Here is a 56,043-nt window from a genome sequence, read left to right as displayed (position 1 = left end):
TCGGAGAAGGACGCGCCCACCGCGTCGGCCATCTGCCGTGCCGCTCCGGCGAGTTGCCCGGCCTGTTCCTTGAGCTGCTGCGCCTGTTGCGGGTCGCTCGCGCCCGCCGCCTGCTCGGCCAGCTGCCGTGCCTTGTCCCCGATCCCCTGGGCGACGGCGTACCCGGCCCCCACGGAGTCCTGGGCCGTCTCCAGGGAGGAGGCCGGCAGCCCCTTGCCGGCCGTGGCGTCCGCGAGGTGGCCGGAGTAGGAAGTCGCCAGCAGTGAGCCGAGGATGGCGATGCCGAGCGATCCGCCCAGCTCCAGCGACGTGTCGTTCACCGCGCCCCCGACCCCCAGCTCGGACTCCGGGAACGCCCCCATGATCGCGTCCGTGCAGGGCGACAGCGCGAGCCCGATCGCGAGCCCGAGGACGACCAGCGGCGCGACGAAGTCGCCGTACGACGACCCGGAGTCGACCTGGGTGAGCAGCGCCAGGGCGGCCGTACCGCCGACCATCCCGGCCGTCACGGTCCACTTCATGCCGACCCGCGGGGTCAGGTAGCCCGTGAGGGCCGAGCCGACGAAGACGGCACCGGCCAGCGGCAGCATGCGCAGCCCGGTGTCCAGGGCGTCGTAGCCGAGGACGAACTGCAGGTGCTGCGTCAGGTAGTAGAAGGCGCCGAAGACCGCCAGGAAGAACAGCGCGACGGCGAGGTTGGAGCCCGCGAAGCGGCGGTCGGTGAAGCGGCGGACGTCCAGGACGGGGCGCGGGTGGCGCAGCTCCCAGAGCACGAAGACCACGAGCGCGGCGCCCGCGACGACCGCCGCCGTGACCGCCCTGGTGCCCCAGCCGAAGTGCGGACCCTCGATGATCATGTAGATCAGCGCGCCGATCCACACCACCGACAGCAGCCCGCCGCCGTAGTCGATGCGCCCCTGGTGCCCGGCCTTGGACGGCGGTACGAGGACGAACGCGCCGACGATGGCCAGGGCGGCGACGGGGACGTTGATGAGGAACGTCGACGACCAGCCGTGGTGCTCCAGCAGCGCCCCGGCGACGAGCGGCCCGGCGGCGATGGCGAGCCCGGCCGTGGCGGTCCACAGGGTGATCGCCTTGGCGCGCTCGGCCCGCGGGAAGGTCGCGGCGAGCAGGGACAGCGTGGCGGGCATGATCATCGCGGCCCCTGCGCCCATCACGGCACGCGCGGCGATGACCGCCGTGGCGCTGCCGGCGAGGTACCCGGCGACCGCGCCGCCCCCGAACACGACCAGTCCGAGGACGAGCGCGCCCCGGCGGCTGTACTTGTCGCCGATCGCGCCGAGCAGCAGCATCAGCGCGGCGTACGGAACGGTGTAGCCGTCGATGACCCACTGGAGGTCGGCGCTGGACAGGCCCAGGTCCTGGGTCATGTCGGGCGCGGCGACGGTGAGGGCGGTGTTCGCCATCACGATGATCAGCAGGCTCAGGCAGAGCACGAGGAGTGCCCACCAGCGGCGTGCGTAGGGGCGGTCCGTCCTCTCGGCCGGTTCGGTCATGACGAGTCGCATGGCAGGGGTTGCCTTCCTCACCGATTTGCACATGGGTGTGCATTTACACAACGCTGTGCAATCTACGCCGTTGCACACTGCTGTGCAACTCGATGGGGGAAGGGCACAATGGCGTTCATGACCACGGGCACCACCAGCCGCGCCGACGCCAACCGGCGCCGCATCCTCGACGTCGCCCTCGCCGAGCTGCTGCGCGACCCCGACGCCTCCATGGACCAGATCGCCCGCGCCGCGGGCGTCGTACGGCGGACGGTGTACGGGCACTTCCCGAACCGCGAGGCGCTGATCAGCACGCTCGTCGACGAGGCGGTGGCGGCGCTGTCGGCCGCTCACGCGGCGGGGCGCGAGGGCGTGGAGGACCCGGCGGAGTCCGTGGCCCGCTCGGTCCTGGCGGTGTGGGAGCTCGCCGACCGCTACCGGCTGCTGATCGCGCTCGCCCAGCGCACGGTCACCATGCAGGGCATCCGGGAGCGGCTCGCCCCCGTCCGCAAGGAGAGCACCAGGCTGTTGCAGCGCGGCCTGGACGAGGGCGTCTTCAGCTCGCCGCTGCCGGCGCCGGCCCTGGCCTATGTGCACGAGCAGACACTGATCGCCGTGATGGAGGCCGTGAACGACGGCCTGCTGACAGCGGAAGAGGCGGGCCGCTGCGCCGCGGTCACGGTACTGACCACGGCGGGCGTGCCCGCCTCCGGCGCCACCGAGCTGGTGGCGGAGATCGCTGACTGATGTGAGGGAAACAAGGACCGGGCGGCTGAGCGACGGGGGGACACCCAGCCGCCCGGGGTCTCGTGGGGCGGCGCGGCCGTCAGGCCTTGGCCAGCTCCTTCTCGCCGCCCTGCTCGGGCACCTCGACGTGGTCGTCGGAGGCCGGGCCGCCGTGACCGTCGTCCAGCAGCGTCTTCTCGTCGAAGGGCAGCTGACCGGCGAGGACCTGGTTCACGCGCTCCTTGTCGATCTCCTTCGTCCAGGTGCCGATGAGCACGGTGGCCACGGCGTTGCCGGCGAAGTTGGTCAGGGCGCGGGCCTCGCTCATGAAGCGGTCGATGCCGACGATCAGGCCGATGCCGTCCACCAGGGCCGGCTTGTGCGACTGGAGGCCGCCGGCCAGGGTCGCGAGGCCGGCGCCGGTGACACCGGCGGCGCCCTTGGAGGCGACCAGCAGGAAGAGCAGCAGCGGGATCTGCTCGCCGACGGACATCGGGGTGCCCATGGCGTCGGCGATGAACAGCGAGGCCATGGTCATGTAGATCATGGTGCCGTCGAGGTTGAAGGAGTAGCCGGTCGGGACGGTGATGCCGACCACCGGCTTGCTGATGCCCAGGTGCTCCATCTTCGCGATGAGCCGCGGCAGCGCGGACTCGGAGGAGGAGGTGGACAGGATCAGCAGGAACTCACGGCCCAGGTACTTGAACAGCGTGATGATGTTCAGGCCGGAGACCATGCGCAGCAGGACGCCGAGCACGATGAAGACGAAGAGGAAGCAGGTGACGTAGAAGCCGAGCATCAGCACCGCGAGGCTCTTGAGCGCGTCCACGCCCGCGGAGCCGGTGACGGCGGCGATCGCGCCGAAGGCACCGATGGGGGCGGCCCACATCACCATGGCGAGGATGCGGAAGACGAGCCGCTGGATGTGCTCGATACCGCGCAGGATCGGCTGGCCGGCCGAGCCCATGCCCTGGAGCGCGAAGCCGGCGAGCAGGGCGATCAGCAGGGTCTGCAGGACCGACTCGTTGGTGAAGGCCGACACGATCGTGGTCGGGATGATGCCGAGCAGGAACTCGGTGGTGTCCTTGGCCTCGGCGCTGATCTGCGCGTGACCGGCCTCCTTGACCGCGTCGGTCACCGCGAGGCCGGTGCCCGGCTCCAGGATGTTGCCGACGACCAGGCCGATGCCCAGCGCCACCAGCGACATCACCGTGAAGTAGCCCAGGGCGATACCGCCGACGGCACCGACCTTGGCGGCCTTGCGCACCGAGCCGATGCCCAGCACGATCGTGCAGAAGATGATCGGCGAGATCATCATCTTGATCAGGTTGACGAAGCCGGTTCCGATCGGCTTCAGCTCGACGGCGAAGTCCGGCGCGGCCAGTCCTACCGCGATACCGGCGGCGACCGCGATGATCACCGCGATGTAGAGATAGTGCGTGCGGTCCCGCTTGGCTTTGGGTGCGGCAGGTGCCGTATCGGCTGCGCTGGTCACGGCGGCCCTCCTTGACGACGACGTCGGCATCACCGGCGTGCGGCTCACGTCCGGGAAACAGGGAGCGGGGCTCCCGGAGATGCGTATTGGGGAATGCCGTGACTATGTCCTGCTCTGTGAGCGCGGTCACCCTTCCGTTCATTTAGTTCACAATCAGCCAAGGGGCAGACTGACGACATGCGCCTCACCGTCCCCGGTCCCCGCAGCCTGGCGGGCCAGCTCTTCGCCATGCAGGCCGTCCTGATAGCGGTCGTCGTGGCCGGATACGCGCTGTTCACTTATGTCAGCGACCGCAGCCAGGCCGAGGAGGCCGCGAGGCGCCAGGCCAGGGCGGTGGCGCGGTCGGTCGCCGACTCCCCGTCGGTGCTGGCGGCGACCCGCACCCCCGACCCGACCGCCGAGCTCCAGCCGTACGCGCTGAAGGTCATGCGGGACACCGAGGTCGACTTCATCACGATCATGAACCCGCGGGGCATTCGCTGGACGCACCCCGACCCGGACCAGATCGGCCAGACCTTCCAGGGCCACACCGAGAAGGCGCTGCGGGGCCAGACCTTCACCGAGACCTACACCGGCACGCTCGGCCCGTCGGTCCGCGCGGTCACCCCGATCCAGGACGGCCGCAGGGTGGTCGGCCTGGTCAGTGCGGGGATCCGGGTCGAGGAGATCACCCAGCGGGTGCAGGACCAGCTGACGGCCCTGCTCGGCGTCGCGGCCGGCGCGCTGGCCCTGGGCGCGGTCGGCACGTACGTCATCAACGCCCGGCTGCGCCGCCACACCCACGGCATGAACGCCGCCGAGCTGAGCCGGATGCACGACTACCACCAGGCCGCCCTGCACGCCGTTCGCGAGGGGCTGCTGATGCTGGACGGGCAGTACCGTGTGGCGTTGATCAACGACGGAGGGCGGGAGTTGCTCGGCGTGGCCGGGGACGTGGTGGGCAGGTCGGTGGCGGAGCTTGGGCTGCCCGCTCCGCTGACGGGTGCGCTGCTCGCGTCGGAGCCGCGGGTGGACGAGGTGCATCTGACGGCGTCCCGGGTCCTGGTGATCAACACCTCGCCGGTGTCGGGCGGTGAGCGGCGCGGTACGGTCGTCACCCTGCGCGATGTCACCGAACTCCAGTCCCTGATGGGCGAGTTGGACTCCGAGCGGGGCTTCACGCAGGCGCTGCGCTCGCAGGCGCACGAGGCGGCGAACCGGTTGCACACGGTCGTCTCGCTGATCGAGCTGGGCCGGGCGGACGAGGCGGTGGACTTCGCGACGGCCGAACTGGAGCTGGCGCAGGCGCTGACCGATCAGGTCGTGGCGGCGGTGAGCGAGCCGGTGCTGGCGGCGCTGCTGCTGGGCAAGACGGCCCAGGCGAACGAGCGGGGCGTGGAGCTGATGGTGTCGGAGGACAGCCGCCTGGACGACGGACTGCTGCCGGAGTCCCTGCCGGCGCGTGATCTGGTGACCATCCTGGGCAATCTGATCGACAACGCCGTGGACGCGGCGCAGGGCAGCGTGCGGGCGCGGGTGACGGTGGCGGCGTACACCGAGGACGGCACACCGGGCGCCCCGGAGCTGGTCATGCGGGTCTCGGACACGGGCCCGGGCGTGGATCCCGAGCACACCGAGGCGGTCTTCCAGCGGGGCTTCTCGACGAAGCCGGCGGGCCCGGGCGGCCGGGGCCTGGGGCTGGCGCTCGTCCAGCAGGCGGTGCACCGGCACGAGGGGACGCTGTCGGTGGCGGAGGCCGACGGGGGCGGGGCGGAGTTCGAGGTACGGCTGCCGCTGCGGGAGTCCGGCGCGGTCGCCGGGCACGTGACGTCCGGGACCCCGGTGTCCAGAGGCGCTGGAGGCGACGCATGACGAGCAGCGAGCAGGCCATCCGAGTCCTGGTGGTGGAGGACGACCCGGTCGCCGCCGACGCCCACGTCCTGTACGTCGGCCGGGTCCCCGGCTTCGTCGCCGTGGGCAAGGCCCACACGGGCGCGGAGGCCCGCCGCGCCCTGGACCGCACCCCGGTGGACCTCCTCCTGCTCGATCTGCACCTGCCCGATGTGCACGGCCTGCAGCTGGCGCGCTCGCTGCGGGCGGCCGGCCACCACGCGGACGTGATAGCGGTGACGTCGGCCCGCGATCTGGCCGTCGTACGCGAGGGCGTCTCGCTCGGGGTCGTGCAGTACGTCCTGAAGCCGTTCACCTTCGCCACCCTGCGGGACCGGCTGGTGCGGTACGCCGAGTTCCACGCGGCGGTCGGCGAGGCCAGCGGCCAGGACGAGGTGGACCGGGCGCTCGCGGCCCTGCGCGCCCCCGGCCCGGCCGCCCTGCCCAAGGGCCTGAGCGCGCCGACGCTGGAGCGGGTGACGGTGGCCCTGCGGGACAGCGCGGAGGGCCTCACGGCCGCCGGCGTCGCGGAGTCCGTGGGCATCTCCCGCATCACGGCCCGCCGCTACCTGGAGCACCTGGTGGACGCGGGCCGCGCGGCCCGCCGCCCGCAGTACGGCACGGTGGGGCGGCCAGAGCTCCAGTACCGCTGGGTCACGGGCCAGTGACGGTCCATCAGTCATCCGATAGAACCGCCGCACACGCATTGACCTGACTAGACCACTCAACTTAGGTTCACGACGCAGCCGTCCCGGCCACAACGAAGTGCGCCCGCAGGAGGTCGTGCCCGTGCGCCCCACCGCCGCCTTACTCCCTGCTCTCCTCGTCGCAGCCACCCTCACCGCGTGCGGCGGTGGCTCCGGCAGCGACCCGGACACCGTGAAGGTCTCCTTCAAGCAGTCCACGGACAACTCCATCAAGGTGATGGACACCTATCTCGCGGACATCAAGAAGCAGTTCGAGAAGGCCCACCCCGGCAAGAAGGTCGAGCTGGTCCCGATCAAGGCCCCGGACTCGGAGTACTACACCAAGCTCCAGCAGATGCTCCGCTCCCCCAAGACCGCCCCCGACCTGGTCTACGAGGACACGTTCCTCATCAACTCCGACATCACCAGCGGCTACTTGAAGCCCCTCGACCCCTATCTCGCCAAGTGGCCGGACTGGAACCGGTTCATCGACACGGCGAAGGCGGCGGCCAAGGGCGAGGACGGCAAGACGTACGGCGTCCCCGACGGCACGGACACCCGCGGCCTGTGGTTCAGCAAGGACATCTTCGCCAAGGCGGGCCTGCCCGCCGACTGGCAGCCGAAGACCTGGAACGACGTCCTCACCGCCGCCCGCACCATCAAGCGGAAGGTCCCCGGCGTCATCCCGCTCAACGTCTACACGGGCAAGCCGGTCGGCGAGGCGGCCACCATGCAGACGTTCGAGATGCTCCTCTACGGCACGAACGACGGCAGCACGGACCCCCTGTACGACAAGGGCTCCAAGAAGTGGGTCGCCGGCGGCCAGGGCTTCAAGGACGCCCTCTCCTTCGTCGAAACGGTCTACCGGGAGAAACTCGGCCCGGACGTCTCCGACGCCCTCGACCCCAACGTCATGACCCGGGTCCGCGGCGAGTGGCTCCCGCAGGGCAGGCTCGGCATCGCCCTGGACGGCTCCTGGCTCCCGCAGGACTGGCTGCCCGGCAGCGGCCACGAGTGGCCCGAGTGGTCGAGGGAACTGGGCCTGGCGGCCATGCCGACCCAGAACGGCCAGGCGCCCGGCAAGGTGAGCATGTCCGGCGGCTGGACCTGGTCCATCCCGGCCAAGGCGGGCAACCCGGACCTGGCGTTCGAGTTCATCAAGACGATGCAGACCAAGGCCAACGCGCAGAAGTGGTACATCGCCAACTCGGGCATCGCCGTCCGCGAGGACGTCGCCGAGGACCCGGCATACGTCGAGGCCCAGCCCGGCCTCAAGTTCTTCACCGACCTGGTGGCGACGACGCACTACCGCCCCGCCTACCCGGCGTACCCCAAGGTCTCCACGGCCATCCAGGAGGCGATGGAGAGCGTGACCACGGGCGACGCGTCGGTGGACGAGGCGACCAGCGCCTACACGGACGCGCTCAAGGACGCGACCGACAACCAGGTGGTCGAACGGTGAGCGAGGGCCGCCGCGCATGACCGCCACCGCACCGCACGCGCCACTCACCAAGGCCCCGCAGAACGCGCACCCGGCACGCGGCCCCCGCCTGCCGGTGCGGGTCCTGCCCCTGACCCCCGCGGTCGTCCTCCTGCTCCTCTTCCTGGCCGGCCCGATCGCCTACTGCGTCTACATCGCCTTCACCGACCTCCAGCTCACCGGCCAGGCCCAGGAGTCGTTCGTCGGCCTCGGCAACTTCACCCGGGCCTTCGGGGACGAGGCGTTCCTGAACGCCGTCTGGCTGACGCTGGTGTTCACGGTCCTGTCGTCGCTGATCGGCCAGAACACCCTGGGCCTGGCGCTCGCCGCGCTGATGCAGCGCGCCTCGAAACCGGTCCGCACGCTGACCGGCGGCATCGTGGTCACGGCGTGGGTGCTGCCGGAGGTGGTGGCGGGCTTCCTCCTCTACGCCTTCTTCCGCCGCGAGGGCACCCTGAACGCCATCCTGGACTGGCTGCACCTGCCCGCCCAGAACTGGCTGTTCACGCTCCCGATCCTGGCGGTCTCCTTCGCCAACGTCTGGCGCGGCACGGCGTTCTCGATGCTGGTCTACTCGGCCGCGCTGAACGAGATCCCGAAGGAGATCACCGAGGCGGCCGAGGTCGACGGGGCCGGGGGCTGGCGCCGCCTGTGGCACATCACCCTGCCCATGATCCGCCGCTCCATCGGCACGAACCTGATGCTCAACACCCTCCAGACGCTCTCGGTCTTCGGCCTGATCTGGGTGATGACGAGAGGCGGCCCGGGCGGCAGGAGCCAGACGCTGCCGCTCTTCATGTACGAGCAGGCCTTCCAGAACAGCCTGATCGGCTACGGCACGGCGGTGGCCCTGCTGCTCCTCCTGGTCGGCTCCCTCTTCTCCCTCGTCTACCTGCGCCTGCTGCGGACGGAGGTCTGACCCGCCATGGCCCTCACCCTCGCCTCCCGCCGCACGACCCGCCGCCTGGCGGCGGACGCGGGCCTCCTGGTGGTCGCCGCCGCGTTCGTGCTGCCCCTGGCCTGGGTCGTCCTCTCGGCCCTCGACCCGCACGCGAACCTCAGGGTGAAAGCCCCCGACGGCCTCACCCTGGCCAACTTCGACGCGATCCTCACCCCCGAGATCACCTTCACCCCCCTCCTCAACAGCCTGATCCTCTGCGGCAGCGCGACACTGCTGACAGTGGTCTGCGCGGTCCTCGCGGCCTATCCCCTGTCCCGCTTCCACTCCCGCTTCAACCGCCCGTTCCTGCTGACGATCCTCTTCGCCACCAGCCTGCCCATCACGGCGATCATGGTCCCGGTCTACGCGCTCTTCGTCCAGGTGGACCTGATCGACACGATGCACGGCACGATCTTCTTCTTCGCCGCGACCCAACTGCCGTTCGCCATCTGGCTGATGAAGAACTTCATGGACGGCGTCCCGAGGGAACTGGAGGAGGCCGCGTGGACCGACGGGGCTTCCTCCCTCCAGTCCCTCGTCCGTATCGTCCTGCCCCTGATGGGCCCGGGCGTGGGGGTGGTGACGGTCTTCTCCTTCGTCATGATGTGGGGCAACTTCTTCGTCCCCTTCATGCTCCTACTCACGCCCGACCAGATGCCGGCGTCGGTCAGCATCAACGACTTCTTCGGCAACCGGGGGATGGTGGCGTACGGGCAACTGGCGGCGTTCTCCCTCGTCTACTCGACACCGGTGATCCTCCTGTACGTCCTCGTCGCACGGCGTCTGGGCGGAGGCTTCGCGCTGGGCGGGGCGGTCAAGGGCTGACCGGCGTCGATGCCGGGGCACGAAGCGGGCTGGGGCCCGCCCCCACGCGCCCGCACCCGCCGGACGACGCAAGGGGCCGTGTCGGGGGGTGTCCGCCCGCAGCGGTTGGCGCGTCAACGGACAGTCAGTCGGCGTCCGACCCCATCGCGCCGTTCCGAGGACGGACACCCCCCGGCGCGGCCCCGACCCACACCCGACGCGAAGGCGAAGACGCGCACCCCCACCCCACCCGCGCAGGCCGCCGCAGGCATCCCCGCCCCCCCACGGCGTGCTACCGCACCAGACACGGCCGCTTCGCGTCGAACGCCCACCCCGGCACCAGATACCGCATCGCCACCGCGTCGTCCCGCGCCCCCAACGCCTTCTCCCGGTACAGCTCATGCGCCGCCAGCAGCCGGTCCCTGTCGAGTCGCACACCCAGCCCCGGCGCGTCCGGAACAGCGATCTCCCCACCCACGATCCGCAACGGCTCGGCCGTCAGCCGCTCCAGCCCCTCCTGCCAGATCCAGTGCGTGTCCAGCGCGTTGTACTCCCCCGGCGCCGCCGCCCCGCAGTGCGTCACCATCGCCAGCGAGATGTCGAAGTGGTTGTTGGAGTGGCACCCCCACGTCAGCCCCATCGCGTTGCACAACTGCGCCACCCGTACCGACCCCTGCATCGTCCAGAAGTGCGGATCGGCCAGCGGGATCGACACCGACTGGAGAGCCAGCGCGTGGGCCATCTGACGCCAGTCCGTCGCGATCATGTTCGTCGCCGTCGGCAACCCGGTCGCCCGACGGAACTCCGCGAGGACCTCCCGCCCCGAGTAACCCCCCTCCGCCCCACAGGGGTCCTCGGCGTACGCCAGCGTCCCCACCAAGGGCCGGCACAACTCGACCGCCTCCGACAGCGGCCACGCCCCGTTGGGATCCAGCGTGATCCGCGCCTCGGGGAACCGCCGCTTGAGCGCCCGCACGGCCGCGACCTCCTCGGCCCCCTCCAGCACACCCCCCTTGAGCTTGAAATCCCGGAACCCGTACAGCGCGTACGCCGCCTCGGCCTGCCGCACGATCGCCTCCGGCGACAGCGCCTCCTCGTGCCGCACCCGGTACCACTCCACCGAGGAGCCGGGCTCACGGACGTACTCCAGATCGGTCCGGTCGGGATCACCGACGTAGAACAGGTAGCCCAGCACCCGCACGGAGTCCCGCTGTTGCCCGTCCCCCAGCAGCGCCGCCACGGGCACGTCGAGGTGCTGCCCGAGGAGGTCGAGCAGGGCCGACTCGACAGCGGTCACGGTGTGCACCGTGGTCCGCAGGTCGAAGGTCTGCGCACCCCGCCCGCCCGCGTCACGATCGGCGAACCGCTCCCCGATCTCCCGCAGTACCCGCTTGTAGTCCCCCACCTTCGCCCCGACGACCAGCGACTCCGCCTCCCGCAGCGTCCGCGTGATCTTCTCCCCGCCGGGCACCTCGCCCAGCCCGGTCCGCCCCTCGGAGTCGGTGAGGACGACGACGTTGCGGGTGAAGTACGGCCCGTGCGCGCCGGAGAGGTTGAGCTCCATGCTGTCGCGGCCGGCGACGGGATAGACGGCGAACGCCGTGACGGTCGGCTGCTGTCCGATGCTCATCAGTTGCCCCTTCTCGAAGGAATGGTTCACACACCCAGGACGTCGAGAACCCACTCGCCCACCAGCACCCCGCCCAGCCCCAGCACGGCCAGCACCGTCGTGTAGGACGTACGCACCTTGATCGCCTCGACGACGGACAGGTTGAAGTACTCCTTGAACAACCAGAACCCGGGGTCGTTCACATGGGAGAACGCGATGGAGCCGCAGGCCACGGCCAGCACCATCACCTCCGGGTGCACCCCGCTGCCCGCGAGCAGCGGCAGCGCCACCCCGGACGCCGTCACGACGGCCACCGTGGCCGAGCCGAGCGCGATGCGCAGGATGACGGCGACGAGCCAGGCGAGGACGATCGGCGAGATGGACCAGCCGTCCGTGGCGTCCTTGATGTAGTCGGAGATCCCGCCCTCGACGAGCACGTTCTTGAAGGCCCCGCCCGCCCCGATCACCAGCAGGATCATCGCCATCGCCTGGGCCGCCGAGGTGCAGGAGGCGCCCACCTCGCTCAGACTCCGCCCGATCCGCGGCCCGAACGCCCACACCGCCAGACACAGCGTCAGCAGCAGCGCGATCGGCGCCGAGCCGGCGAACGCGACGACGTTCAGCAGCGGGCTCTCCCCGGACGTGGCCATGTCCGTCACCGCGGCGGCCACGATCAGCACCACGGGGAAGAGCGCCACGCACAGCGACCAGCCGAGGCCGGGCATCTCCTCGTCGGTGAACTCCCGCTCGCTGACCAGGCCCTTGGGGATGGACGGCGTCAGCCGCGCGACGAACGGCAGGCGGGGCCAGGTCAGGGCGATGAGCGCCCCGGCGGGCACGGCGATGAACAGGCCGTAGAACAGGGTCAGTCCGACCGAGGCGTGGAAGGTCGCGGCGACCGCGGTGGGCCCGGGGTGCGGAGGGAGGAAGCTGTGCATGGTGGACAGGGCGATGGACATCGGCAGCCCGACCCACAGCAGCTTCGCCCCGGTGACCCTGACCAGGGTGAACGCGATGGGCACGATGATGATGAACGCGACCTCGTAGAACATGGTCACGCCGATCAGCATGGCCGTGACCACCATGGCCACCTGCACCCACCGCGGCCCGAAGGCGTCGAGGAGCTTGCCGGCGATCCGCTGCGCGGCGCCCGAGTCCCCCATCACGCGGCCGACCATGGCACCGAGCCCGATGGTCAGCATGGTGTCGCCGATCTGGTCCCCGATGCCCTCGGAGAGGACGTCCGGGATGGTCGCCACCGGGATGCCGCGGACCAGTGCGACACCGACCGCCACCAGCAGCAGGGCCGCGAAGCCGTTCAGCCTCAGCCTGGTCATGAGGAGCAGCAGGATCAGAACGCTGATCCCGACGACGAGCAGAGGCAAGGCAGTTCCCCTTTGAACCGTGAGCCGGCGAGCGCGCGGCGCTCTCATCCCTGTATGCAGACGACGTCCACGTATGAAGATGGAGGCTAAGTGGGTGAACGACAGGGGTCAATGGCCGGGCGATCACGAATTACCGGGGGACCTACGATGAGCGCATGGAGGGGAACAGCAGAGGCGTCCGCGGCGTGAAGTCGGCGGCCCGGACCGTCGCACTGCTGGAACTGCTCGCCGAGCGGGGCGAAGAGCCCTCGCGCCTCGACCAGCTCGCGGAGGAGCTCCAGGTGCCGCGCAGCAGCATGTACCAGCTGCTCCGGACGCTCGTCGACTCCGGCTGGGTCCGCACGGACGCCACCGGCTCCCTCTACGGCATCGGCATCCGCGCGCTGCTCACCGGCACCGGCTACCTGGACGGCGACCGGCGCCTGCGGGTGGTCCGTCCGTACCTCGACGAGGCGTCGGACGCGCTCGGCGAGACCATCCACATGGCACGGCTCGACGGCCGGGACGTCGTCTACCTCGCCACCCGCGAGTCACACGAGTACCTGCGCACCCTCAGCCGCGTCGGCCGCCGCGTCCCGGCCCATGCCGGGGCGCTCGGCAAGGCACTGCTCGCCGAGCGCCCCGACGACGAACTCCCCTTCGGCGACGAGCCGTTGGCCGCCCTCACCGAGAACACGCACACCGACCGCGCCACACTCCTCGCCGACCTGGCCCGGGTGCGCGAGCGCGGCTACTCCGTCGACCGCGAGGAGACGGTGCCCGGCATCGCCGGCTTCGGCTTCGCCCTGCGCTACGCCACACCGGCCGTCGACGCCATCAGCTGCTCGGTGCCGGTGGCCCGGCTCAACCGGGAGCACGAGGAGCGCATCGTCGCGGTGATGCGCGAGGTCCGGGCCAGGATCGAGTCCCGGCTGCCACCGGTCTCGGGCGGACCCGACTGGCGTTAGGGGGTGTTCGCCGAAACGGTCCTCAGCCGGCCGTCCCCTCCGGCAGCACACCCGGCCGGAACGGCTCCACGCCTTCGAGCCTGCGCACCCGCGTCGGCTCGATCAGCAGCATCACCCGGCGCTCCCCGGGCAGCAGCCACGGGTACCGGTCCTCACCGAGGTACTTGCGCGCCAGCCGGTCCATCGCCCGCTCCGCCTCCTCGCCCTCCACGAAGCGGACGACCTTGCCCCGGATCTCCGCCCGGTCGTAGGGGTTGGCGGGGTCGTGGTGGGACAGCGAAACGTACGGATTGCGCCGCAGATTCTCCTCCTTCACCCGCCCGATCGAGGTGTTGACCATGACGTACTCCCCTTCGAGGTCCGCCCACATGGGCGAGACCTGAGGCGCCCCGTCCGCCCCCACCGTCGCCAGGTGCCAGAAGTTCGGCGCGAGAAGCCGCTCGCGCATATGCTCATTGAGCTTGCCGTTCACGTGAGTCACTGCCTTTCCGGGCCCACGACCGGCGGACCCGGCGCCATCCTCGCCCCGCCCCCGGCCCGGCCGACAGACGATCTTCGGCCCCGGTCGAACCCGCCGGTAGCCGTAGGTTCCTACAATCCGTGATCCTGGCCGAACAGACCGTAGTCGCCGCAACCTCGCGCCCTTAGCTTGTGGCGCGTGCGCCGACCTTCACCCCATCCGAGCGAGCCCACCCCCACGACCACGACTCCGCCCTTCAACGCCCCCGCGGCCCGCCGCCTGCGCGCGGCCCTCGGCATGACCCCCGAGCACGTCGCCTACGGCATGCGCGTCTCGTACGGGCACCCCCACGTCTCCCCGGACCACGTCATCGCCTGGGAGCGCGGGATCACGGCCCCGAACAACTCCGAACTCACCGCTCTCGCGGGCGTGCTGTGGTGCTCGCCCGCGGAGCTCATCGGCAGACCGCGCACCCTGCGCGAGCACCGCATCGCCCGCTGCCTCGCCCCCGAGGACGTGGCCCGGGCGGTGGGACACGACGTCCACGCGTACCTGCGCATGGAGGAGACCGACAGCTGGCGCGGCACCGACCGCCAGTCCGCCGCCCTCGCCGACCTGCTCGGCCTCGGCCTGCCCGACTTCGTCTCCGTCACGGGCCGGAACGCCAAGCTCGGCGAACTGCTGCGCAGCGCGGTCACCACCCGCTGGCAGGCCTACGTACGACCGGTCGCGAAGGTCGTCCCGCTGGACCGGCCGTTCCTGGAGGGCGCCCTCCAGGCGCTGCACGAGGACTACCAGGGGCACATGGCCGCCACCCTGAGCTGGGGCGGCGGCGGCAGTGACGCGGGCGACGCCGGCCAGGAGTTCCTCGACCGGATCGTGGAGCACTTCTGGGCGAAGCTCCAGGACGGCACCGCCCGGGAGGGTGTCTAGAAGACCGACTCGGCCTCGTCCATCCGGTCCTTCGGCACCGTCTTCAACTCGGTCACCGCCTCCGCGAGCGGCACCATCACGATGTCCGTCCCGCGCAGCGCGGTCATCCGGCCGAACTGCTCCTGGTGCGCCGCCTCCACCGCGTGCCAGCCGAAGCGCGTGGCGAGCACGCGGTCGTAGGCGGTCGGTGAGCCGCCGCGCTGGACGTGGCCGAGAATGACCGGCTTGGCCTCCTTGCCGAGCCGTCGCTCCAGCTCGTGGGCGAGGGCCGTGCCGATGCCCTGGAAGCGCTCGTGGCCGAACTTGTCGATCGCGCCCTTGCCGTAGTCCATGGTGCCGTCGGCCGGGTGGGCGCCCTCGGCGACGCAGACCACCGCGAACTTCTTGCCGCGGGCGAACCGCTCCTCGACCATCTTGACGAGATCGGCCGGGTCGAACGGGCGCTCCGGCAGGCAGATCCCGTGGGCGCCGGCGGCCATGCCGGACTCCAGCGCGATCCACCCGGCGTGCCGGCCCATGACCTCCACGACCATCACCCGCTGGTGGGACTCGGCGGTGGTCTTCAGGCGGTCCATCGCCTCGGTGGCGACGCCCACGGCGGTGTCGAAGCCGAAGGTGCGGTCCGTGGAGGAGATGTCGTTGTCGATGGTCTTGGGGACACCCACGACCGGCAGGCCCGCGTCGCTCAGCATGCGGGCGGCCGTCAGCGTGCCCTCGCCGCCGATCGGGATCAGCGCGTCGATGCCGAACTCGTGGATCATGTCGGAGGCGTTCTCGCAGGCCTCCCGGAGGCGGTCGCGCTCCAGCCGGGACGATCCGAGGATGGTGCCGCCGCGGGCGAGGATGCCGCTGACGGCGTTCAGGTCGAGCGTGCGGTAGCGGCCGTCCAGCAGGCCCGAGTAGCCGTCCTCGAAGCCGATGACCTCGTCGCCGTAGTTGTCGACCGCCCGGTGCACGACCGACCGGATCACGGCGTTCAGGCCGGGGCAGTCGCCGCCTGCGGTGAGAACTCCGATACGCATCGTGCTGTGTCTCCTGCTCGCTGTTGACACCGGTGAGCCACTGCCGATTGTTTCACGCCCCACAGCCAGGTGCCGCACCCGAGGCTGACGGGCGCCTTATCTATCGGCGGAGGTATTGTCAAGAGGGTTCTGCTCACCTCGGTGGGCGATTTTTGTGTCCCCGATCGAGACGAAACGGAGAGCGCGCGTGACCCGCAGCGTGTACGTGACCGGCATCGACCGCGGCGACGGCCGCCAGGTCGTCGAACTGGGGGTCATGGAGCTCCTCACCCGCCAGATCGACCGGGTGGGTGTCTTCCGCCCCCTGGTCCACGACGGGCCCGACCGCCTCTTCGAGCTGCTGCGCGCCCGCTACCGGCTCGCCCAGGACCCGGCGACCGTCTACGGCATGGACTACCACGAGGCGTCCGCCCTCCAGGCCGAGGCCGGCACGGACGAGCTGGTGTCCACGCTCGTCGACCGCTTCCACCTGGTCGCCCGCGACTACGACGTCGTCCTGGTCCTCGGCACCGACTACGCCGACACCCAGCTCCCGGACGAGCTGGCGCTCAACGCCCGCCTGGCGAACGAGTTCGGCGCGTCCGTGATCCCGGTCGTGGGCGGCCGCAAGCAGACCGTGGAGTCGGTGCTCGCCGAGACGCGCAACGCCTACCGCGCCTACGACACCCTCGGCTGCGACGTCCTCGCCATGGTCGCCAACCGGGTCGCCCGCGAGGACCGCGACGAGATCGCCGGCCAGCTCGACTCCCGGCTCCCGGTGCCCTGTTACGTCCTGCCCGACGAGCCGGCGCTGTCCGCCCCGACCGTCTCTCAGATCAGCCACGCCCTCGGCGCCAAGGTGGTCCTCGGCGACGACTCCGGGCTCGCCCGGGACGTGCTCGGTTTCGTCTTCGGCGGCGCGATGCTGCCGAACTTCCTGGGCGCCCTGACCCCGGGCTGCCTCGTCGTCACCCCGGGGGACCGCGCCGACCTGGTCGTCGGCGCGCTCGCCGCGCACAACGCCGGCACCCCGCCGATAGCCGGGGTGCTGCTCACCCTGGACGAGGTGCCCGGCGACGACATCCTCACCCTGGCCGACCGCCTCGCCCCCGGCACCCCGGTGCTGTCGGTGTCCGGCACCAGCTTCCCCACCGCCGAGCAGCTGTTCTCCCTGGAGGGCAAGCTCAACGCGGCCACCCCGCGCAAGGCCGAGCGGGCCCTCGGCCTGTTCGAGCGGTACGCCGACACCGCCGACCTCGCCCGCCGCGTCTCGGCGCCCAGCAGCGACCGCGTCACGCCGATGATGTTCGAGCACAAGCTGCTGCAGCAGGCCCGCTCCGACCTGCGCCGCGTGGTGCTGCCCGAGGGCACCGAGGAGCGCGTGCTGCACGCCGCCGAGGTGCTGCTGCGCCGGGGCGTGTGCGAGCTGACCCTGCTCGGCCCGGTCGACCAGATCCGCAAGAAGGCCGCCGACCTCGGCATCGACCTCGGCGAGTCCCAGCTGATCGACCCGGCCACCTCCGACCTGCGCGACGCCTTCGCCGAGAAGTACGCGGCCCTGCGCGCCCACCGGGGCGTCACCGTCGAGCTGGCGTACGACGTCGTCTCCGACGTGAACTACTTCGGCACGCTGATGGTCCAGGAGGGCCTCGCCGACGGCATGGTGTCCGGCTCGGTGCACTCCACGGCCGCGACCATCCGCCCGGCCTTCGAGATCATCAAGACCAGGCCGGACGCCGACATCGTCTCGTCGGTGTTCTTCATGTGCCTGGCCGACAAGGTCCTCGTCTACGGCGACTGCGCGGTCAACCCGGACCCGAACGCCGAGCAGCTCGCCGACATCGCCATCCAGTCGGCCACCACGGCCGAGCAGTTCGGTGTGGAGCCGCGCATCGCGATGCTGTCCTACTCCACCGGCACCTCCGGCTCCGGCGCCGACGTCGACAAGGTGCGCGAGGCCACCGAGCTGGTCCGCGGCCGACGGCCGGACCTGAAGATCGAGGGCCCGATCCAGTACGACGCCGCCGTGGAGCCGTCGGTCGCGGCGACCAAGCTGCCCGGCTCCGAGGTCGCGGGGCAGGCGAGCGTGCTGATCTTCCCCGACCTGAACACCGGCAACAACACCTACAAGGCCGTGCAGCGCTCGGCCGGCGCCATCGCCGTCGGACCGGTGCTGCAGGGCCTGCGCAAGCCGGTCAACGACCTGTCCCGGGGCGCCATGGTTTCGGACATCGTGAACACCGTCGCCATCACGGCCATCCAGGCCCAGTCCCCCGCCCCGTCCCCGAGCGAGAAGGCGATCGCCCAGTGAGCAGCCCGACCCGTGTCCTCGTCCTCAACTCCGGCTCCTCGTCGGTGAAGTACCAGCTGCTCGACATGCGCGACAGCAGTCGGCTGGCAGTCGGTCTGGTCGAGCGCATCGGCGAGCAGACCTCCCGGCTGAAGCACACCCCGGCCGGCGGCGAGAGCCGGGAGCGCGGCGGGGCGATCGCCGACCACGACGCCGCCCTGAAGGCCGTCGCCGAGGAGCTCGCCAAGGACGGCCTCGGCCTGGACTCGCCCGAGCTGGCCGCGATCGGGCACCGGGTCGTGCACGGCGGGAAGTCCTTCACCGAGCCGACCGTCGTCGACGACGCGGTGCTCGCCGAGATCGAGCGGCTCATCCCGGTGGCCCCGCTGCACAACCCGGCCAACCTCACCGGCATCCGCACGGCGCAGTCCCTGCGCCCGGACCTGCCGCAGGTCGCCGTCTTCGACACCGCCTTCCACACGACGATGCCGGAGTCGGCCGCCCGCTACGCGATCGACGTCGAGACGGCCGACGCGCACCGCATCCGCCGCTACGGCTTCCACGGCACCTCCCACGCCTACGTCTCCCGGACCACGGCGGAGCTGCTGGGCAAGGACCCGTCCGAGGTGAACGTGATCGTGCTGCACCTGGGCAACGGGGCCTCGGCCTCGGCGGTGCGGGGCGGTCACTGCGTGGACACCTCCATGGGCCTGACGCCTTTGGAGGGGCTCGTGATGGGTACGCGCTCCGGAGACATGGACCCGGCCGTCATCTTCCATTTGATGCGTGTTGGTGGAATGTCCGCCGACGAGATCGACACTCTTCTCAACAAGAAGAGCGGTCTGATCGGTCTGTGCGGCGACAACGACATGAGGGAGATCCGCCGCCGCGTCGACGAGGGCGACGAGCGGGCGGAGCTGGCGTTCGACATCTACATTCACCGCCTGAAGAAGTACATCGGCGCCTATTACGCCGTACTCGGACGGGTGGACGCGGTCGCCTTCACCGCCGGCGTCGGCGAGAACGCGGCTCCGGTGCGGGAGGCTGCCCTGGCGGGCCTGGAGGAGCTGGGCCTCGCGGTGGACGGCGAGCGCAACGCCGTACGCGGCGACGGGGCGCGGCTGATCTCGCCCGAGGGCGCCCGGGTCGCGGTGGCGGTGGTCCCTACTGACGAGGAATTGGAGATCGCGACACAGACCTACGCGCTGGTAAATGGTTCGGGGAATCACACCTGAGCGGCATCCCGCCCTTTTGTATTTTCCGCCAGACGGAATATTCCGTTGCGAAACAAACCGATAGGATCGCCCCCATGCGCCGTTCGAAAATCGTCTGTACTCTCGGCCCCGCGGTCGACTCCCACGAGCAGCTTGTCGCGCTGATCGAAGCCGGCATGAACGTGGCCCGCTTCAACTTCAGCCATGGCACGCACGCCGAGCACCAGGGCCGGTACGACCGGGTCCGGGCCGCCGCCAAGGAGACCGGCCGGGCCATCGGTGTCCTCGCCGACCTCCAGGGCCCGAAGATCCGCCTGGAGACCTTCGCCGAGGGTCCCGTGGAGCTGGTGCGCGGTGACGAGTTCACCATCACCACCGAGGACGTCCCGGGCGACAAGACGATCTGCGGGACGACCTACAAGGGCCTGCCCGGCGACGTGGCCAAGGGCGACCAGGTGCTCATCAACGACGGCAACGTCGAGCTGAAGGTCACCGAGGTCGAGGGCCACCGGGTGAAGACGATCGTCATCGAGGGCGGCGTCATCTCCGACCACAAGGGCATCAACCTGCCCGGCGCGGCCGTCAACGTGCCCGCCCTGTCCGAGAAGGACATCGAGGACCTCCGCTTCGCGCTGCGCATGGGCTGCGACCTGGTCGCCCTGTCCTTCGTCCGCGACGCCAAGGACGTCCAGGACGTGCACCGCATCATGGACGAGGAGGGCCGCCGCGTCCCGGTCATCGCCAAGGTGGAGAAGCCGCAGGCGGTGCAGAACATGGAGGACGTCGTGATGGCGTTCGACGGCGTGATGGTCGCCCGCGGTGACCTCGCCGTCGAGTACCCGCTCGAGAAGGTCCCCATGGTGCAGAAGCGCCTGATCGAGCTGTGCCGGCGCAACGCCAAGCCGGTGATCGTGGCGACCCAGATGATGGAGTCGATGATCACCAACTCCCGTCCGACCCGCGCCGAGGCCTCCGACGTGGCCAACGCGATCCTGGACGGCGCCGACGCGGTCATGCTGTCCGCCGAGTCGAGCGTGGGCGCCTACCCGATCGAGACCGTGAAGACGATGTCGAAGATCGTCACCGCGGCCGAGCAGGAGCTGATGTCCAAGGGTCTCCAGCCGCTCGTCCCGGGCAAGAAGCCGCGCACGCAGGGCGGTTCGGTGGCCCGGGCCGCGTGCGAGATCGCCGACTTCCTCGGCGGCCGGGTCCTGGTGGCCTTCACCCAGTCCGGCGACACCGCCCGCCGGCTGTGCCGCTACCGCGCCGCCCAGCCGATCGTCGCCTTCACCACCGACGAGGGCACCCGCAACCAGATGGCGCTGAGCTGGGGCGTGGAGCCGTACGTGGTGCCCTTCGTGAACAGCACCGACGAGATGGTCGACCTGGTGGACCAGGAGCTGGTCAAGCTGAACCGCTTCAACGAGGGCGACATCGCGGTCATCACCGCCGGTTCGCCCCCCGGTGTCCCCGGCACCACCAACATGGTCCGCGTCCACCACCTGGGCACCAGGAACTGATCGCGAAAGGGCCGTGAAGGGCCCTGTACGACGCCGAGGGCGCCCCCTGGATCACAGGGGGCGCCCTCGTGTGTGCGGCTCCCGAACGGGCTTGTGAGGGGCGCTCAGTCGGTGATGTAGTTGTGCAGCCCGGGCACGTGCAGGGTCCCGCCGAACTGGCCGGCCTGCTGGACCGTCACGTCGGTGAAGTAGATCAGCGGGATGTTCAGCGGCGGCGGGTGCTCCGGGTCGAACGTGACCGGGATCAGCCCGAGCAGCTTGCCGGAGATCCGCTCCGTGTACATCACCGTGTCGCCGTCGCGGATCGTGGACGTCGAGCCCTTGGCCGCCTGCACGTGGTACGTCTTGCCGGACTGCTTGTCCTTGACCGTCTGGTGCAGGTCGCCGATGTCGGTGCCGTCGGACACGACGTACTTCAGGACCTTCTTGACGGTGCCGTTGGCGGTGCGCACCTCGACGACGCCCTGGTAGTCGGCGCCCTTCAGCGTCAGCGAGCTGGCGTTGAGGTACCACGGGTCGTCGGGCAGCGGCACCGGGTTGTCGACGCCGCCCTCGGCGTCGGTGGCGGCCGGGCAGTCCTCGGGGTCCATGGTGGGGCTCGCGGAGGGGCTGGGCGTGGCGGTGGCCTCGTCCGCCGCCTCCTCGGCCGCCCTCTCGACGGCCTTGGTGGTGTCCTCGACCGTCCTGGACGCCTTGCCGCTGGTGTCCTCGACGGTGTCCTCGGCCGCGCCGGTGGCCTTCTCGGTGGTGTCCCGCACGGTGCCGGAGGCGTCGTCCCCGGCCGGCTTCCCGTCGCTCCCGGTGCCCGGGGCGCTCGGGGTGCTCTCGGACGCCGAGGCGGACGGGGTGGGACTCGGGCTCGCGCCGTCCTTGTTCCCGCCGTCGAAGATGCCGCCGATGGCGTCGCCGATGTCCTCCAGCAGGTTGCCGCCGCTCGCGGACGGCGAGGGGGACGGCGTGGCCGCCGCGTCGTCGCCGCCCGTGGCGGGGTCGCTCGCGGACGGGGTCGGCTTCGGCTCGTCCTTGTCGTCGGAACCTGAATCCGGCGAAGAGGAACCGTCGTTGCCCGAACCGCCCGGAGTGGCCGAGGGGGACGGCGTGGGAGCCGTGTCGTCCTTGTCGCCCTTGTCGTCCGTCGCGCCGTCACTGGCCGAGGTGGACGGCGTGGGCGAGGCGGAGTCGCCGCCCTTGGCGTCCTCCAGGGCCGCCACGCACTCCTTGTACTCGTCGGCCGTCAGGCTCTTGGACGTCGGCGTCGCCGGGTTGTTGCTGTCGGCGATGGCGAGCGTCGACGTGAAGCCCATCCCCATGAGGACCGCCGTCGGCATCGCCGCCATGGCTATCGCCTTGCCGGTCGGCCTGTTGAACCTGGTGAACAGCGGCTTCTTGGGTGCCGCGTGGCGCGGCCCGGTTCTCACACGGGACGCCTCCACATCAGCCCCGTGGGTCACCTCGTCAGCCGGCACTGTGCCTCCCGTTCGCCCCGTTGGCCGGGTTCGTTCCTGACAGATCGTTCGGCTGGCCCACCCCGTCCACGGGCTTGAGCACCGTGGTGTCGTGGTCCGTGGCGTCGGGAGCCTCGCCCGTGCCCGTGGCGGCGTGTCCGGCGAGCTGCCCGGCGGGCGGCGGGCCCGGCGCCCAGGCCACGGCCATCGCCCCGCCCACCAGGGCGAGGAGGAAGCCGACGACGAAGCCGCCGAGGTTGGACACGGGGATGGACACCAGCGCCAGCAGGATCGCCGCCACTCCCGCGAAGACGCGGACGTGCTTCTGGAACCAGAGGCTGACGCCCAGCACGACGAGCAGCACGCCGATGATCAGGGATCCGGCACCCGCGGTGGTCGCCATCGCCAGCGTCAGGTGACCGATCCGGAGGTTCGCGTACGGGAAGTAGGCGATGGGCAGTCCGCTGAGCAGGACGAACAGCCCGGCCCAGAACGGCCGCGTACCCCGCCAGGCGCGGAACTGCTGCCTCCGGAGAGTGAACTGGCCGTCTGCGGCAGGAGTCTCGGCGCTCATGGAAAAACAGCTCCCTGGTACGGCGTTGCTGTGGTGGTGATGTGGGCCGCGCGTGAAGGCGCGGCCGGAAGGTGGACGGGCGGGGGCGCCACCGGCTCCCCCGCCCGTCATCGAGTGCTTAGTAGCACTCCTTGACACCCGTCGACAGCGACATCTTCAGGCCGCTGAGCTTGAAGGTTCCGGCGGTGGTCGCCCACGCCGTCTGCTTCACGTCGGTCAGGATCGCCCGGTCCGCCTGCTGGGCGAAGCCGTACGGGTTCGCCGTCTCGCCCTTCCTCATGGCCGGACCCTTGTTGGCGTCCTTGGCGGCCACACCGATGTCGATGTTCTCGAACGTCGCGTCGGCGCTGAGGTCGGCGACATCGATGTAGAGGTTCTGCGCCTCGACCGGCTTCGCACCCTGGCCGGCCCGCAGGATCAGGCTGACGTTCCCGAGCACCGGGATGTTCGGGGTGACGACCGACTGGCACAGGTCCTTGATCGTCGCCTGCTTGAACGACGAGACCGCGACCGGGTGGACGGCCTTCTTGCCGTCCATCGTGTAACCCTCGTCGAGGGCGCCGTACTGCGAGAAGCCCGTACCGACGAGCTCCTTGGTCGTGACCTTGAACGACTGGCCGGAGACGCTGAACGACGCGGCGAGAGCGCCCTGCGCGAGGGCGACACCTATCGCAGCCGTGGCGGCGACGCTGGGCACCATGACCACAGCGAACCGCTTCCATCTGGTCCCGCCACGCACCTGGGACTCCATATTTCCTCCTTCTCGGACGTACATCTCCTGTCCTGGCTCGCCCCGAGCAGGGGCTCAGCCGGGCAGGGATGGGAGAAGTGCTACGTCCTCGGGAAGGAGAGCGCCTGCACTCGGCGGCGCAACTAGCGCCCGAATCACCGGCGATCACCCCCGAGCGACAACCACTGGTCGCGCCTGACACGCATCACGCACAACCCTGCTGGACAGGCTTCGCCGAGTGGGCGAAGACCCCCCTGTCCAAGAGCCGGCGCCACTGCCGCCGGCTCTGCTCGGTGGGGACCCAGGACGTCCCGCGACCCAACCGGCTGCCGGGGTACGGGAATGGACCGAGCGTGGCCGATCGTGGTGCATTCTCGCCGCCCGCACAAGGGGGATCGTTACTGGCTAGTAACGGCCGGATAACCGAACAACGACCCATCGGTCTCGGCCGACGACACAGGGTGGTCCCCACCGGCGGTACAAAGCTGTTGATCGATGGACAGAATCCGACAGATCAACGGCCCCGACTTACTCGCAGTAACAGCGGCCGCGTTTGCCAAGTTTTGGCAAAGCGCGGCCGCAGTGATGCCCTGTGGGCGAAGTTTTCACGCGGGCACCACATGCCCGCGTGTTTAGCGACTGGTCAGAACAGGGCGCGGGCGAGAGCCCGGCGCGCCGCGATCACCCGCGGATCCTCGGGCCCGACGACTTCGAACAGCTCCAGCAGCCGCATCCGCACGGTGTCCCGGTCGTCACCCACCGTGCGCTGCACGGTCTCGATGAGCCGGCCGAAGGCGTCCTCGACATGGCCGCCCACCAGATCCAGGTCGGCGGCGGCGATCTGCGCCTGCACGTCGGCCGGCTTCTCGGCCGCCTCCTTGCGCACCCGCTGCGGGTCGACACCCTGCACCCGCTGGAGCAACTCGGCCTGGGCGAGGCCCAGTTTGGCCTCCTCGTTGCCCGGGTCCTCGTTCAGTACGTTCTTGTACGCCTGGACGGCGCCGCCCAGGTCGCCCGAGTCCAGCGCCTGCACGGCGGCCTCGAGAAGCGCGTCGTACGGACCGGCGGGCCGCTCGGGCGCCGCCTGGGCACCGCCCGGCTCGGCCTCGGGGTCGACGGCGAGACCGGTCAGGCCGAAGCGCTGCTCGGCGACCTGCACCAGCTGGTCCAGGGTCTGCCGGATCTGCGGCTCACCCGCGGCCCCCTGGAAGAGCGGCAGCGCCTGCCCGGCGACGACCGCGAACACCGCGGGGATCCCCTGAATGCCGAACTGCTGCATCAGCATCTGGTTGGCGTCGACGTCGATCTTGGCGAGCAGGAAGCGGCCGTTGTACTCGACGGCCAGCCGCTCCAGGACCGGGCTCAGCTGCTTGCAGGGCTGACACCACTCGGCCCAGAAGTCGATGACGACGGGCACCTCGGCGGACCGCTGGAGGACGTCCCTCTCGAATCCCGCCTCATCGACGTCGATGACGAGGTCGGCCGGGGAGATCGCCCCCGTACCGCCCTCCCGGGCGGCTTGGGCACGCGCCTGCTCCGCCTTCGCCTTGGCCTCCTGGGCCGCCTTCACCGCGGCGAGGTCGACGACTCCGCTCATGGACATGTTCCGTGGCTGCATGCGTCTATCCTCCCCCGTACTGCGCGCGCGTGTGAAAAACGGTGTGAAAGCCGGGCCGGCCGGGTGCCTCTCGGCGCCGGGTCCCCACCCGCGCCATGTGCTCGAAGCCCGTGTACGTCCCGCACGAGCTTTCGCTACGAGTCGTAGCGTAATGCCACACCGCAACTCCGGACACCACCCCCCGGTGATCTCCCTCACGGCCGCACAGGAATCGCCGGTTTATGGTCATGGCATGCAGAGCCGCAGGCCAGCCAGCCGCACCGGGCGTCCGCGCAGCGCGACGGCGGACGCCGCGATCCTGGCCGCGACGCGGGAGGCTCTCGTGGAGCTGGGCTGGTCGAAGCTCACCCTGGGAGACGTCGCCACCCGCGCCGGGGTCGCGAAGACGACGCTCTACCGCCGCTGGGCCGGCAAGAACGAACTGGTCGTCGACGCGGTCGCGGAACTCTTCGACGAGCTGGAGCTCCCGGACAGCGGCTCACTGGCCGCGGACATCGAGGGCGTCGTCCTCCAGTTCGCCGCGATCCTGGCCCGCCCGGAGGCGAAGAGCGGCCTGATGGCGGTGGTCGCCGAGTCGACACGCGAGGACGCCCTCCGCAGCCGGGTCCGCGCGTCGATCGTGGACCGCCAGAAGCGGCTGGTCGTGGAGGGCAGGGCCCGGGCCCAGGCCCGCGGCGAACTCCCCGCGGAGCCCGACCCGTCGACCGCCGCCCGCACGGTCGACCTGATCTTCGACATGGTCGCGGGAGCGGTGGTGCACCGCACGCTCGTGAGCGGGGAGCCGGTGGACGAGGAGTGGGTGCGCGGCTTCACCGCGGTGCTGCTCCGGGGACTGGCGGCGGAAGCCGGGCGCACGGCCGCGGGCTGAGCCCTGTCCGCTGAGCCCTGTCCGTCCGCCGCCCGCCGCGCCGATGAGCGGCCCGCTCAGGAGGAACCGCCGCCGAAGGTGATGCCGCCGTGGAAGTCCCGGCCCTGGATCACCGTGCCCTGGGTGCCGCCGGAGATCTCGTTGTGCACGTCCCCTGACCGTGCGGCGACCTCCGCGTCCGCCCGCCGCCGCCAGATCTCCAGCGCGGCGGCGAAGTCGGGGTCCTGCCCCGCGCGTTCGTTGAGCAGCGCGGCGAGCTGCCCGGCCCGGTCCTGGGTGCGCGGGGGCTCGGCGGGCACCGCCGGCTCGTCCTCGCCGGACCGGGACCTCCCTCGGGTGACCAGGTCACGCAGGGACGCCCAGATCTGTTCGCCGGCCGCACCGGCCGTCCCCGAGGCCAGGGCCACGAGCAGTCCTGCCGTGATGGGCTCCACCAAGGTCCTCCAGTCGTTCGCCAATCGGGCACTGACGGACAGGGTGCCGCACGGTCCTGAAGGAACGTCAGAAGCCGGCCGGCTCGGTGTACACGCCCCACTCGTCCCGCAGCACCCCGCAGATCTCGCCGAGCGTCGCCTCGGCGCGCACCGCCTCCAGCATCGGCTCGATCATGTTCACGTCCGAGCGCGCCGCGGCGACCATGTCGTCGAGCGCCGCACGGACCCGCGCGTCGTCACGCCCGGCCTTCCGCTCGCCGAGCACCCGCACCTGCTCCCGCTCCACCTCATGGCTGACCCGCAGGATCTCCAGGTCCCCGGTGACCGACCCGGTGTGGACGTTCACCCCGACGACCTTCTTGTCGCCCTTCTCCAGCGCCTGCTGGTACCGGAACGCCGACTCGGCGATCTCGCCGGTGAACCAGCCGTCCTCGATGCCCCGCAGGATCCCGGAGGTGATCGGGCCGATGGGGTGCCGGCCGTCCGGGTGGGCCCGCAGCCCCCGCTCCCTGATCTGCTCGAAGATCTTCTCCGCGTCCGCCTCGATCCGGTCGGTCAGCTGCTCGACGTACCAGGAACCGCCCAGCGGATCGGCGACGTTGGCGACCCCGGTCTCCTCCATCAGCACCTGCTGCGTGCGCAGCGCGATCTCCGCCGCCTGCTCGCTGGGCAGCGCGAGCGTCTCGTCGAGGGCGTTGGTGTGCAGCGAGTTGGTCCCGCCCAGCACGGCGGCCAGCGCCTCCACGGCCGTCCGTACGACGTTGTTGTACGGCTGCTGCGCGGTGAGCGAGACGCCGGCGGTCTGCGTGTGGAAGCGCAGCCACTGGGCCTTCTCGGACGTCGCCCCGTAGACGTCCCGCATCCAGCGGGCCCAGATCCTGCGCGCCGCGCGGAACTTGGCGATCTCCTCGAAGAAGTCGACGTGCGCGTCGAAGAAGAAGGACAGACCGGGGGCGAAGACGTCTATGTCCAGCCCGCGCGACAGCCCCAGCTCCACGTATCCGAAGCCGTCGGCCAGCGTGTACGCCAGCTCCTGCGCGGCCGTCGCCCCGGCCTCGCGGATGTGGTAGCCGGAGACGGACAGCGGCTTGTACGCGGGGATGCCGGCCGCGCAGTGCTCCATCAGGTCGCCGATGAGCCGCAGATGCGGCTCGGGCTGGAAGAGCCACTCCTTCTGGGCGATGTACTCCTTGAAGATGTCCGTCTGGAGCGTGCCGTTCAGGACGGACGGGTCGACGCCCTGCCGTTCGGCGGCGACCAGGTACATGCAGAAGACGGGGACGGCCGGGCCGCTGATGGTCATCGACGTCGTGACGTCACCCAGCGGGATGTCCTTGAACAGGACCTCCATGTCGGCGGCCGAGTCGACGGCCACGCCGCAGTGCCCGACCTCGCCCAGCGAGCGCGGGTCGTCGGAGTCGCGGCCCATGAGGGTCGGCATGTCGAAGGCGACCGAGAGCCCGCCCCCGCCGTTGCGGAGGATCATCTGGTAGCGCTCGTTGGTCTGCTCGGCGTTGCCGAACCCGGCGAACTGCCGGATGGTCCACGTCCGCCCTCGGTAGCCGGTCGCGTACAGGCCGCGGGTGAAGGGGTACTCACCCGGCCAGCCGATCCGCTCGAAGCCCTCGTACCTGTCGCCGGGCCTCGGCCCGTACACCGGCTCCACGGCGTCGCCGGAGAGCGTGCTGAAGTCGGCGTCGCGCTTGCGCGCCGCGTCGTACCGGGCCTGCCAGCGGCGGCGGCCCTCCTCGATGGCGTCAGCGTCCATACCATCGAATTTACTAGGACGTCCTAGTAATTGTCGATGGCAGACCGCCGCACGCTGGTCCGTACGGCGGTAGCGGTTACGCCTTGGCGACCGCGGGCGACTCGTCCGCGACCTTCGCCTCCAGCTCGCGGCTGATCCTGCGCTCCACGAAGAACGCGGCCGTCGGGATGGTCCCGGCGAGCAGCACCCAGATCTGCTTGCCCACCTTCCACTTCGCCTTGGAGCCCAGGTCGAAGGCGAAGATCAGGTACACGACGTACAGCCAGCCGTGCGCGATGCTGACGACGCGCGTGAAGTCGGCCGCGCCGTTCAGATCGAGCACGTACTTGCCGATCATGCCGAGGGTCAGCAGGACCAGCAGTACGCCGGTGACGTAGGCCATCACGCGATAGCGGGTCAGCACGCTCTTTTTCATGCCGTCGAGCGTAACGACCCGTTCCGGGAGATCTTGCCCCGGGTCACTGCTCCTCGAAGTCGCCCGCCGCGATCCGCAGCGGCCGCAGCATCGCGAAGATCTCGGCGCACTCCTCCGCGTCGTACACCCCGAGCCCGAAGTCCATCGCCATCAGGTCGCGGGTGGCCGCCTCGACCACCTCGCGGCCCTTGTCGGTGATGCTGGCGAGGGTGCCGCGCCCGTCGTTGGGATTGGGCCGCTTGGCGACGAGCCCCGACCTGACCAGCCGGTCCACGGTGTTCGTCACGGACGTGGGGTGCACCATGAGCCGCTCGCCGATCTTGGACATCGGCAGCTCACCGGACTTGGAGAAGGTGAGCAGCACCAGCGCCTCGTAGCGCGCGAACGTCAGCCCGTACGGCTTGACCACCGCGTCGACCTCGGCGAGCAGGATCTGCTGGGCGCGCATGATCGAGGTGATCGCGGCCATGGACGGTACGTTTCCCCAGCGCTGCTTCCAGCGTTCGTCGGCGCGCGCGATCGGATCGAAGGAGAGACTGAGCGGCTTCGGCACGAACCCGACCTTACCGGCCGGTCACATGTCGGTCAGCCCTGTCTCGGCCTTCGGTCACCCGTGCTCTCGGGCATGATCTCGAAGACCCCGGTCCACCGGTCGTCGTGCAGACAGGCGTTCATCGGCCCGACCAGAGTGGTGTGCTCAGGGTCGGTGCGCCACCGTTTGATGGCTTCGAGGCTCTCCCACTCACTGGTGAGCAGCCATCGGCCGGGATCGTCCACGGAGCGGCAGAGCTGTTCGCGCAGATGCCCGGGGGACCGCATGGCGCCGTCGCGTACGCCTTGGTAGGCGGCCACGAAATCCGCTTCCCTTCCCTCCCGGACGCGCAGCAGGCGAACCACTCGCACCCGCGGCGGCGCCGGAGCCTGGCCCGTCACGACGGGTCGAGAACGACGGGGAGTTCCGCGAGCCCGCGGAAGGCGGGGAACGGCACGGTCAGCCAGGGCACGTTCTCCGGCTCCGCGGCCAGGGCCATGCCGGGGTGGCGCCCGAAGAGCGTGGTGAGGGCGATCTGCATCTCCAGACGTGCCAGAGGCGCGCCGATGCAGTAGTGCGGGCCGAGGCCGAATGCGAGGTGCGTCGCCTGGACGTTCGGGCGCTCGACGTCCATGCGGTCCGGGTCGGGGAACATCTCCGGGTCGCGGTTGGCCGCGGTGAGCGAAATCTGCACGAGCGCGCCCTTGGGGATGAGTGTGTCGCGCATCTTGATGTCTTCCGTCGCATAGCGGAACGTCGAGTTCTCCACGGAGGTCTCGAATCGGAAGATTTCTTCGACGGCTGCGGCCGTCGCCCCCGGGTCCCGGAATGCCAGACGCTTCTGCTCCGGCTGACCGAGCAGGTGGTAGACGGCGTTGCCGATCTGGTACGCGGTCGACTTGTGGCCCGCGAAAAGCAGTACCCACGCGGTGGAGACGAGTTCGTGGTCGGTGAGCGCGCCGTCCTCGTCCCGCGCCGTGACGAGCGCGCTGAGCAGAGCTCCGTCCGGCTCCTTCCGCTTCCGCGCGATCAGGTCCACCAGGTAGTCGCGCAGGTTGCCCTCGGCCAGTTCCAGCGCCTTTCTGGCCTCCGGCCCGAAGCCGGTCTGGGCGACGGTGGCGGACCATTCCTGGGCTTGCCTGCGTTCGTTCTCCGGGACGCCGAGGAGTTCACAGATCACGTGCAGCGGCAGCGGGAAGCAGAACTCCTGGAGGAGGTTCACGGGCTCCGATGCCGGGCAGCGGTCCAGCAGTTCGTCGGTGATCTCCTGGACCTTCGGACGCAGCGATTCCACCCTTTTGGGGGTGAAGGTGGTGCCGACGATCCTGCGGAGCCTGGTGTGCTTCGGAGGGTCCGAGAAGAGCATGTTGTCGTCCAGCGCGATCGACGAGTCGCCGAAGATTCGGTGATAGGCGTCGATGGCGCCGTACATGTCCTTGCTCAGCCGAGGATCGGCCAAGGCGGCACGGGCGTCGTCGTACCGGGTGATGAGATACGTGTCGACCCCGTGAGGGGGCTTCAGCGGGCAGACGGGTGCTGTCGCCCTGAGCGCGGCGTAAACGGGATGCGGATTGGCGCGAAACTCCCGACTGCAGGCCGAGGCCGCTGCGGCGGCGTCTTCGGACGACGTTTCCTCGGATGCGAACGCTTGCGTCATGGCTGGTCCCGGGGGTCGAGAGTTCCGTCGGTCGGTAACACGATTTCCCGGACGACACTGTGCCGCAAACGCTGCTGGGCCATATGAGTTCGAGCGCCGCAGGATCTGCGCACAATTTCTCCGGTTACCCGGCCGGCGTACCCCAGGGCGCCCCGGATCGCGCGCGTAAGCGCTGCTTGGTAAACATCGTGGACGGGCCAGTCCACCGTTCCCGGGCTGGGCAGTCACCGGATGACGAGGAAACCAGTGAGCGGACGCGGAGTGGAATCTGTACCAGTTCTCATCGTAGGCGGATCCCTGGTGGGTCTTTCCACCTCCGTGTTCCTGGGACGTCTCGGAATCGAGCACATGCTCGTGGAGCGGCATGCCGAGACGTCGACGCACCCACGTGGCCGCGGGAACAACGTGCGCACCATGGAGATCTTCCGGACCGCCGGACTCGAAGAGAGCGTGCGGGAGGCCGCCTTCGCTCTCGCCGGGAACGATGGCGTTCTCCAGGTGGACACCCTCGTCGGGGACCAGCGCCGCTGGATCATTCAGGACGTCGCCGCGGGCATGGACGTCTCCCGGGTCAGCTCCTCGAACTGGTGCCTGTGCAGCCAGAACGATCTGGAGCCGGTCCTGCTGAACCGCGCCCGCCAGGGCGGAGACATCCGCTTCGATACGGAACTGCTCTCCTTCACGCAGGACGAAGAGGAGGTCCTGGCTCAGGTCATGCGCCGGGACACCGGTGAGACCCATACCGTGAAAGCCGATTTCCTGGTGGCCGCCGATGGCCCGAGAAGCCCCGTTCGCGAACGTTTGGGAATCGGCCAGTCCGGACCCGGCGCCCTGTTCCACAACGTCAGTGTCACGTTCCGGAGCAAGACCCTCAAGGAATACATCGGGCCGAAGCGCTTCATCGTCTGTTACACCACCGATCCACAGGGGGAGGGCGCCTTGCTGCCCGTGGACAACGAGGAACGGTGGGTCATTCATATCCCTTGGTCCGCTGATCGGGGCGAAACCCTGGAGGACTTCGGAAACGAGCGCTGTGCGGCACATATTCGCGCGGCCGTCGGTGTTCCGGACATTGATGTCGAGATCACCGGAAAGGCGCCCTGGCACGCTTCCAAGCGAGTCGCGGACAGCTACGGGCAGGGCCGGGTCTTTCTGGCCGGTGACGCGGCTCATGAAATGCCGCCCAACGGGGCGTTCGGCGCCAACACCGGGATCCAGGACGCCCACAACCTTGCCTGGAAACTCGCCGCGGTGCTGCGCGGCTGGGCCGGGCTGCCGCTGCTCGACACGTACGAGTGCGAACGACGGCCTGTCGCCGTCACGACGAGCGAGCGGGCCTCCCGGCAGGCCGCCGAGGAGCAGCACCCCGCGCTCGGCCCGGCGGCGGGACGCAACAACGACGCGGCGGACCTCATGACGGTCGCGCTCTGCTACCGGTACGCCTCGGACGCCGTGGTGGGCGCCTCACCCGAGCGGCCGGTCGTCCCGGAAACCTTCCAGATCGACGGGGAGCCGGGGAGCCGCGCACCCCACATGTGGGTCCGCAGAGCGGGCGCCAGGATTTCCACTCTCGATCTGTACGAGCGTTCCTTCGTCGTGCTCGCCGGGGCCGAAGGCCACCCGTGGCGCCGCGCGGCGGAGCAGGCCGGCGAGAACCTGGGCGTTCCGGTCGAGGTGTATCTCGTGGGAGACGGCCGTGATCACGACCTGGTTCCCGAGCCGGATGCCGACTGGGCGGCACTGCACGGCACCGCCGACGACGGGGCCGTCCTCGTACGCCCGGACGGTTTCGTCGCCTGGCGCGCTCCCACCCACCTGCCGTCCGCCGATCGTGTGCTGACGGACGTGCTGCAGACCGTGCTCTGCCGCGGCTGAGCAGCACCACCCACCGAAACGACCACTGCGAGGACATGCCGATGCCATACGAAGACGGTCCCGTCGCGGGGCGAGTGGACGTCCACCACCATTTCACCGCGCCGGCCTGGCTGGACTGGGCGCAGGAGCGCGGTGTCGTCAACCGCGAGAGGCTGCCCTGGTGGACCCGCTGGGACCTGGACGCGGCTCTGGAGGTCATGGACAAGACGGGCATCGGCACCGCTGTCATGACCGTCGCGATGCTCGGACGGTTCCGCGAGCCCGCGGAGCGCCGGGAGAGCGCGCGGATCGCCCTGCGGGCGGCGGCCGATGTCGTCGAGGACCATCCCGCACGTTTCGCCTTCTTCACTCCCGTGTTCCTGGACGACCTGGAACTCTCGCAGTGGAGCCTCCGTTACGGGCTCGACGAGCTCGGGGCCGTCGGGGTGAGCACGAGAACGAGCATGGACGGTGTCTACCTCGGTGACGCCACCCACGACCGCCTCCTGCAGGAGCTGAACGACCGGTCCGCCGTCATCAGCACGCACCCCATGGAAGTGCCCGCCGGAAAGGACGGCGGGGCCGGACTGCCAGGGATGCCGCCCTTCGTGTGCGACTTCCTCATGGACACCACACGTGCGGCCATCAACCTGATCCGTAACGGCACCCTGGACCGCTATCCGAATCTCAGTTTCGTCCTTCCCCACGGAGGGGGCTTCCTGCCGTACATGGCCACACGGCTCGAACTCTTCGGCGGACACCTCACCCCCGGGATCGAGCCGGGCAGGGTCCGTGACTACCTGCACCGGTTCTACTTCGACACCGCGGGGCCCATGTCCCCCTCCGCCACGCCCACGCTGCTGGCCACGGTGGATCCCGGCCGTGTCCTGTTCGGCACGGACTGGCCACCCACCCCCGGCCAGGTCGTCGCCGACATCGCGGTCCCCGCTCTGGACGGCGATCCCTTCCTGTCGCCGGAGCAGCTCAGGGGCATCAACCGGGAGAACGCCCTGCGTCTGCTGCCGGCACTGGCCCGCTCCGCCTGACTCCTGCCTTGCCTGGTCGCACGCACGGGGGAAGGCCGCCGCCCTCACGGGCGGCGGCCTTCTCCTCTCTCATCGGCGTCACCGGGTGGCCGGGGCCGTGTCTCTCTCCCAGTGGTAGAAGCACCGCGCCATCGCGTCCTTCGGACCGCGCCAGGTCTGCGGGTCGTACGGGCTGACGTACGCCTCAAGCTTGCTGCTGATGTCGCGGAACTCGGGGTGCCCGGCCACCCGCGCGATGGCGGGACCCGGGTCCTGCTCGGCCTCGATGAAGTGCATGTACACGTCGCCGAACTGGAAGAGGGAACGCTGGGTCACCCCGACGAGGCGGGGCAGGTCGCCGCGGTCGGAGGCCGCGAAGACCTCGGCGATGTCCGGAGCCGAGTGCGGGGCCATCCGGGCGACGATCAGGGCGTGGTGCATGAGGTCTCCTTACGCGGCGGCGTTCAGGCGGGCGTGACGGGTGAGGTCCGCCGCTCGGCGGCGACCTGCTCGATGCGGTCGCGGATGAGGGCCAGCTGGACGGGCGAGTTGCGGTTGATGATGTCCGTCATCCCGGCGTCGTCGACCGGCGCGTCCGGCCTCATGGCGAAGTCCTGGGTCCAGTGCATCCGGGTGCCGTCGGGGGTCTCCTCGTACTCCCACCGGATGTTCATGTACTCGAACGGACCGGGTTCGACCCGGCGTGCCGTGACGGTGAGCTTGTCGCGGTCGGTGGTCCGCTCCGACACCCAGCTCCACACCTTGCCGTTCTCGTCGGGGTGCATGGTCAGGCGGAAGGTGACCGTGTCGCCCTGCCGGGACAGCACCTCGGCGTCCGCGTATTCGCTGAACAGCTGCGGCCATCTCTCGATGTCGTTGGTCATGTCCCAGACGAGGTCGAGGGGCGCGGCGATGGTGATCTCGTTCTCGGTGTGCCCTGCCATCTCAGGCTCCTGCCGTAAGGGTGCTGTTGACGAGGTCGAGGAAGTCGCGGGGGCTCTTGCACTTCTCCGCGTCGGTGGGGAGCGCCCGGCCCTTCCGGTTCTCCAGCTCGCCCACGATGCCGAGGAGGCCGAGCGAGTCCAGCCCGAACTCGGCGAAGGGTGTGTCCACCCGGGCCTCGAGGTCGTGCGGGTCGACGGTGACACCGGCGGCCTTCTTCATCAGTGCCGCCAGCTCTTCGAGGGTCACTTCACTGCTCATGCGCGTTCTCCTTGTCGTAGGGGTGCTGTGGGCTTCACCGGGCGGCCGGTCCCGGGGCGCGGCGCAGTACCAGCGCCGCGTTCGAGCCCATGAGTCCACGGCTGAGGACCAGGGCCGTGCTCAGCTCGGCCGGGCGCGCCGTCGACGTCACCAGGTCGATGTCGTGGCAGATGTCGACGACGTTGGGCGTGGGCGGGATCCGCCCTTCTTCCATGGCCATCACCGCGGCCGCGACGTCCAGCAGGGGTGCCCCGCAGTAGGACCGCCCGATGCCGGTCTTGGGAGCCGTGACGGGCACGCGGGTGCCGTGCCGGCCGAGGGCGTCGGCGAGGGCGAGGGCCTCGGCGCGGTCCGCCTCCGGGACACCCATCGCGTCGGCGAAGACCACGTCGATCTCCTCCGGTGCGCAGCCGGCCTCGTCGAGGGCGCCGCGGATGGCATGGGCGAGTCCCTCCCGTGAGCGGTCCCAGCGCGAGGCGCCGGTGAACGTGGCCGCGTGGCCCGCCACGGTGGCGCGGACGTCCGCGTCGCGCCGGCGGGCGCGGTCCAGGTCCTCGACGACCAGCACGGCACCGCCCTCGGCCGGCACGAAGCCGCAAGCCTCGGAGGTGAAGGGCCGATAGGCCCGCGCCGGGTCCTCGACGGTGCTGAGTTCGGGGTATCCGAGCTGGCAGACCATCGAGTACGGAGCCAGCGGCGCTTCTGCCGCCCCGACCACGACCACGTCGGTTCCCCGCCCCACGGTCCGGGCGGCGTGCGCGACGGCGTCCAGCCCGCCGGCCTCATCGCTCGCGACCACCCCGCAGGGGCCCTTGAAGCCGCTGCGGATGGATATCTGGCCCGTGCTGGCCGCGTAGAACCAGGCGATGGACTGGTAGGGACCGACGAACCGGGACCCCTGTCCCCACAGCTTCTGCAGCTCCCGCTGGCCGAACTCACCGCCACCGGATCCGGCGGCGGTGACGACACCGACGGAGTACGGGGAGTCGGTGGCGGCATCGCTCAGTCCCGCGTCCTTCAGAGCCGCGCCGGCGGCGGCCATCGCGAAGTGGCTGAACCGGTCGGTCTGGACGAGGAAGGTCTCCTCGATGAGTGCCGTGGGGTCGAATCCCCGGACCTCGCCGGCGACGCGGAGCGGAAGATGCCCGCACCCCTCCCGGGTGACCCGGTCGAGTACGGACAGGCCCTCCTCGACGGACTTCCAGTAGGTCTCCGTCTGCAGTCCGTTGGGCGCGACCACACCGATCCCCGTGATGGCGGTGCGGCGGTTCGGCTGAGCACTCATCGTTTCCTCCCGGCCGGCCCCGTCAGGAGCACCGCGGACTGGAACCCGCCGAATCCGCTGCCCACGGACAGCACGTTGGCGAGTTTGCGCGGCCGCGCGGTGCGCGGCACGTAGTCCAGGTCGCACTCGGGGTCCGGGGTCTCGTAGTTCGCCGTCGGCGGGACCACCTGGTGGGCCAGGGCCAGCACGCAGGCGACGACCTCGATCGCGCCGATCGCGCCGAGCGAGTGGCCCACCATGGACTTGATCGAACTCATGGGCGTGTCGTAGGCATGGGCGCCCAGGGACCGCTTGACCGCGGCGGTCTCGTGACGGTCGTTCTGGCGGGTGCCCGAGCCGTGCGCGTTGACGTAGTCGATGAGTGAGGGATCCAGCCGGGCCTGCCCGAGCGCGGTGTCGATGGCCCTGGCCATCTCCAGTCCCTCACTGGTCAGTCCGGTCATGTGGTACGCGTTGCCGAAGGTGGCGTAGCCGCCGATCTCGCAGTAGACGTGCGCGCCGCGGGCACGGGCGTGTTCGAGCTCCTCCAGGACGAGCACGGCGGAGCCCTCCCCCATGACGAATCCGTCGCGGTGGGCGTCGAAGGGCCGGGAGGCGTGCTCCGGGTCGTCATTGTTCGGCGATGTCGCCCTGATGGCGTCGAAGCACGCCATGGTGATGGGGGAGATCGGGGAGTCGGACGCTCCGGCGATGCAGATGTCGGCGCGGCCGTCCTCGATCATGTGGAAGCCGTAGCCCACCGCGTCGAGTCCGGAGGTGCAGCCGGTCGACACGGTCTGCACCGGCCCCTGGGCGCCGAAGTACTCGGCGACGTCGGACGCCAGGGTGCTGGGCGAGAAGGCCCGGTGCAGCTGCGGGCCGGCGGCGCGGTGGTCGACGTCCCAGCGTTGCCCTCGCTCGCTGACCAGGACGTAGTCGTGCTCCAGGCGGGTGGTGCCGCCCACGGCGCTGCCGAGCGAGACGGCCACGCGCCACGGGTCCTCGGCGCCGAACTCGATGCCGCAGTCGGCCACCGCCTCCGCCGCGGCGACGACGGCGAACTGTATGTACCGGTCGCTGCGTTCGACCACATCGGGATCGAGCCCGTGCGCGAGCGGGTCGAAGTCGCACTCGGCCGCGATACGTGACCGCAGCCCCTCGGGATCGAACAGCGTGATGCCGCGCGTCGCGGTACGGCCGCTCGAGAGGAGGTCCCAGAAGGCCGGCACCCCGATACCGCCAGGGGCCACGACACCGATGCCGGTGACCGCCACCCGCCGGGTCACGAGGGCACCCCGCGTCGCTCGGGCCGCGCGCCGTCCTCCTGCACGGCCGGGTACGTTTCGCCGCTCGCGTTCCCCTCCAGGGCCTCCGTGTCGACGTGGCCCATGCTCGGCTTCGGAGCCAGCGGACCGAGATGGAAGACCATCCGGGCTTCGACGTCACCGACGTTGCGGAAGCGGTGCCGCATGCCGATGGGGACCATGAGGCCCTGGTCGGCGCTGATCGGGTGTGTCGCGTCGTCCAGGTCGACTTCCAGCTCGCCCTGGACGACGTAGACGAACTCCTCCGAGTACGGGTGGTAGTGCTCGCTGATGCGTTCACCCGGCTGCATGATGGCCAGGCCCATGAACCCGCTCGTGGAACCCACCGTGAGAGGCGTGAGCAGGGTGCGCAGGTCTCCGCCACGCTTGCGGTTGGGCTCGGTCTCGCTCAGATCCACGATGCGTGGTCGCGTCTTGTTCATGGTCCGTCTCCAGATCGGTCTGTGGGGTGTTGTCCATGGGCGCGTGTCGTCCATGGATCGTCAGGACTGGGCAGCCCTGCGATCGGTGATCAGCGTCATGTCGGCGTGCGCCAGGAGGCGAGTGGCGTCCCGGTCGAGGGAGAGCGGTCCTTCGACGCCGAGCGCGGCGCCGTCGAGCAGGCGGGACAGCACGGCGGCCTTCCTCGCGCCGTGCATGCCGAGCGCCCTGACCGGATCGGTCTCGGGATCCCGCGTGTCGATGAGACGGACGACCAGGTCGTCCCGGTGGAAGACGGTGCTGCGGTACACGGGGCCGGCGGGGTCGGCCGCGGCGGTCTCGTCCTGCTGGGCGAGCAGCCGTGCCAGCGCCATCCCGCAGCCCTCACGGGCCGGGTAGTACAGGGCGTGACGCCGCAGACCGGCCGGCTCCGGTCCGCCGCGCGCCACATGATGTACGGCCGGCATGGCCGCGCGGACGAAGAAGGTCCGTGCCGACGCGGGGTCGGTCAGATCCCTGCTCTGTTCCAGGTGCGGATTGAGGGCTTCCTCGACGGCCCGCACCTCCGGCTGACGCGAGACGTGGCGCAGCGCCGTCTGCAGATCGCCCTCCACCTCGACGGTGCGTACGACTCGGTTGCCGTGCATGAACAACGTCGTGCGGCGCAGTCGTGTGGAGTCGTCGGCGCGGGCCTCAGGCGGTGCGTATCCGGCGAGGATCTCCGCGACCTTCGACTCGGAGCCGGGCTTGACGGTGAACGTCAGCGCGTGGCGCGTCACTCCGTCGCCCACCCGCACCGGCGCCTGGACCCCGTCAGCGGTCCCGGCGGTGGACGGGAGGGCCCGCCCGGTGTCACGGACGATGCTGTAACGCATCGACCGGAGGTCCCGGACGCAGTCCTGCATGGGCCTGACGGTCTCCAGGTGCTCCTCGCTGTTCACCCAGGCGAGATACGGCGGCGCGGTCGCCCATTCGCTCGTGATGAGCCACTGGGACGGGTTCTCCACGGACTGGCACAGCTGGTCACCGAGATGACCGGGAATCGACGCGACCCGGCTGCGCATGTGCTCGTACGCGTCGAGGAACCGTTGCTGGGCGCCTTCGTGGAGATCGACGAGCAGGATGACGCGCAGCCTGGAACCATCGAACGCCGACTGGGAGGTGTACGTCGAAGTGTTCACCGGCAGGCCCTTCCTTTACTGGGCAGACGGCGGCCGCCGCGCCCGGCTGGGGGATGGCGGTCGGCCCTGAGCCCTCATCGTGGGTCGGTGTGCCGGACTCCGCGAGCCGCACGGGTCATCAGGGGGAACTGCCCGGTGCACAGGTCGAGCCGCTCCGGCGCGGATCCGGCCCTGGCCACGGCACAGCACAGCCCCGGCTCGTCACGAGCCGGGGCTGTGGTCCTTGCGGCCTACTCGGCGATGTGCCGCTCCACCGTCTCCACCTTGGAGGTGAGCCCGTCCGTCACCCCGGGCCGGATGTCCGCCTTGAGGACGAGGGACACCCGGGGTGCCCGCCGCTCCACGGCGGCCACCGCGCGCCGGACGACGTCCATGACCTCGTCCCACTCCCCCTCGACGGACGTGAACATCGCGTCGGTACGGTTCGGCAGCCCCGACTCGCGCACCACGCGCACGGCGTCGGCGACGTACTCCCCCACGTCCTCACCGACCCCCAACGGCGTCACGGAGAAGGCGACGATCATGCCTTCACGGCCCCTTCCTGGCGCGCCCGGGACGCGATCACCGCGTCCTCGGTCTCACGCCGCAGCTTGCGCTCGGCGAAGAACCCGCCGGCGGGCAGCACCGAGAGGACGAAGTACAGCGCGGCGGTCTTCACCGACCACTTGGTCCGGTTCCACGCGTCGGCCCAGAAGATCACGTACAGGATGAACAGGACACCGTGCACCATGCCCATCACCGGCACGGCGTTGAAGTCCGTGGTCCGCTTCAGCACCGAGCAGACCAGCAGGAGGAGGAAGGAGATCGCCTCGGGGGCCGAGACCAGGCGGAGGCGGCGGATGGCGGTGGCGGTCTTGAGGTCCACGGGTCACCTTCGGTGAGAGACGGTCTTGCTGCGGCCTGACGCTTTGTGAACGCACGCACAAGCGTCCCGCCCATTGTGGCAAACCGCTGTGGGCCCCCGGCCCCTAGGGGTGCGGTCAGGGTCGTTCTCCACCCACGGGCCCTGTCCGCAGCGCCCGGCCTGCGGCTACCTTCGCAGACGTGGCGATGTTCCGACTTCAGAGCAGCAAGGTGCTCGCCGTCGACATGACCGGAGACGCCGTCAAGGCGAAGAACGGCTCGATGGTCGCGTACGACGGCGAGATGGCCTTCAAGAAGCTCAGCGGCGGCGGCGAGGGCATCCGGGGCATGGTGACCCGGCGGCTGACCGGTGAGCAGATGACGTTGATGGAGGTGAAGGGCCGGGGGACCTGCTGGTTCGCCGACCGGGCCTCGGAGATCAACCTGGTCAGCATCCAGGGCGACAAGCTCTACGTGGAGTCGAGCAACCTGCTCGCGACCGACGGCGGGCTGCGCACGGGGACGGAGTTCACCGGCCTGCGTGGGGCCTCGCAGGGCAACGGGCTGTTCACGACGACCGTCGAGGGCCACGGCCAGGCGGCGATCATGTCGGACGGCCCGGCGGTGGTGCTGCGGGTGAGCGCGCAGTACCCGCTGACCGTCGACCCGGGGGCGTACGTGGCGCACCAGGGCAACCTGCGGCAGTCCTTCCAGTCCGGTGTGACGTTCCGCACGCTGCTCGGGGAGGGCGGCGGCGAGGCCTTCCAGATGCGGTTCGAGGGGGACGGGCTGGTGTACGTGCAGCCGAGCGAGCGGAACACGATCGCGGGAGACGTGTGACATGGCCTTCCGGGAGATCAACGCGAAGATGGTCGAGGCGACGGTCGCGCCGGGGCAGCGGCTGTTCAGCCAGCGCGGCGCGATGCTCGCCTACAAGGGAGAGGTGTCCTTCACGCCCAACATGGCGGGCGGCCAGGGCGGGATCATGTCGATGATCGGCCGCCGGGTCGCCGACGAGGACACGCCGCTGATGACCGTCGAGGGCAGCGGCACGGTCCTCTTCGGGCACGGCGGGCACCACGTCCAGGTCATCCGGCTCGCCGGCGACACGCTGTACGTGGAGGCCGACCGCCTCCTGGCCTTCGAGGGCACGCTCCAGCAGGGCACGATGTTCCTGGGCTCGCAGGGCGGCGTCATGGGCATGGTCCGGGGGCAGGTCAGCGGCCAGGGACTGTTCACGACCACGCTGAAGGGGCACGGGGCCGTCGCGGTCATGGCCCACGGCGGCGTCATCGAGATCCCGATCACCCCGCAGCGGCCGGTGCACGTGGACCCGCAGGCCTACGTCGCCCACCACGGCGACGTCCGCAACAAGCTGTCCGCAGCCCTGGGCTGGCGGGACATGGTGGGGCGCGGCTCGGGCGAGGCGTTCCAGCTGGAGCTCAGCGGCAGCGGTGCGGTGTACGTCCAGGCGTCGGAGGAGAAGCTGTGAGCACGTACGGAACCCCGGGCGCGGGCCCCGCGGTCTTCGACCCGGCGACGCTGCCGCCCGACGACAACGTCAACCCCTACACCTTCTGCGTGGAGCTCAAGGGGAGCCAGTGGTTCCTGCAGAAGGGGAAGATGATCGCCTACTACGGCTCGATCGACTTCAACGGCGTCGGACACGGCCGGCTGGACCGCCTTGTCCGCACGTCCTTCCATTCGCCTCTGCACGCGAGCGACTGGGTCGTGGCGGAGGGCTCGGGCAAGATGCTCCTCGCCGACCGGGCCTTCGACGTGAACTCGTACGACCTCGAGGACGGCAATCTGACCATTCGCTCGGGCAATCTGCTCGCTTTTCAGCCAACTCTGGCACTGAAGCAATCAATCGTGCCGGGTTTTCTGACGCTCATCGGAACCGGAAAGTTCGTGGCCGCCTCGAACGGCCCGGTGGTGTTCATGGAACCCCCGATCCGGGTCGACCCCCAGGCCCTGGTCGGCTGGGCCGACTGCCCCTCCCCCTGCCACCACTACGACCACGGGTACATGACCGGCGTGATGGGCGGTCTACGTGCGCTGACGGGCCTCGGAGGGGCCTCCGGCGAGGAGCACCAGTTCGAGTTCGTCGGCGCCGGCACGGTACTGCTCCAGTCGTCCGAGACCCTGATGGCCGAGCAGGCCACGGGGGCCGTTCCGCACCAGGCGGGCGTGCCCGGCGGCGGGGCGCACAGCCCCCAGGCAGGGCAGTCCGGGGCACCGCGCCTTCCCGGACAGCTGGGCGACCTCCAGCGTCGCTTCGGGCTGTGAGCGGTAGTCTGCGGAGTGTGACATCGAACGCCTGCGCACCAACGTTCGGCAGGTGTGCGCCGTCACGCGAAAACCCTCACTAGTTCGCCTTTCAACCTTTTAGGTAGACTTCATTCATGGAGACCGAGACGGCCACCCGCTGGCTGACCGATGCGGAGCAGTGCGCCTGGCGCACCCACCTGGAGGTCAACAGGCTGTTGACGTACCAGCTCGAGAAGGACTTGCAGCCGTTCGGCCTGACAATGAACGACTACGAGATCCTGGTGAATCTCTCCGAGTCGGAGGACCTGCGGATGCGGATGAGCGACCTCGCCTCCGCCACCCTCCAGTCCAAGAGCCGCCTCTCGCACCAGATCACGCGCATGGAGAACGCGGACCTGGTCCGGCGGGAGAACTGCGAGTCCGACCGCCGGGGGCTCTACGCGGTCCTCACCGAGCACGGCATGGCGACGATGCGGAAGGTCGCGCCCCACCATGTGGCGTCCGTGCGGAGGCACTTCATCGACCTGCTGTCCCCCGAGGCCCTGACGGAGCTCGACAAGGCCCTCAAGCCCATCGCCGAGCACCTGCGCGGCCAGCGCGGGCGCCCGTAACCGGAGTTCTCTAGGCGAGCGGCAGGCGGAGTTCGAACAGGGCTCCGCCTGCGGGTCCCTGTCCGGCCGTGAGCGTGCCGCCGTGCCGTACGGCCACGTCCCGGGCGATGGCGAGCCCCAGCCCGGCACCCCCGTCGTCGCGGCTGCGGGCGGCGTCCAGCCGTACGAACCGTTCGAAGATCCGCTCCCGGTCGGCCTCGGGCACGCCCTCCCCGTCGTCCGCCACACCGACCACGGCCCGGTCCCCCTCCCGCCGCACGCTCACGGTGACGGCCGTCCGGGCATGCCGCTGGGCGTTGTCGAGCAGATTGGCGAGCACCCGCCCCAACTGCCCCCGCGATCCGGCCACCTCCACCGGCTCCGCGTCCACGGTCACACCCGTCCGCCCCTCGGCCTCCTCCCGGGCCAGCCCGGCCAGGTCGACCTTCGCGTCGCCCGGCCGCTCCCCCGCGTCCAGCCGGGCGAGCAACAGCAGATCGGCCGCCAGCCGCTGGAGCCGTACGGTGTCCTCCACGGCCCCGTCGAGGTCCAGCAGCTCGGGGTGTGCGGCGGCCACCTCCAGCTGCGTCCGCAGCGAGGCGATCGGGCTGCGCAGCTCGTGGGAGGCGTCGGCGACGAAGCGCCGCTGCCGCTCCACGGAGGTCTCCAGCGCCGCGAGCGTCTCGTTGGTGGTGCTGGCGAGCCGGGCGATCTCGTCGTGCGTGTCCGGCTCCGGGACGCGCCGCGCGAGGTCCTCGGAGGCGGTGATCGCGGCCATCTCGCGCCGGATGCCCTCCACGGGCCGCAGAGCCCGCCGGGTGACCAGCCAGGTCACGCCCGCGACGACGCCGAGCAGCAGCGGGAACCCGATCAGCATCACCGTCAGCGCGGTGCGCACGGCCCCGTGCTCGGCGGCCAGCGGGGCACCGGCGTAGACCTTGAGGGTCCCCCGGTCGTGCGTCTCGACCTCCACCGCGGCGTACCGGTAGTCCTCCGTGTCGCCGTCGACCGTCGCGGACCCGTTGCTGAAGACGCTCTTCGTGGCGATCTCCCCGGGTTCGAGGGCCTCGCCCGCGTCGTCGGGGTCGGCCTCGTCATCGTCGTCCCCGCGCGGCGCCACCGCCGGCTGCGGCTTCACCTGCGTACTGTCAGTGCCGCTGATCCGCTCCAGGTCCTCGCTGGCCGCGACCAGCCGCCTGTCCTCGTCGAGCACCTGCACGGGCCCGACGTCCCCGTCCAGCCCGGACAGCTTGTCGTACGCCGTCCCGGCCGCGAGCTCGGAGGCGACCGCCCGCGCGGAGCGCTCCGCCGTGGTGCCGGCCTCCCCCATCAGGTTGGACCGCAGCGACAGCAGCACGGCGGCCCCGGCCGCGACGAGCGCCACCGCGACCACCAGCGTGGCACCCAGCGTGGCCCGCGCCCGGACGGATCCGAACAGCCGCCTCACGGCGAGGTTTCCAGCCGGTACCCGGCCCCGCGCACGGTCCGGATCAGCCCCGCCCGCAGCTTCCGCCGCAGGGTGCTGACGTACACCTCGACGATGTTCGGATCACCCTCGTACGCGAAGTCCCAGACGTGCTCCAGGATCTCGGACTTGGACACCACCTCGCCGGCCCGCAGCACGAGCTGCTCCAGCACGGAGAACTCCTTGGCGGTGAGGGCGATCTCCTCCTCCCCCAGGAAGACCCGCCGGGCAGCCGTGTCCACCTTCAGATCCCCGTGCACATGCACGGGCGAGGCCCCCGCGCCCACCCCGCGCCGCCGCAGCAGCGCCTTGATCCGGGCGACGAGCACCACATACGAGAACGGCTTGGTCAGATAGTCGTCCGCGCCCGTGTCGAGCCCCTCGGCCTCGTCGTACTCGCCGTCCTTGGCGGTCAGCATCAGGATCGGCACCTCGTGCCCGGCGGCGCGCAGGGCGGCGCAGACCCGGTAGCCGTTGAGCCCCGGCAGCATGATGTCGAGGATCACCAGGTCGTACGTCCCTTCCGAGGCCTGGTGCAGCCCCTCCCGTCCGTCGTGGACGACGTCCACGGCGTACCCCTCGGCCGTCAGGCCCCTGGCGAGCGACAGGGCCAGCCGCTTCTCGTCCTCCACGATCAACAGGCGCATGGGTAAAGAGTGGCAAAGCCAGCCTGAAGATCCCTTCAGGGGGCTTCAGCTTCCTCTCAGCCTCCGTCGGCGACATTGAAGACGTCGAAAACGAAACGACTCGGGAGGAATCCGCATGAAGCGCAACATCGTGATCGCCGCTGTGACCGCTGCCGCTCTGATCGGAGGCGGTACGGCCACGGCTCTCGCGACCACGGGAGACGACAAGGGCTCGGCGCGGCAGGCGGCGAACACCCGGCTGGCGGACGACGACGGCCGTGACGACCGCGACGACGACACGCGGGTGGCTTCTGCCGATGTGACGGCGTCCGAGGCCATCGCCTCCGCGCTGAAGCACACGTCGGGCACGGCCGTCTCCGCGGAGCTGGACGACGAGGACGACAGCGACAAGGTGATCTGGAAGGTCGACGTCCTGTCCGGTGACAACACCTGGCACAGCGTGAGCGTCGACCCGTCCAACGGCAAGGTCCTCGGTTCGCACGCCGACGACGAGGACGACACGGCGCAGGTGCGGGCGGCGCTGAAGGGCTCTTCCGTGACGGCCGAGGAGGCCGCGAAGGCTGCCGCCGGCAAGGGCACGGTGACGTCCGTGGACCTGGACGAGGACGGCAGGAACAAGTCCTGGGAGGCCGAGACGCACAAGTCCGGCGGCGCCGAGCAGGACTGGAAGATCGACCTCAAGACAGGCAAGACCACGGCGGACCGCGCCGACGACCAGGACGACGACCAGGACTGACCACTCACTGCCTGTTTCCGACCGCCCCGGCGTCCGTGCTGACGCCGGGGCGTTACGCAACCCGGCGCCGCGGGGTGCCGCTTCTGTGGGACGGGTGCCGCCCCAGCGGCACGACTGCCCGCAGCTGGGTGAGCCACGACGCGCCCGCAGCCGCCGGACGGCGCAAGGGGACGTGTCGGGGGGTGTCCGCCCGCAGCGGTTGGCGCGTCAACGCCAGTCAGTCGGTAAGACACCCCATCGCGCCGTTCCGAGGACGGACACCCCCCGGCGCGGCCCCGACCCACACCGGGCGTCAGGCGAAGGCGCGCACCCCCACCGAAGCAGCCACGGGCCGCCGCTCAGCCCTCCGTCAACCCCGCGACCAGCTCATCAGCCGCCCGATAAGGATCCAGCTCCCCCGCCACGATCCGCTCGGCCAGAGCCCCGAGGCGCCGATCCCCGTGCAGGTCCCCGATCCGCTCCCGCAGCGCCGTCACCGCGATCGTCTCGACCTCCCGCGCCGCCCGGGACATCCGCCGCTCCGCGAGCACCCCCCGCTCCTCCATCCAGGCCCGGTGCTTCTCCAGCGCCTCGACGACCTCGTCCATGCCCTCCCCGCGCGCGGCGACCGTCTTCACGATCGGGGGACGCCAGTCACCCGGCCCCCGCGCCTCCCCCAGCCCCAGCATGTGGTTCAGCTCGCGAGCCGTCGCATCGGCCCCGTCCCGGTCGGCCTTGTTCACGACGTACACGTCACCGATCTCCAGGATCCCGGCCTTGGCCGCCTGGATCCCGTCCCCCATCCCCGGCGCGAGCAGCACGACGGACGTGTCCGCCTGCGAGGCGATCTCCACCTCCGACTGCCCGACCCCCACCGTCTCGACGAGGATCACGTCGCACCCGGCGGCGTCCAGCACCCGGATGGCCTGCGGCGCGGCCCACGCGAGCCCGCCCAGATGCCCGCGCGTCGCCATGGAGCGGATGTACACGCCCGGGTCGGACGCGTGCTCCGACATCCGCACCCGGTCCCCGAGCAGCGCACCGCCCGAGAACGGGGACGACGGGTCGACGGCGAGCACGCCGACCCGCTTGCCCTGCTTGCGGTACGCGGAGACCAGCGCCGAGGTCGACGTGGACTTGCCGACCCCGGGCGACCCGGTCAGCCCCACCACATACGCGTTGCCCGCCAACGGCGCCAGCGCCGCCATGACCTCCCTGAGCTGCGGGGACGCCCCCTCCACCAGGGAGATCAGCCGGGCCACGGCCCGCGGCCGGCCCTCCCTGGCCTGGGCGACCAGCGTGGAGACGTCCTGCATCACAGCTCCGTTCGGGTGAGGGAGGTCCAAGAACCGGTGCTCAGCTCTTCGGTACCCGCACGATCAGCGCGTCACCCTGACCACCGCCACCGCACAGCGCGGCCGCGCCCACGCCACCGCCCCGCCGCTTCAGCTCCAGCGCGAGATGCAGCACGAGACGCGCACCGGACATCCCGATCGGGTGACCCAGGGCAATGGCACCGCCGTTGACATTCACCTTTTCGGTGGACACCCCGAGGTCCTTCATCGACTGCACGGCAACCGCCGCGAACGCCTCGTTGATCTCGATGAGGTCGAGGTCCGAGACCTCCAGCCCCTCCTTCTTGAGCGCGTGCAGGATCGCGTTGGACGGCTGGGACTGGAGCGAGTTGTCCGGCCCGGCCACGTTCCCGTGCGCCCCGATCTCGGCGATCCACTCCAGGCCGAGCTCCTGCGCCTTGGCCTTGCTCATCACGACCACGGCGGCGGCACCGTCGGAGATCTGCGACGCGGAACCGGCCGTGATCGTGCCGTCCTTGGAGAAGGCGGGGCGCAACTTGCCCAGCGACTCCACCGTCGTGTCGCCCCGGATGCCCTCGTCCTTGCTGAACAGCACCGGGTCGCCCTTGCGCTGCGGGATCTCGACCGGCGTGATCTCGGCCTCGAACAGGCCGTTCTTCTGCGCGGCGGCGGCCCGCTGGTGCGACAGCGCGGCGATCTCGTCCTGCTCGGCCCGGCCGATGCCGAGGCGCGTGTTGTGCTTCTCCGTCGACTCGCCCATGGCGACGCCCTCGAAGGAGTCGGTCAGCCCGTCGTACGCCATGGCGTCGAGCATCTGGACCGCGCCGTACTTGAAGCCCTCACGGGACTTCGGCAGCAGGTGCGGGGCGTTGGTCATGGACTCCTGGCCGCCGGCGACGACCACGTCGAATTCACCCGCGCGGATCAACTGATCCGCGAGCGCGATCGCGTCGAGCCCGGACAGACACACCTTGTTGATGGTCAGCGCCGGCACGTTCATCGGGATGCCCGCCTTGACCGCGGCCTGGCGCGCCGGGATCTGCCCCGCCCCGGCCTGGAGCACCTGGCCCATGATCACGTACTGCACCTGGTCGCCGCCGATCCCCGCACGGTCGAGGGCGGCCTTGATCGCGAAGCCGCCGAGGTCGGCTCCGGAGAAGGGCTTCAGCGAGCCCAGCAGCCGTCCCATGGGCGTACGCGCGCCCGAGACGATCACCGAGCTGTTCGCTCCAGAAGTTCCAGAAGTCATGAGCTGCGATCCCCTTACCGGCTGCACAGCCGAGGAGTGAACGAGGGTTTACTTCGAATGTACTGAGTGGCACTCCGTGCCGTCATCGGGCTGTCGGTGTGATCGCGCGCACGTTGCGTAACCACCGCCGGAGCGCTGCACTGAATCCATGCTGACGCGAATCGACCACATCGGGATCGCCTGTTTCGACCTCGACAAGACTGTCGAGTTCTACCGTGCCACCTACGGCTTCGAGGTGTTCCACTCCGAGGTCAACGAGGAGCAGGGCGTGCGCGAGGCCATGCTCAAGATCAACGACACGTCCGACGGCGGCGCCTCGTACCTCCAGCTCCTGGAGCCGACCCGCGAGGACTCCACCGTCGCGAAGTGGCTCGCGAAGAACGGGGAGGGCGTCCACCACATCGCCTTCGGCACGGCGGACGTCGACGGGGACGCCGCGGAGATCAAGGACAAGGGCGTACGCGTGCTCTACGAAGAGCCGCGACGCGGCTCCATGGGGTCACGGATCACCTTCCTGCACCCCAAGGACTGCCATGGCGTACTGACAGAACTGGTCACTTCGGCGCCTGTTGAGTCACCTGAGCACTGACCCTCGTACATAGGGGCCGGTAGGGTTGGGTGCGGTCGCCGCTCAGCCAGGGTGACCGCGGTCCCGCCGTGCGACGGCAGGACCACCGGGGTCCGGGTTTCGGGGGAAGAGCGTCGGGGCAGCAGCCCGTGCTCCGCCGATGATCTGACACCATTCCCCGGGGGCCCCGTTCGGCGGATGGACGGAGCTCGTTCGGAAAGAGTTGCGACCAGGGGACGGATGGGACCGCGCAGTGCGGGGCTACGAGAGCCAGGAGCGAGAGCCGGCGGCTGACGTCGACCACCTCTCTCGGTTCGAAGCCGAGATGAAGCGGCTGAAGACCGAACGGGAAAAGGCGATCCAGCACGCCGAGGACCTCGGCTACCAGGTCGAGGTGCTGCGCGCCAAGCTGCACGAGGCGCGGCGCACCATCATGTCCCGGCCCTCCTTCGACGGGGGCGACATCGGCTGGCAGGCCGAGCAGTTGCTGCGCAACGCGCAGATGCAGGCCGACCAGATCCGCGCGGACGCCGACCGCGAGCTGAGCGAGGCCCGGGCTCAGACCCAGCGGATCCTCCAGGAGCACGCCGAGCAGGCGGCCCGCCTCCAGGCGGAGCTGCACCAGGAGGCGGTGACCCGCCGCCAGCAGCTGGACCAGGAACTGGCCGAGCGCCGCCAGACGGTCGAGTCGCACGTCAACGAGAACGTGGCGTGGGCGGAGCAGCTGCGGGCCCGCACCGAGCAGCAGGCCCGCCGGCTGCTGGAGGAGTCCCGCGCCGAGGCCGAGCAGGCCCTGGCCACCGCCCGTGCGGAGGCCGAGCGGCTGACCACCGAGGCCCGGCAGCGGCTGACGGGCGCGGCCGAGGAGGCCCGCGCCGAGGCCGAGCAGATCCTGCGGCGCGCCCGCACGGACGCCGAGCGGCTGCTCAACGCCGCCTCCACACAGGCCCAGGAGGCCACCGACCACGCCGAGCAGCTGCGCACGTCCACGGCCACGGAGTCGGAGTCGGCGCGCCGCCGGGCCCAGGAGCTGAGCAAGGCCGCCGAGCAGCGGATGACCGAGGCCGAGGAGGCGCTGCGCAAGGCGCAGGCCGAGGCGGACAAGGTGGTCACGGAGGCCAAGGAGGCCGCCGCCAAGGCCCTGGCGAGCGCCGAGTCGGCGAACGAGACGCGCACGCGCACGGCCAAGGAGCAGGTCGCCCGGCTGGTCGAGGAGGCCACGAAGGAGGCCGAGAACACCAAGTCCGAGGCCGAGCAGCTCGTCGCCGACGCCCGCGCCGAGGCCGAGAAGATCGTCGCGGAGGCCGCGGAGAAGGCCCGTACGCTCACCGCCGAGGAGACCGCGACCCAGCTGTCCAAGGCGGCCCGGACCGCCGAGGAGGTCCTCAACAAGGCGTCGGAGGACGCCAAGAAGACCACCAAGGCCGCGGCCGAGGAGGCCGAGCGGATCCGCAAGGAGGCCGAGGCCGAGGCGGACCGGCTGCGCGCCGAGGCGCACGACATCGCCGAGCAGCTCAAGGGCGCGGCGAAGGACGACACCAAGGAGTACCGCGCCAAGACGGTCGAGCTGCAGGAGGAGGCCCGCCGGCTGCGCGGCGAGGCCGAGCAGCTGCGGGCCGACGCGGTCGACGAGGGCGAGAAGATCCGCGCCGAGGCCCGCAAGGAGGCCGTGGCGCAGATCGAGGAGGCGGCGAAGTCCGCCGAGGAGCTGCTCGCCAAGGCCAAGGCCGACGCGGACGAGCTGCGCACGACCGCCCAGACGGACAGCGAGAAGGTCCGCACCGAGGCGATCGAGCGGGCGACGACCCTGCGCCGGCAGGCCGAGGAGACCCTCCAGCGCACCCGGCAGGAGGCCGAGCGGCACCGCGAGGAGGTCATCGAGCAGGCCGAGTCCCTCAAGGCGGACGCCGAGCGGGCGGCGCGGGAGCTGCAGGAGGAGACCGAGCGGGCCATGGAGGCCCGTCGCGCGGAGGCCGCCGAGGAGCTGACGCGGCTCCAGACCGAGGCCCAGGAGCGGCTGGCGGCCGCCGAGCAGGCGCTGTCGGACGCCCGGGAGGAGGCCGCGCGGATCCGCCGCGAGGCCGCCGAGGAGAACGAGCGGCTGCGCGCCGAGGCCGCCGAGCGGATCCGTACGCTCCAGCAGCAGGCCGAGGCGGAGGCCGAACGGCTGCGCGACGAGGCCGCGTCCGACGCGTCCGCGGCGCGCGCCGAGGGCGAGGCCGTCGCCGTACGCCTGCGCTCGGAGGCCGCGAGCGAGGCCGAGCGGCTGAAGTCGGAGGCGCAGGAGAGCGCCGACCGGATGCGCGCGGAGGCCCAGGCCGCCGCCGAGCGGCTCGCCACGGAGGCGTCCGAGACGCTGGCCGCCGCCCAGGAGGAGGCCAACCGGCGCCGCCGCGAGGCCGAGGAACTCCTCGGCAGCGCCCGGCAGGAGGCCGACCAGGAGCGCGAGCGGGCCCGCGAGCAGAGCGAGGAGCTGCTGGCCTCGGCGCGCAAGCGCGTGGAGGAGGCCCAGACCGAGGCCGTACGGCTGGTCGAGGAGGCCGACCGGCGGGCCACGGAGATGGTGTCGGCGGCCGAGCAGCACGCGCAGCAGGTCCGGGACTCCGTCGCGGGGCTGCACGAGCAGGCCCAGGAGGAGATCGCCGGGCTGCGCAGCGCCGCGGAGCACGTGGCGGACCGTACGCGGCGGGAGGCCCAGGAGGAGGCGGACCGCGTCCGCGCCGACGCCTACGCCGAGCGGGAGCGGGCGAGCGAGGACGCGGGCCGGCTGCGGCGCGCGGCGCACGAGGAGTCCGAGGCCGCCAAGGCGCTCGCCGAGCGGACGATGTCCGAGGCGATCGCGGAGGCGGAGCGGATCCGCACGGAGGTCGCCGAGCACGCCCAGCGGGTGCGCACGGAGGCGTCGGACACCATCGCCGAGGCCGAGCAGAGCGCCGCGCGCACCCGGGCGGACGCCCGCGAGGACGCCAACCGCATCCGGTCGGACGCGGCGACGCAGGCGGACACCCTCATCACCGAGGCGCGCAGCGAGGCGGAGCGGCTCACGACCGAGACGGTCCAGGAGACCGACCGGCTGCGGATGGAGACGGTCACCGAGGCCGAGCGGGTCCGTACGGAGGCCATCTCCGAGGCGGAGCGCGTCCGTTCCGAGGCGGCCGCGGAGGCCGAGCGGCTGCGGTCCGAGTCGGTCGCCAAGGCCGACCAGCTGATCGGGGAGGCCACCGGCGAGGCGGAGCGGCTGCGCGCCGAGGCCGCCGAGACGGTCGGCTCCGCCCAGCAGCACGCCGAGCGGGTCCGCAGCGAGGCCGAGCGCGTCAAGGCCGACGCGGAGGCGGAGGCGGAGCGGCTCGTGGCGTCGGCACGCGAGGAGGCCGACCGCACGCTGGACGAGGCCCGCAAGGACGCCAACAAGCGGCGCTCCGAGGCGGCCGAGCAGGTCGACAAGCTCATCTCGGAGACCACGGCCGAGGCGGACAAGCTGCTCACGGAGGCGCAGCAGCAGGCGCACAAGACCACCGCGGAGGCCGAGTCGCAGGCCGACACGATGGTGGGCGCGGCCCGTACGGAGGCCGACCGGATCGTGTCCGAGGCGACGGTCGAGGGCAACTCGCTGGTGGAGAAGGCCCGTACGGACGCGGACGAGCTGCTGGTCGGCGCGCGCCGGGACGCCACGCAGATCCGGGAGCGGGCCGAGGAGCTGCGCGACCGCATCACGGCGGAGATCGAGGAGCTGCACGAGCGGGCCCGCCGCGAGTCGGCCGAGACGATGAAGTCGGCGGGCGACCGCTGCGACGCGCTCGTCAAGGCCGCCGAGGAGCAGCTCGCGAAGGCGCAGGCGCAGGCCAAGGAGATCGTGTCGGAGGCCAACTCCGAGGCGGGCAAGGTCCGTATCGCCGCCGTGAAGAAGGCCGAGGGGCTGCTCAAGGAGGCCGAGCAGAAGAAGACCACGCTGGTCCGGGAGGCCGAGGAGCTCAAGGCCGAGGCGATCCGCGAGGCCAAGCGTACGGTCGAGGAGGGCAAGCGCGAGCTGGAGGTCCTGGTCCGCCGCCGCGAGGACATCAATGCCGAGATCTCCCGTGTCCAGGACGTCCTGGAGGCGTTGGAGTCCTTCGAGGCCCCGTCCACGGCCAAGGACAACGGGGTCAAGGCGGGCGCGGCGGTCGGCGCACCCCGTTCGGGTGGCAAGTCCTCGGAAAGCTAGCGAAGCGGGGCGAATCCGGTGTGTGCTGGGGTCTTTGACCAAGTCTTTGGCAAGCAGTCTGACGGTCAGCCACCCAAAAGGGGTCTCATTTTGCAGACCAAACGCGCATCCGCTCGATGACACACCGTTCCGGCCCCTAGGATTCCACCTATCACCTCACCGGTCTCATTCGACAGGAACCCCATGAGCGACACTTCCCCCTACGGCTTCGAGCTTGTGCGGCGTGGGTACGACCGCGCTCAGGTGGACGAACGTATCTCCAAGCTCGTCTCCGACCGTGACAGCGCTCTCGCCCGCATCACCGCTCTGGAAAAGCGCATCGAGGAGCTCCACCTCGAGACGCAGAACGCCCAGGCCCAGATCAGCGACGCCGAGCCGTCCTACGCGGGCCTCGGCGCGCGCGTGGAGAAGATCCTCCGCCTCGCCGAGGAAGAGGCGAAGGACCTGCGCGAGGAGGCCCGGCGCGCGGCCGAACAGCACCGCGAACTCGCCGAGTCGGCCGCCCAGCAGGTGCGCAACGACGCCGAGGCGTACTCCGCGGAGCGCAAGGCCAAGGCCGAGGACGAGGGCCTGCGGATCGTCGAGAAGGCCAAGAGCGACGCGGCCCAGCTGCGTGCCGAGGCGCAGAAGGACGCGCAGTCCAAGCGCGAGGAGGCGGACGCCCTCTTCGAGGAGACCCGCGCCAAGGCCGCGCAGGCCGCCGCCGACTTCGAGACGAATCTGGCCAAGCGCCGCGAGCAGTCCGAGCGCGACCTGGCCTCCCGTCAGGCCAAGGCCGAGAAGCGCCTCGCCGAGATCGAGCACCGTGCCGAGCAGCTGCGCCTGGAGGCGGAGAAGCTGCGCACGGACGCCGAGCGCCGCGCCCGCCAGACGGTGGAGACGGCTCAGCGCCAGGCCGAGGACATCGTGGCCGACGCCAACGCCAAGGCCGACCGCATCCGTTCGGAATCCGAGCGCGAGCTGGCCGCCCTCACCAACCGCCGCGACAGCATCAACGCCCAGCTGACGAACGTCCGCGAGATGCTCGCGACGCTCACGGGCGCCGCGGTGGCCGCCGCCGGTACGCCGGCCGAGGACGAGCCGATCTCCCGTGGGGTCCCGGCCCAGCAGTCCCGGTAACAGCCCGGCATACGGAGTCTGAATCTCCGCAAAGCCCTCTGCCGCTCGGGTGGCAGAGGGCTTTGTCCCGTTCTAGCGTGGCGGCATGATTGAGCTCGAGGGGCTGACCAAGCGGTACGGCGAGAAGGTGGCGGTCAACAACCTGTCCTTCACCGTCAGACCGGGCATCGTCACCGGCTTCCTCGGACCGAACGGCGCCGGCAAGTCCACGACCATGCGGATGATCCTGGGTCTCGACCACCCGACCGCCGGCGACGTCCGCATCGACGGCAAGCACTACCAACAGCTCAAGGACCCGCTGACGTACATCGGCGCCCTGCTGGAGGCCAAGGCCTGGCACGGCGGGCGCAGCGCCTACAACCATCTGCTGTGCCTCGCGCAGAGCAACGGCATCCCGAAGCAGCGGGTGGGCGAGGTGCTGGAGACGGTCGGGCTGACGGCGGTCGCGAAGAAGAAGACCAAGGGCTTCTCGATGGGCATGGGGCAGCGGCTCGGCATCGCGGCCGCGCTGCTCGGCGACCCGCGGATCCTGATGTTCGACGAGCCGGTCAACGGCCTCGACCCCGAGGGCATCCACTGGATCCGCACCCTGATGAAGTCGCTCGCCGCGCAGGGCCGGACCGTGTTCGTCTCCTCCCACCTGATGAGCGAGATGGCCCTGACGGCCGATCATCTCGTCGTCATCGGGCAGGGGCGGCTGCTCGCGGACACCTCCATGGCCGACTTCATCGACCGGAACTCACGGTCGTACGTCCGGGTCCGCACACCGCAGCGGGAGCGGCTGCTGGACGTGCTGCACCAGGCCGGCATCGTCGTCGTCGAGAGCGGTGACGGGGTGCTGGAGGTGGACGGCGGCAAGGCCGAGCAGATCGGCGAGCTGGCGGCGCAGCACCGGATCACGCTGCACGAGCTGAGCCCGCAACAGGCGTCGCTGGAGGAGGCCTTCATGCGGCTGACGGCGGAGTCGGTGGAGTACCACGCACACAGCGAGACGAGCGCCGAGCCGCCACCGCAGCAGTGGGGCGACGGCTGGGGGAGGGGCTGACATGGCGGCTACGCAGGTCGTACGGTCGGAGTGGACCAAGATCCGGTCAGTGGCGTCCACGGTGTGGACACTGTCGCTGGTGGTGGTCGTGACGGTCGCCCTCGGCATGCTGATCTCGGCCCTGTCGAAGAACGAGTTCGACTCTATGGGCGCGCAGCAGCGGGCGGAGTTCGACCCGACGTTCATCAGCTTCGCGGGGATGAGCCTCGGCCAGCTGGCGATGATCGTGTTCGGGGTGCTGGTCGTGTCGAACGAGTACAGCACCGGCATGATCCGCAGTTCGCTGGCCGCGGTGCCGCAGCGCGGCTCCCTCCTGTTCAGCAAGATCGCGGTCGCCACCGCGCTCGCCCTCCTGGTCGGCCTCGTCACCAGCTTCGCCGCCTTCTTCCTGGGGCAGGCGATGCTCGGCGAGCACCGGGCGGACATCGGCGATCCGGGGGTGCTGCGGGCCGTGTTCGGCGGCGGCCTCTACATGGCCCTGATCGCGATGTTCTCCATGGGCGTCGCCACGATGCTGCGCTCGCCGATGCTGTCGCTGGGCATCCTGATGCCGTTCTTCTTCCTGATCTCCAACATCCTGGGCAACGTCGACGCGACGAAGAAGGTCGGCCGGTTCCTGCCCGACCAGGCCGGCAGCAGGATCATGCAGGTGGTGCCGCCCCTCGACGACGACACTCCGTACGGGCCCTGGGGCGGCCTGGGGATCATGGGGCTGTGGGTGCTCGCGGCGCTGATCGGCGGCTATGTGCTGCTGAAGAAGCGGGACGCCTAGGGGCTGTCGTTTGGATCACGCCGCAGACGCGGGGTCTGGCACGCACATCTGCCGCGTTGTCG

At 70.6% G+C, this 56,043-nt stretch carries 53 protein-coding genes (1 of these 53 only partly in view); 24 read left to right on the top strand and 29 right to left on the bottom strand.

The features are described 5' to 3' along the window. Positions 1 to 1,529 carry the 5' portion of an MFS transporter gene (locus IE255_RS37365; RefSeq protein WP_190054887.1) on the bottom strand. The gene continues 145 nt to the left of window position 1, outside the view, so 1,529 of the gene's 1,674 nt are visible here — the first part of the coding sequence; the start codon lies at positions 1,527 to 1,529; its stop codon lies off the left edge, out of view. 108 nt (positions 1,530 to 1,637) lie between these two features. On the opposite strand from IE255_RS37365, the gene IE255_RS37360 reads away from it, so the two are divergent. Continuing rightward, positions 1,638 to 2,255 carry a TetR/AcrR family transcriptional regulator gene (locus tag IE255_RS37360; RefSeq protein ID WP_190054886.1) on the top strand — a complete coding sequence of 206 codons (618 nt, stop codon included), beginning with the start codon at positions 1,638 to 1,640 and terminating at the stop codon, positions 2,253 to 2,255. Between the two features lie 79 nt (positions 2,256 to 2,334). On the opposite strand, the gene IE255_RS37355 is transcribed toward IE255_RS37360, so the two are convergent. Beyond that, complete coding sequence (locus IE255_RS37355) at positions 2,335 to 3,729, bottom strand: cation:dicarboxylate symporter family transporter (RefSeq protein ID WP_190054885.1); 1,395 nt, start codon at positions 3,727 to 3,729, stop codon at positions 2,335 to 2,337. A gap of 177 nt (positions 3,730 to 3,906) precedes the next feature. Here IE255_RS37355 and IE255_RS37350 point away from each other — a divergent pair, with 177 nt between their 5' ends. The 5 genes from IE255_RS37350 (at position 3,907) to IE255_RS37330 (ending at position 9,529) form a co-directional block, all read left to right on the top strand. Then, complete coding sequence (locus IE255_RS37350; protein WP_190054884.1) at positions 3,907 to 5,580, top strand: sensor histidine kinase; 1,674 nt, start codon at positions 3,907 to 3,909, stop codon at positions 5,578 to 5,580. Beyond that, entirely contained in the window at positions 5,577 to 6,266 is a 690-nt protein-coding gene (locus tag IE255_RS37345) for a response regulator (protein ID WP_190054883.1), read from the top strand. Before IE255_RS37350 ends, IE255_RS37345 begins: the two co-directional genes overlap by 4 nt. Before the next feature lie 115 nt (positions 6,267 to 6,381). Next, the gene (locus tag IE255_RS37340; RefSeq protein WP_229906777.1) at positions 6,382 to 7,746 is read left to right on the top strand and encodes an extracellular solute-binding protein; all 1,365 of its coding nucleotides are present in this window, start codon (positions 6,382 to 6,384) and stop codon (positions 7,744 to 7,746) included. A 16-nt stretch (positions 7,747 to 7,762) separates the two neighbouring features. Continuing rightward, complete coding sequence (locus tag IE255_RS37335) at positions 7,763 to 8,683, top strand: carbohydrate ABC transporter permease (protein WP_190054881.1); 921 nt, start codon at positions 7,763 to 7,765, stop codon at positions 8,681 to 8,683. Positions 8,684 to 8,689: 6 nt separating this feature from the next. Further along, positions 8,690 to 9,529: a carbohydrate ABC transporter permease gene (locus IE255_RS37330; RefSeq protein WP_190054880.1), complete on the top strand. Its 840-nt coding sequence runs from the start codon at positions 8,690 to 8,692 to the stop codon at positions 9,527 to 9,529. A 271-nt stretch (positions 9,530 to 9,800) separates the two neighbouring features. On the opposite strand, the gene IE255_RS37325 is transcribed toward IE255_RS37330, so the two are convergent. Further along, complete coding sequence (locus tag IE255_RS37325) at positions 9,801 to 11,138, bottom strand: enolase C-terminal domain-like protein (RefSeq protein WP_190054879.1); 1,338 nt, start codon at positions 11,136 to 11,138, stop codon at positions 9,801 to 9,803. 26 nt (positions 11,139 to 11,164) lie between these two features. Then, positions 11,165 to 12,502, bottom strand: a complete 1,338-nt coding sequence (locus IE255_RS37320) for a gluconate:H+ symporter (RefSeq protein ID WP_190054878.1) — start codon at positions 12,500 to 12,502, stop codon at positions 11,165 to 11,167. A 155-nt stretch (positions 12,503 to 12,657) separates the two neighbouring features. On the opposite strand from IE255_RS37320, the gene IE255_RS37315 reads away from it, so the two are divergent. Then, positions 12,658 to 13,449, top strand: coding sequence for an IclR family transcriptional regulator (locus IE255_RS37315; protein WP_190054877.1), 792 nt, complete (start codon positions 12,658 to 12,660; stop codon positions 13,447 to 13,449). A 22-nt stretch (positions 13,450 to 13,471) separates the two neighbouring features. On the opposite strand, the gene IE255_RS37310 is transcribed toward IE255_RS37315, so the two are convergent. After that, positions 13,472 to 13,897: a PPOX class F420-dependent oxidoreductase gene (locus tag IE255_RS37310; protein WP_190054876.1), complete on the bottom strand. Its 426-nt coding sequence runs from the start codon at positions 13,895 to 13,897 to the stop codon at positions 13,472 to 13,474. A gap of 201 nt (positions 13,898 to 14,098) precedes the next feature. Between IE255_RS37310 and IE255_RS37305 the strand changes: the two genes are divergently transcribed. Continuing rightward, positions 14,099 to 14,842, top strand: coding sequence for a helix-turn-helix domain-containing protein (locus IE255_RS37305; protein ID WP_267975565.1), 744 nt, complete (start codon positions 14,099 to 14,101; stop codon positions 14,840 to 14,842). Here IE255_RS37305 and IE255_RS37300 read toward each other — a convergent pair. Continuing rightward, positions 14,839 to 15,864: an ATP-dependent 6-phosphofructokinase gene (locus tag IE255_RS37300; RefSeq protein ID WP_190054874.1), complete on the bottom strand. Its 1,026-nt coding sequence runs from the start codon at positions 15,862 to 15,864 to the stop codon at positions 14,839 to 14,841. The genes IE255_RS37305 and IE255_RS37300 overlap by 4 nt on opposite strands. A gap of 187 nt (positions 15,865 to 16,051) precedes the next feature. Between IE255_RS37300 and pta the strand changes: the two genes are divergently transcribed. The 3 genes from pta (at position 16,052) to pyk (ending at position 20,867) form a co-directional block, all read left to right on the top strand. Next, complete coding sequence (gene pta, locus IE255_RS37295; protein ID WP_190054873.1) at positions 16,052 to 18,154, top strand: phosphate acetyltransferase; 2,103 nt, start codon at positions 16,052 to 16,054, stop codon at positions 18,152 to 18,154. Continuing rightward, positions 18,151 to 19,368, top strand: a complete 1,218-nt coding sequence (locus tag IE255_RS37290; RefSeq protein WP_190054872.1) for an acetate kinase — start codon at positions 18,151 to 18,153, stop codon at positions 19,366 to 19,368. The genes pta and IE255_RS37290 overlap by 4 nt, the downstream gene beginning before the upstream one ends. Positions 19,369 to 19,442: 74 nt before the next feature. Next, on the top strand, positions 19,443 to 20,867 hold the full coding sequence (gene pyk / locus IE255_RS37285) for a pyruvate kinase (protein ID WP_190054871.1): 1,425 nt from the start codon (positions 19,443 to 19,445) through the stop codon (positions 20,865 to 20,867). A 104-nt stretch (positions 20,868 to 20,971) separates the two neighbouring features. Here the strand turns inward: pyk and IE255_RS37280 are convergent, their stop codons facing one another. The 4 genes from IE255_RS37280 to IE255_RS37265 form a co-directional block, all read right to left on the bottom strand. Next, complete coding sequence (locus IE255_RS37280; protein WP_190054870.1) at positions 20,972 to 22,333, bottom strand: hypothetical protein; 1,362 nt, start codon at positions 22,331 to 22,333, stop codon at positions 20,972 to 20,974. Beyond that, entirely contained in the window at positions 22,323 to 22,886 is a 564-nt protein-coding gene (locus IE255_RS37275; RefSeq protein ID WP_190054869.1) for a DUF6114 domain-containing protein, read from the bottom strand. Before IE255_RS37275 ends, IE255_RS37280 begins: the two co-directional genes overlap by 11 nt. Before the next feature lie 118 nt (positions 22,887 to 23,004). Next, a complete protein-coding gene (locus tag IE255_RS37270) occupies positions 23,005 to 23,637 on the bottom strand; it encodes a DUF6230 family protein (RefSeq protein WP_190054868.1) in 633 nt (210 codons plus the stop codon). Between the two features lie 622 nt (positions 23,638 to 24,259). Beyond that, positions 24,260 to 25,234 (bottom strand): tetratricopeptide repeat protein, encoded by a 975-nt coding sequence (locus IE255_RS37265; protein ID WP_190054867.1) that lies wholly within the window; start codon positions 25,232 to 25,234, stop codon positions 24,260 to 24,262. Positions 25,235 to 25,466: 232 nt separating this feature from the next. Here IE255_RS37265 and IE255_RS37260 point away from each other — a divergent pair, with 232 nt between their 5' ends. Then, positions 25,467 to 26,102 carry a TetR/AcrR family transcriptional regulator gene (locus tag IE255_RS37260; RefSeq protein WP_190054866.1) on the top strand — a complete coding sequence of 212 codons (636 nt, stop codon included), beginning with the start codon at positions 25,467 to 25,469 and terminating at the stop codon, positions 26,100 to 26,102. Positions 26,103 to 26,158: 56 nt separating this feature from the next. On the opposite strand, the gene IE255_RS37255 is transcribed toward IE255_RS37260, so the two are convergent. The 6 genes from IE255_RS37255 to IE255_RS37230 form a co-directional block, all read right to left on the bottom strand. Further along, positions 26,159 to 26,536 (bottom strand): hypothetical protein, encoded by a 378-nt coding sequence (locus IE255_RS37255; protein ID WP_190054865.1) that lies wholly within the window; start codon positions 26,534 to 26,536, stop codon positions 26,159 to 26,161. Between the two features lie 67 nt (positions 26,537 to 26,603). After that, a complete protein-coding gene (icmA, locus tag IE255_RS37250) occupies positions 26,604 to 28,304 on the bottom strand; it encodes a coenzyme B12-dependent isobutyryl-CoA mutase large subunit (protein WP_190054864.1) in 1,701 nt (566 codons plus the stop codon). A gap of 76 nt (positions 28,305 to 28,380) precedes the next feature. Next, positions 28,381 to 28,719: a DUF3817 domain-containing protein gene (locus IE255_RS37245; RefSeq protein WP_190054863.1), complete on the bottom strand. Its 339-nt coding sequence runs from the start codon at positions 28,717 to 28,719 to the stop codon at positions 28,381 to 28,383. 43 nt (positions 28,720 to 28,762) lie between these two features. After that, positions 28,763 to 29,272 (bottom strand): MarR family winged helix-turn-helix transcriptional regulator, encoded by a 510-nt coding sequence (locus IE255_RS37240; RefSeq protein ID WP_190054862.1) that lies wholly within the window; start codon positions 29,270 to 29,272, stop codon positions 28,763 to 28,765. A 32-nt stretch (positions 29,273 to 29,304) separates the two neighbouring features. Beyond that, positions 29,305 to 29,616 carry an antibiotic biosynthesis monooxygenase family protein gene (locus IE255_RS37235; RefSeq protein WP_078650998.1) on the bottom strand — a complete coding sequence of 104 codons (312 nt, stop codon included), beginning with the start codon at positions 29,614 to 29,616 and terminating at the stop codon, positions 29,305 to 29,307. Between the two features lie 32 nt (positions 29,617 to 29,648). Then, a complete protein-coding gene (locus tag IE255_RS37230) occupies positions 29,649 to 30,908 on the bottom strand; it encodes a cytochrome P450 family protein (protein ID WP_190054860.1) in 1,260 nt (419 codons plus the stop codon). A gap of 231 nt (positions 30,909 to 31,139) precedes the next feature. On the opposite strand from IE255_RS37230, the gene IE255_RS37225 reads away from it, so the two are divergent. Beyond that, the gene (locus IE255_RS37225; protein WP_190054859.1) at positions 31,140 to 32,783 is read left to right on the top strand and encodes an FAD-dependent oxidoreductase; all 1,644 of its coding nucleotides are present in this window, start codon (positions 31,140 to 31,142) and stop codon (positions 32,781 to 32,783) included. 41 nt (positions 32,784 to 32,824) lie between these two features. Next, positions 32,825 to 33,808, top strand: coding sequence for an amidohydrolase family protein (locus IE255_RS37220; RefSeq protein ID WP_190054858.1), 984 nt, complete (start codon positions 32,825 to 32,827; stop codon positions 33,806 to 33,808). A 78-nt stretch (positions 33,809 to 33,886) separates the two neighbouring features. Here IE255_RS37220 and IE255_RS37215 read toward each other — a convergent pair whose 3' ends face one another. The 9 genes from IE255_RS37215 to IE255_RS37175 all read right to left on the bottom strand — a co-directional run bounded on the left by IE255_RS37215 (position 33,887) and on the right by IE255_RS37175 (position 40,045). After that, positions 33,887 to 34,228 carry a TcmI family type II polyketide cyclase gene (locus IE255_RS37215; protein ID WP_031116410.1) on the bottom strand — a complete coding sequence of 114 codons (342 nt, stop codon included), beginning with the start codon at positions 34,226 to 34,228 and terminating at the stop codon, positions 33,887 to 33,889. Positions 34,229 to 34,251: 23 nt separating this feature from the next. Further along, positions 34,252 to 34,731 (bottom strand): SRPBCC family protein, encoded by a 480-nt coding sequence (locus IE255_RS37210; RefSeq protein WP_190054857.1) that lies wholly within the window; start codon positions 34,729 to 34,731, stop codon positions 34,252 to 34,254. A gap of 1 nt (position 34,732) precedes the next feature. After that, positions 34,733 to 34,990, bottom strand: coding sequence for an acyl carrier protein (locus IE255_RS37205; RefSeq protein ID WP_190054856.1), 258 nt, complete (start codon positions 34,988 to 34,990; stop codon positions 34,733 to 34,735). 34 nt (positions 34,991 to 35,024) lie between these two features. Next, on the bottom strand, positions 35,025 to 36,275 hold the full coding sequence (locus IE255_RS37200; protein WP_190054855.1) for a ketosynthase chain-length factor: 1,251 nt from the start codon (positions 36,273 to 36,275) through the stop codon (positions 35,025 to 35,027). Then, positions 36,272 to 37,540, bottom strand: coding sequence for a beta-ketoacyl-[acyl-carrier-protein] synthase family protein (locus tag IE255_RS37195; RefSeq protein WP_190054854.1), 1,269 nt, complete (start codon positions 37,538 to 37,540; stop codon positions 36,272 to 36,274). The genes IE255_RS37200 and IE255_RS37195 overlap by 4 nt, the downstream gene beginning before the upstream one ends. Then, positions 37,537 to 38,001, bottom strand: a complete 465-nt coding sequence (locus IE255_RS37190; RefSeq protein WP_190054853.1) for a cupin domain-containing protein — start codon at positions 37,999 to 38,001, stop codon at positions 37,537 to 37,539. The genes IE255_RS37195 and IE255_RS37190 overlap by 4 nt, the downstream gene beginning before the upstream one ends. 60 nt (positions 38,002 to 38,061) lie before the next feature. Then, positions 38,062 to 39,180 carry a SchA/CurD-like domain-containing protein gene (locus IE255_RS37185; RefSeq protein WP_190054852.1) on the bottom strand — a complete coding sequence of 373 codons (1,119 nt, stop codon included), beginning with the start codon at positions 39,178 to 39,180 and terminating at the stop codon, positions 38,062 to 38,064. Positions 39,181 to 39,410: 230 nt separating this feature from the next. Further along, positions 39,411 to 39,704: an MTH1187 family thiamine-binding protein gene (locus IE255_RS37180; RefSeq protein WP_190054851.1), complete on the bottom strand. Its 294-nt coding sequence runs from the start codon at positions 39,702 to 39,704 to the stop codon at positions 39,411 to 39,413. After that, the gene (locus IE255_RS37175; protein WP_190054850.1) at positions 39,701 to 40,045 is read right to left on the bottom strand and encodes a DUF3817 domain-containing protein; all 345 of its coding nucleotides are present in this window, start codon (positions 40,043 to 40,045) and stop codon (positions 39,701 to 39,703) included. Before IE255_RS37175 ends, IE255_RS37180 begins: the two co-directional genes overlap by 4 nt. 185 nt (positions 40,046 to 40,230) lie before the next feature. Here IE255_RS37175 and IE255_RS37170 point away from each other — a divergent pair, with 185 nt between their 5' ends. The 4 genes from IE255_RS37170 to IE255_RS37155 all read left to right on the top strand — a co-directional run bounded on the left by IE255_RS37170 (position 40,231) and on the right by IE255_RS37155 (position 42,905). Further along, the gene (locus tag IE255_RS37170; protein WP_031105041.1) at positions 40,231 to 40,863 is read left to right on the top strand and encodes an AIM24 family protein; all 633 of its coding nucleotides are present in this window, start codon (positions 40,231 to 40,233) and stop codon (positions 40,861 to 40,863) included. 1 nt (position 40,864) lies between these two features. Beyond that, positions 40,865 to 41,515 carry an AIM24 family protein gene (locus IE255_RS37165; RefSeq protein ID WP_190054849.1) on the top strand — a complete coding sequence of 217 codons (651 nt, stop codon included), beginning with the start codon at positions 40,865 to 40,867 and terminating at the stop codon, positions 41,513 to 41,515. Next, positions 41,512 to 42,312: an AIM24 family protein gene (locus IE255_RS37160; RefSeq protein ID WP_190054848.1), complete on the top strand. Its 801-nt coding sequence runs from the start codon at positions 41,512 to 41,514 to the stop codon at positions 42,310 to 42,312. The genes IE255_RS37165 and IE255_RS37160 overlap by 4 nt, the downstream gene beginning before the upstream one ends. A 116-nt stretch (positions 42,313 to 42,428) precedes the next feature. Next, positions 42,429 to 42,905, top strand: coding sequence for a MarR family winged helix-turn-helix transcriptional regulator (locus IE255_RS37155; protein ID WP_190054847.1), 477 nt, complete (start codon positions 42,429 to 42,431; stop codon positions 42,903 to 42,905). A 10-nt stretch (positions 42,906 to 42,915) separates the two neighbouring features. Here IE255_RS37155 and IE255_RS37150 read toward each other — a convergent pair whose 3' ends face one another. Together IE255_RS37150 and IE255_RS37145 are read right to left on the bottom strand one after the other, a co-directional pair. After that, positions 42,916 to 44,331 carry a sensor histidine kinase gene (locus IE255_RS37150; RefSeq protein ID WP_190054846.1) on the bottom strand — a complete coding sequence of 472 codons (1,416 nt, stop codon included), beginning with the start codon at positions 44,329 to 44,331 and terminating at the stop codon, positions 42,916 to 42,918. Beyond that, the gene (locus IE255_RS37145) at positions 44,328 to 44,996 is read right to left on the bottom strand and encodes a response regulator transcription factor (RefSeq protein ID WP_190054845.1); all 669 of its coding nucleotides are present in this window, start codon (positions 44,994 to 44,996) and stop codon (positions 44,328 to 44,330) included. The genes IE255_RS37150 and IE255_RS37145 overlap by 4 nt, the downstream gene beginning before the upstream one ends. A gap of 115 nt (positions 44,997 to 45,111) precedes the next feature. On the opposite strand from IE255_RS37145, the gene IE255_RS37140 reads away from it, so the two are divergent. Beyond that, positions 45,112 to 45,732 (top strand): PepSY domain-containing protein, encoded by a 621-nt coding sequence (locus IE255_RS37140; protein WP_190054844.1) that lies wholly within the window; start codon positions 45,112 to 45,114, stop codon positions 45,730 to 45,732. A 338-nt stretch (positions 45,733 to 46,070) separates the two neighbouring features. Here IE255_RS37140 and meaB read toward each other — a convergent pair whose 3' ends face one another. After that, complete coding sequence (meaB, locus tag IE255_RS37135) at positions 46,071 to 47,027, bottom strand: methylmalonyl Co-A mutase-associated GTPase MeaB (protein ID WP_190054843.1); 957 nt, start codon at positions 47,025 to 47,027, stop codon at positions 46,071 to 46,073. A gap of 40 nt (positions 47,028 to 47,067) precedes the next feature. Beyond that, the gene (locus IE255_RS37130; protein WP_190054842.1) at positions 47,068 to 48,276 is read right to left on the bottom strand and encodes an acetyl-CoA C-acetyltransferase; all 1,209 of its coding nucleotides are present in this window, start codon (positions 48,274 to 48,276) and stop codon (positions 47,068 to 47,070) included. 148 nt (positions 48,277 to 48,424) lie between these two features. Between IE255_RS37130 and mce the strand changes: the two genes are divergently transcribed. The 5 genes from mce (at position 48,425) to IE255_RS37105 (ending at position 55,981) form a co-directional block, all read left to right on the top strand. After that, positions 48,425 to 48,865: a methylmalonyl-CoA epimerase gene (gene mce, locus IE255_RS37125; protein ID WP_190054841.1), complete on the top strand. Its 441-nt coding sequence runs from the start codon at positions 48,425 to 48,427 to the stop codon at positions 48,863 to 48,865. A gap of 232 nt (positions 48,866 to 49,097) precedes the next feature. Continuing rightward, positions 49,098 to 53,045, top strand: coding sequence for a polarized growth protein Scy (gene scy / locus IE255_RS37120; protein ID WP_190054840.1), 3,948 nt, complete (start codon positions 49,098 to 49,100; stop codon positions 53,043 to 53,045). 183 nt (positions 53,046 to 53,228) lie between these two features. Further along, positions 53,229 to 54,164: a coiled-coil domain-containing protein gene (locus IE255_RS37115; protein ID WP_190054839.1), complete on the top strand. Its 936-nt coding sequence runs from the start codon at positions 53,229 to 53,231 to the stop codon at positions 54,162 to 54,164. 85 nt (positions 54,165 to 54,249) lie between these two features. Next, on the top strand, positions 54,250 to 55,209 hold the full coding sequence (locus IE255_RS37110) for an ABC transporter ATP-binding protein (protein ID WP_190054838.1): 960 nt from the start codon (positions 54,250 to 54,252) through the stop codon (positions 55,207 to 55,209). Position 55,210: 1 nt separating this feature from the next. Continuing rightward, entirely contained in the window at positions 55,211 to 55,981 is a 771-nt protein-coding gene (locus IE255_RS37105) for an ABC transporter permease (RefSeq protein WP_190054837.1), read from the top strand. Positions 55,982 to 56,043: the final 62 nt, after the last annotated feature.

Origin of the sequence: Streptomyces lomondensis (assembly GCF_014651035.1) — a bacterium.
GTDB lineage: Bacteria > Actinomycetota > Actinomycetes > Streptomycetales > Streptomycetaceae > Streptomyces > Streptomyces lomondensis.
Note: the sequence above shows the minus strand (reverse complement) of the source record. Positions and strands in the feature narration are given on the sequence as shown.

Excerpts from the sequence above, each read along its gene's own strand:
- IE255_RS37360 (WP_190054886.1), top strand. The coding sequence starts at position 1,638 with ATGGCGTTCATGACCACGGGCACCACCAGCCGCGCCGACGCCAACCGG.
- IE255_RS37350 (WP_190054884.1), top strand. The coding sequence starts at position 3,907 with ATGCGCCTCACCGTCCCCGGTCCCCGCAGCCTGGCGGGCCAGCTCTTC.
- IE255_RS37345 (WP_190054883.1), top strand. The coding sequence starts at position 5,577 with ATGACGAGCAGCGAGCAGGCCATCCGAGTCCTGGTGGTGGAGGACGAC.
- IE255_RS37335 (WP_190054881.1), top strand. The coding sequence starts at position 7,763 with ATGACCGCCACCGCACCGCACGCGCCACTCACCAAGGCCCCGCAGAAC.
- IE255_RS37330 (WP_190054880.1), top strand. The coding sequence starts at position 8,690 with ATGGCCCTCACCCTCGCCTCCCGCCGCACGACCCGCCGCCTGGCGGCG.
- IE255_RS37325 (WP_190054879.1), bottom strand. The coding sequence starts at position 11,138 with ATGAGCATCGGACAGCAGCCGACCGTCACGGCGTTCGCCGTCTATCCC.
- IE255_RS37315 (WP_190054877.1), top strand. The coding sequence starts at position 12,658 with ATGGAGGGGAACAGCAGAGGCGTCCGCGGCGTGAAGTCGGCGGCCCGG.
- IE255_RS37310 (WP_190054876.1), bottom strand. The coding sequence starts at position 13,897 with ATGCGCGAGCGGCTTCTCGCGCCGAACTTCTGGCACCTGGCGACGGTG.
- IE255_RS37300 (WP_190054874.1), bottom strand. The coding sequence starts at position 15,864 with ATGCGTATCGGAGTTCTCACCGCAGGCGGCGACTGCCCCGGCCTGAAC.
- pyk (WP_190054871.1), top strand. The coding sequence starts at position 19,443 with ATGCGCCGTTCGAAAATCGTCTGTACTCTCGGCCCCGCGGTCGACTCC.
- IE255_RS37275 (WP_190054869.1), bottom strand. The coding sequence starts at position 22,886 with ATGAGCGCCGAGACTCCTGCCGCAGACGGCCAGTTCACTCTCCGGAGG.
- IE255_RS37270 (WP_190054868.1), bottom strand. The coding sequence starts at position 23,637 with ATGGAGTCCCAGGTGCGTGGCGGGACCAGATGGAAGCGGTTCGCTGTG.
- IE255_RS37265 (WP_190054867.1), bottom strand. The coding sequence starts at position 25,234 with ATGCAGCCACGGAACATGTCCATGAGCGGAGTCGTCGACCTCGCCGCG.
- IE255_RS37260 (WP_190054866.1), top strand. The coding sequence starts at position 25,467 with ATGCAGAGCCGCAGGCCAGCCAGCCGCACCGGGCGTCCGCGCAGCGCG.
- icmA (WP_190054864.1), bottom strand. The coding sequence starts at position 28,304 with ATGGACGCTGACGCCATCGAGGAGGGCCGCCGCCGCTGGCAGGCCCGG.
- IE255_RS37245 (WP_190054863.1), bottom strand. The coding sequence starts at position 28,719 with ATGAAAAAGAGCGTGCTGACCCGCTATCGCGTGATGGCCTACGTCACC.
- IE255_RS37230 (WP_190054860.1), bottom strand. The coding sequence starts at position 30,908 with ATGACGCAAGCGTTCGCATCCGAGGAAACGTCGTCCGAAGACGCCGCC.
- IE255_RS37225 (WP_190054859.1), top strand. The coding sequence starts at position 31,140 with ATGACGAGGAAACCAGTGAGCGGACGCGGAGTGGAATCTGTACCAGTT.
- IE255_RS37220 (WP_190054858.1), top strand. The coding sequence starts at position 32,825 with ATGCCATACGAAGACGGTCCCGTCGCGGGGCGAGTGGACGTCCACCAC.
- IE255_RS37215 (WP_031116410.1), bottom strand. The coding sequence starts at position 34,228 with ATGCACCACGCCCTGATCGTCGCCCGGATGGCCCCGCACTCGGCTCCG.
- IE255_RS37210 (WP_190054857.1), bottom strand. The coding sequence starts at position 34,731 with ATGGCAGGGCACACCGAGAACGAGATCACCATCGCCGCGCCCCTCGAC.
- IE255_RS37205 (WP_190054856.1), bottom strand. The coding sequence starts at position 34,990 with ATGAGCAGTGAAGTGACCCTCGAAGAGCTGGCGGCACTGATGAAGAAG.
- IE255_RS37200 (WP_190054855.1), bottom strand. The coding sequence starts at position 36,275 with ATGAGTGCTCAGCCGAACCGCCGCACCGCCATCACGGGGATCGGTGTG.
- IE255_RS37190 (WP_190054853.1), bottom strand. The coding sequence starts at position 38,001 with ATGAACAAGACGCGACCACGCATCGTGGATCTGAGCGAGACCGAGCCC.
- IE255_RS37180 (WP_190054851.1), bottom strand. The coding sequence starts at position 39,704 with ATGATCGTCGCCTTCTCCGTGACGCCGTTGGGGGTCGGTGAGGACGTG.
- IE255_RS37170 (WP_031105041.1), top strand. The coding sequence starts at position 40,231 with ATGTTCCGACTTCAGAGCAGCAAGGTGCTCGCCGTCGACATGACCGGA.
- IE255_RS37165 (WP_190054849.1), top strand. The coding sequence starts at position 40,865 with ATGGCCTTCCGGGAGATCAACGCGAAGATGGTCGAGGCGACGGTCGCG.
- IE255_RS37155 (WP_190054847.1), top strand. The coding sequence starts at position 42,429 with ATGGAGACCGAGACGGCCACCCGCTGGCTGACCGATGCGGAGCAGTGC.
- IE255_RS37145 (WP_190054845.1), bottom strand. The coding sequence starts at position 44,996 with ATGCGCCTGTTGATCGTGGAGGACGAGAAGCGGCTGGCCCTGTCGCTC.
- IE255_RS37140 (WP_190054844.1), top strand. The coding sequence starts at position 45,112 with ATGAAGCGCAACATCGTGATCGCCGCTGTGACCGCTGCCGCTCTGATC.
- meaB (WP_190054843.1), bottom strand. The coding sequence starts at position 47,027 with ATGCAGGACGTCTCCACGCTGGTCGCCCAGGCCAGGGAGGGCCGGCCG.
- IE255_RS37130 (WP_190054842.1), bottom strand. The coding sequence starts at position 48,276 with ATGACTTCTGGAACTTCTGGAGCGAACAGCTCGGTGATCGTCTCGGGC.
- mce (WP_190054841.1), top strand. The coding sequence starts at position 48,425 with ATGCTGACGCGAATCGACCACATCGGGATCGCCTGTTTCGACCTCGAC.
- IE255_RS37115 (WP_190054839.1), top strand. The coding sequence starts at position 53,229 with ATGAGCGACACTTCCCCCTACGGCTTCGAGCTTGTGCGGCGTGGGTAC.
- IE255_RS37110 (WP_190054838.1), top strand. The coding sequence starts at position 54,250 with ATGATTGAGCTCGAGGGGCTGACCAAGCGGTACGGCGAGAAGGTGGCG.
- IE255_RS37105 (WP_190054837.1), top strand. The coding sequence starts at position 55,211 with ATGGCGGCTACGCAGGTCGTACGGTCGGAGTGGACCAAGATCCGGTCA.